The following is a 57671-nucleotide window of genomic DNA, read 5'->3' as shown; positions in this document are numbered from 1 at the left end:
ATGCTCCATTTTCATGGCTTCGAGCACCAACAACAGTTGGCCTTTGCTCACGTGTTCACCGGCGCTGACGCGTACGTCGACGATGGCACCGTCCATCGGTGCCTTGACCGTGCCGCTGCCGGCGTCGGCCGGGGGGGCGACAACTTGCTGAGTGCGGTTGGTCACGGTCAGGCCGGGTAGCCACAACCGGGGGCCCTCAAGGTGATAGGCGATGCGGCGGCGAATGCCGTTGAGCACCAGAGTGGCATGACGCCCATCGGCACTGAGTGGCAGAGGGGGAGCGGTGAGGGTGTGGATTTCGCCGTCGACCTCCAGGCGAAAGGTACAGGGCACACTGGCGTTGTTGCGCCATCCCGCCAGGCCGTGGGGATGCTGGTCAGCGCTGTGTTGGTAAAACAGCGCGGCGGCCAGGGCGAGCTGATCGCTCGTGGCGGCCTGGCGCGGTATTTCGCTGAAGTGTTCGGCGATAAACCCGGTACTGAAATCGCCGCCGATAAAGTCTGGATGCTTGAGCAAATCAGCCAGCAACCGTTGATTGGTCGCCACCCCCAGCAGCAAGGTGTCTTCCACCGCCCGCAGTAGTTTGCGCCGGGCCTCTTCGCGGGTGGCGCCATGGGCGATGAGCTTGCCGAGCATCGGGTCGTAGAACGGGCCGATTTTTTCACCTTCGCACAGCCCATGGTCAACCCGTATGCCCACGGCCGGCTCCCAGCGCAGCACCTCACCGGTTTGCGGCAGAAAGCCCAAGGCCGGGTCTTCGGCGTAGAGGCGCACTTCCATGGCGTGGCCGTTCAGGCTCACCTGCGCTTGCGTGAGCGGCAGCGGCTGGCCGGCGGCGATCTGCAGTTGCCAGGCCACCAGGTCGAGGCCGGTGATCAGCTCGGTCACCGGGTGCTCCACCTGCAGGCGGGTGTTCATTTCCAGGAAGTAGAACCGGCCGTTGCGGTCGAGCAGGAACTCCCCGGTGCCGGCGCCGACGTAATTCACCGCGCGTGCGGCCTTGAGCGCGGCTTCGCCCATGGCCTGACGCAGTTCGGGCGTCATCACCGGGCAGGGCGCTTCCTCGATGACTTTTTGATGGCGGCGCTGGATCGAACAGTCGCGTTCGCCGAGGTAAATCAGGTTGCCGTGGCTGTCGCCGAACAGCTGAATCTCGACGTGGCGCGGCTCGATCAGTGCCTGTTCGAGGATCAGTTCGTCGCTGCCAAATGCGTTCTTCGCTTCCGAGCGCGCGCTGTGCAGGTTGTCCAGCAGCGCCTCTGGCCGGTGGACCAGGCGCATGCCACGGCCACCGCCGCCGGCGCTGGCCTTGATCATCAACGGGTAGCCGATGCGCTCGGCTTCGCGCTGCAGGCAGGTATCGTCCTGGGCGCTGCCCTGGTAGCCGGTGATGCAAGGCACGCCGGCCTCCAGCATGGCGAGTTTGGACAGGCGCTTGCTGCCCATCAGTTCGATGGCCTCGGCGCTGGGGCCGATGAAGGTCAGGCCGGCGTGTTGGCAGGCGCGGGCGAAACCGGGGTTTTCCGAGAGGAAGCCGTAGCCGGGGTGGATGGCGTCGGCGCCGGTTTTTTCCGCGGCCTCGAGGATGGCCGGGATGTTGAGGTAGGACTGTTGTACCGGCGCAGGGCCGATGCGCACGGCTTCGTCGGCCATCTGTACGTGCAGGGCCTGGGCGTCGGCATCGCTGTAGACGGCGACGGTGCGGTAGCCCAATGCCTGGGCCGTGCGTTGGATGCGGCAGGCGATTTCGCCGCGGTTGGCGATCAGGATTTTTGTGAACTGCGGCATTTTTTGCTCCGTGTGTATATCCGTTATTTAGGTAACGGCCACTTAGGGTTCCGCTCTTACAGCGGGTCACTTTCGGAAGGACCCAAAAGTAACCAAAAGGTCCTCGCCCCAACACTCGGCACCTCGCCTAGGCTCGGTGTGCCCTCACTCCGGCTTTGGAGCGTGGGCCGCCGCAATGGGCCATCCCTGGCCCAGCGCGGCTAACCCGGCGTCCTGCCGGGTTACCCACGCTCCAAAGCCTTCGTTCGGGCATACCGAGCCTAGGCGAGGTGCCGAGTGGTGGGGCAAGAGCCCTTTGGTTACTTTGGGGCTTTTCCAAAGTGACCCGCCGTAAGGGCGGAACCAATAGCCGCCGTTACCGCAGCAACGGATATGCACTCACCCAAACCCCAAAAAGCGGTCGGCCCGAAGGCCGCCACGGAAACAAGCCCCCTCGCCACAGACCACTGAAAATTGTGTAGATACCCATGCTCAGCGGGCGTCACCTGCACCACCCAGGCTTTCTCTTCTGCACAAACGCCTGCGTCCCCTCAATTCCCTCTGCACTGGTCACCGACTCGGCAAACCACTGCGCCGCTTGATCCAGCAGTGGCCCTAACGGTTGCTCCACACTCGCCAGCAGCAGCGCCTTGGTACGCGCGTTGGCACCTGGCGCGCAGCGCAGCACCTGCCCCAGCACCTCATCCAGACGCTCCGCCAACGCCTGCGGGTCGGTCTCGGTAAAGTGCACCAGCCCCAGCCGTTCAGCTTCCCGTCCATCGAACCGCGCCGCCGTCAGCGCCAGCCGCCGTGCCTGGGCCAGGCCGATACGCTTGACCACAAACGGCGCAATCTGCGCCGGCAGTAACCCCAGGCTGGTCTCCGGTAACCCGAACTGCGCCTGGTGATCGGCAATCGCGATGTCGCTCACGCAGGCCAGGCCGAACCCACCGCCCAGTACCGCACCTTGCAGCACCACGATGACCACTTGCGACACGGCTTCCACTTCTTGCAGCAACGTGCCAAAAGCCCGGTTCAGCGCCTGCAATTGATTGCCTGCGCTGACCAGATCCCTCACATCGGCACCGGCACAAAAGTGCCCGCCTGCGCCGCTGATCACCACGGCGCGCACATGGCTGTCCAACCCAGCCAGCACCGCGCGCAGTTCGTTGACCATTTCCAGGCTCATGGCATTACGGCATTCGGGTCGGTTGAGGGTGATGTGCAACACGCCGTTATGGGGTTCGAGCAGCAGGGTATTCATGGCTTTTTCCCAGGCAAAGTGCCCATCAGTTTGCAGATGATGCCCAGCATGATTTCATCGGCGCCGCCGCCAATCGACACCAGGCGCACGTCGCGATAAGCGCGGGCCACCGGGTTGTCCCACATGAAGCCCATGCCGCCCCAGTATTGCAGGCAACTGTCGCTGACTTCACGGCCGAGGCGCCCGGCCTTGAGCTTGGCCATGGAGGCCAGGCGGGTTACGTCCTGGCCCTTGATGTACTGCTCGGTGGCCTGGTAGACCAGCGCCCGCAGGCATTCGATTTCGGTGGCCAGTTCGGCCAGGCGAAAGTGAATCACCTGGTTGTCGATCAGCGCCTTGCCGAAGGTCTGGCGCTCCTTGCAGTAGTCGATAGTGCTGTCGATGCAGTACTCCAGGCCCTTGATCATATTGGCCGCGCCAAACAGGCGTTCCTCCTGGAACTGCAGCATTTGCATCATGAAGCCCGCGCCTTCGTGGCCGATGCGATTGCGCTGCGGCACGCGCACGTCGTCGAAGAACACCTGGGCGGTCTCGGAGCTGTGCATGCCGAGCTTTTCCAGGGGCGGGCTGACGCTGATACCGCGGGTGTTCATCGGCACCATGATCAGCGACTTGTTGATATGCGGCTTATCGTCGGAGGTGTTGGCCAACAGGCAGATAAAGTCGGCGCTGGGCGAGTTGGTGATCCACATTTTGCTGCCGTTGATCACATAGTCGTCGCCGTCCTTGCGCGCATAGGTTTTCAACCCGGCCACGTCGGAACCGGCGCCGGTTTCCGAGACGCCGATGCAACCGACCTGCTCGCCGCTGATGGCCGGGCGCAGGAATTCGTCGCGCAATTCATCGGAACCGAAGCGGGCGAGGGCGGGGGTGCACATGTCGGTCTGCACGCCGATGGACATGGGGATGCCACCGCAGCGGATGGTGCCGAACTCTTCGGCAGCGACGATCGAGTAGCTGTAGTCGAGGCCCATGCCGCCGAATTGTTCCGGTTTGGAAATGCCCAGCAAGCCGAGGTCACCGGCCTTGCGGAAGATTTCGTGGATGGGGAAGCGCCCGGCCTTTTCCCATTCGTCCACATGGGGGTTGATCTCGCGGTCGACGAAGGCGCGGACGGTGCGGCGCAGTTCCTGGTGTTCCTGGGTGAAGATCATTGTTCTTGTTCTCCTGTTAGAAACGCGCGACACCGAAGCTGTTGGACTGCAACTCGCGGACTTCGGCCTCGTGACAGATATCCAGCAGAAAGCCGAGCAAGGTACGGGTATCCCGTGGATCTATCAGCCCGTCATCCCACAGATTCGCGCTGCCATAGAGTGCAGTGGACTGGCTGTCGAGTTTCTGCGCGGTGACCTGCTCAAGCATGTCCAGCACCTTGGGATCGGGCACCAAACCGTCCTTCAGCTGTTTGGCCTCGGTGACGATCCGCAGCACCTTGCCCGCCTGCGCACCGCCCATCACCGCTGTGCGGCTGTTGGGCCAAGCGAAGATAAAGCGCGGGTCCAGGCCGCGACCGCACATCGCATAGTTGCCGGCGCCGTAGGAGCCACCGACCACCACGGTGAGTTTAGGTACCCGTGCGTTGGCCACGGCCTGGATCATCTTCGCGCCGTGCTTGATCACCCCTTGCTGCTCCGCTTCGGTACCCACCATGAAGCCGGTGGTGTTGTGCAGGAACAACAGCGGCGTGCGGCTCTGGTCGCACAGCTGGATAAACTGCGCCGCCTTGCTCGCGCCTTTGGGCGTGATCGGGCCGTTGTTGCCGATCACGCCGACCGCACGGCCTTGAATGTGCAGATGGCCGCAGACGGTATGGGCGTCGAACTCTCCCTTGAATTCGAGGAACTGCGAACCGTCGGCCAGGCGCGCGAGGATCTCGCGCACGTCGTAGGGTTTTTTGGCGTCATCGGGGATCAGCCCCAGCAGGTCGTCGATCGGGTACAGGGGCTCGGCGTAAGTGCGTTTTGGCGCCTGTGGCAGGCGATCGTTCCAGAGCAACAGGCTGACAATCTCGCGCACGATGCGCACGCCATCGGCATCGTTTTCCGCCAGGTATTCAGCGGTGCCGGCGATTTGCGCATGCATCTCGGCGCCGCCCAGTTCCTCATCGGTGGCGACTTCACCGGTCGCCGCCTTGAGCAGCGGCGGGCCGGCGAGGAACAGCTTGGCCTTGCCGCGCACCACCACCACGTAATCCGACAGCCCTGGCTGGTACGCGCCCCCCGCCGTGGCCGAGCCGTGCACCACGGTGATCTGCGGCAAGCCCATGGCCGACATGCGCGCCTGGTTGGCAAAGCTGCGCGCGCCTTCGACGAAAATCTCCGCGGCGTAGTTGAGGTTGGCGCCGCCGCTTTCGGCGAGGGTCACCACCGGCAGTTTGTTTTCCATGGCGATCTGTTGCAGGCGCAGGGATTTTTTCAGGCCGGAGGGCGAAAGGGTGCCGCCTTTGATCGCGCTATTATTGGCCACCACCAGCATGCGCACGCCGCTGACGTAGCCGATGCCGGCGATCAACCCACCACCGGCGGCGCTGCCGTCCTTGTCGTCGTGCAGCTTGTAGCCCGCCAGGCTCGCCAGTTCCAGGAACGGCGCGCCAGGGTCCAGCAGCAGGTTGAGGCGCTCGCGCGGCAGCAGTTGGCTGCGCTTGTCGAACTTGGGCCTGGCTTCCTCGGCCTTGGCGAGCAGGGTGTGTTCCAGTTGGCGCAGGTGCTGGATACCTTCGAGCATGGCCTGGCGGTTCTGCGCGAACTGCGGGCTGTGGGCATCGATCAGGCTGTCAATCAGCGGCATGGTTTATTGCTCCGCCTTGTGCAGCGGTGACGATCACGGTGTGGCCCTGGAACAGGCCGGCTTTGAAGATCGAGTCGAAGGCCACGGCAACGCTCCTTTACGTGAGTTGATCGGCGATGTGTTGCGGCACGGCGATGGGGATTTCCAACAGCTGCTGGGCGAAGCCCTTGCCCTGGGGGTCGATGCGCAGGCTGGCGATGCCGCCGCCGCCCAAGGCGTTTTCCAGCAGGAAATTGAGGCTGTGGCTGCCGGGCAAATACCAGCGTTCGACGCGGCCGTGCACGGGGTCGAGCACGTGGCCCATCCAGTCGACGAGCACCTCCGGCGTCAGCGCTTCGGCAATCCACGGCAGGTACTCGGGGGCTCGGGCAATGACCCCGATATTGCTGTGGTTGCCCTTGTCGCCGGAGCGCGCCACGGCGAGTTTCACCAGCGCCACGCTGGCGTCGGCGCGGCCCAGGGGGTTGGGCGGATCCATCGCGGCGGCAGGCATGAGGGGGGCGTCGGCGACGGGCAGCGTGCAGACGTGGCGTTGGCCCTGGAAGTCGACTACCACCTCGCAGGCGGCCTTATCGATCAGGAACGAGAACAAGCGGATCAGCGGGTAGACCGTCGGCCGCCCACCGACAATCCCGGTCAGCCCCGGCGCCATTCCGGTGGCGGCCTGGGCGATCTCGCGTGCGAACAGCACCAGCGCTTGCTTGCTCGGGTGTCGCACCGCCAGCTTGACCACCACCTCGCGGCAGTCGTGGCGCTGGGCGTGAGCGCCATACGTCGCTTCGCTGCCGAGCAGTTCGATATTCACTTCGGTGTAGGGCGCCCAGCCGCGCTGGCTGAACAGCTCCGAGGTCTTGTTGATGATCGCCTGGCTGACGCGCTCGGCCTTGGCCACCGCATCGATCCCGGCGATCAGGCAACTGGCGGTGCAGCGAAAGCCCTCCGGGTAGGTGGCGCTGACCTTGTATTGCGCGGTCGGCGGCAGGCCCTTGGCGCCGTGGAGGCGTACGCAATGTTTGCCTTGTTGCTGCAACTTCACCTGGCTGAAATCGCAAATCACATCGGGCAGTAAATAAACGCGTGGGTCGCCGATTTCATACAGCAGCTGTTCGGCCACGCTCAGTTCGCTGATCAGTCCGCCGCTGCCCTCGACCTTGTTGACGGTGAATTGACCGTCGGCGCTGACTTCGACGATGGGAAAGCCGATGTGCTCGTAGTCCGGCACGTCGCGCCAATCGGTGAAGTTGCCACCGGTGCATTGGGCGCCGCATTCGATGATATGCCCGGCCAAGGCTGCCTGGGCGAGGCGGTCGTAGTCCTGCCACGACCATCCGAATTCATGCACCAGTGCCGCGCTGACCACTGCGCTGTCGACCACGCGGCCGGTGATGACGATGTCCGCGCCCAATTGCAGCGCCTGGGCGATGCCCGGTGCACCGAGGTAGGCATTGGCGGAGACGCACAGGGGCGGCAGCGGCGCGCCGTTGAACATGTCGGTGATGCCGTGCAGGTGCTTGAGCTGGGGTTGCAGGTCGTCGCCCAGCAGCACGGCGATTTTCAGCGGGATCTGGGCTTTATCGCAGGCGGTTTGCAGGGCGGCGGCGCAGGCCTGGGGGTGGATGCCGCCGGCATTGCTGATCACGCGGATGCCCTGGCGCTGGATCTCGGCCAGCAGCGGCGTGAGCACCTCGACGAAATCCGTGGCGTATCCGGCTTGAGGATCTTTCATTCGCGCACCGGCGAGAATCGACATCGTGACTTCCGCCAGGTAGTCGAACACCAGGTAATCCAGCTTGCCGCCGTGCACCAACTGCGCGGCAGCGGTGCAGGTGTCACCCCAGAACGCGCTGGCGCAGCCGATACGAACCGTCTTGCTCATGAGAAATCCTTCCTCGAATGGCTGGCAACGAGACTACCAAGCAAGCGCTTGGTTTGTAAACTCTGGTCACAAGTTTTAGCCAAGCGCTTGCTTGGGTGACTGGCACGGCCTAAATTGCCGGCCAAGACGTCAGTAGAAGTAGAGGAGAGCAGCATGGATGAGCACAAAGCCCTGCGGGTGATGCGCACCATGGTCGACGGCGGCCAATTGACCGACCCCGACAGTGCCCGTGGCAAGTTGCTGCAAACCGCGGCTCACCTGTTTCGCAACAAGGGCTTTGAGCGCACCACCGTGCGCGACCTGGCCGGCGCCGTGGGCATCCAGTCCGGCAGCATCTTTCATCACTTCAAGAGCAAGGACGAGATCCTGCGTGCGGTGATGGAGGAAACCATCCACTACAACACGGCCTTGATGCGCGCCTCGCTCGAGGAGGCGACCAACGTGCGCGAACGCGTGCTGGCGCTGATTCGCTGCGAGTTGCAATCGATCATGGGCGGCAGCGGCGAGGCTATGGCGGTGCTGGTGTATGAGTGGCGCTCGTTGTCGGCCGACGCCCAGGCCCAGGTACTGGCGCTGCGCGATGTGTACGAAGACATTTGGCTGCAGGTGTTGGGCGAAGCCAAGGCGGCGGGCTACATCAAGGGTGATGTGTTTATTGCGCGACGCTTCCTCACCGGGGCCTTGTCCTGGACCACTACCTGGTTTCGTGCCGAGGGCAACCTGACCCTGGAGCAATTGGCCGAAGAAGCCTTGTTGATGGTTTTGAAGGCCGATTGAGGCGCAAGCTCTTAATTTGTCGATGGAAAGTTGTCTAGCCGAACAAAAACGCCTAGCTTATCGACATCGATGTATTGAACGGTGTGTGCCTTGATGTTTTCGCCATGGCGGTTGGCTGCAGGACTTACTTTATGGGCTCTCGGCACCGCAGCGTGGTTGCCGGCTTCGGCTGCGCAACTGGTGCGCATCGGCGCGGCGCATTTTCCACCCTACACCGTGCGTCCGGAGCAGGGCGCCGATACCGGTTTGTTGCCGCAACTGGTGGAGGTCCTGAACGCCTCGCAGACCGACTACCAGTTTGTGCTGGTGCCCACCTCCATCCCCAGGCGCTTCCGCGATTTCGAGCAGGGCCGGATTGACATGGCTATTTTCGAAAATCCCGACTGGGGCTGGCAGAAGATTCCCCACACCAGCGTCGATATGGGCCTTGAAGATGCGGAAATCTTCGTTGCCCAGCATGATCCAGGCCGTGACCAAAGCTATTTCGCCGACCTGACCGGCAAGCGCCTGGCGGTATTCAGCGGTTATCACTACGCCTTTGCCAACTTTAACCCCGACCCCAAGTACTTGGCTGAGCACTTCAACGCCACGTTGACCTACTCCCATGACAGCAACCTGCTGATGGTTGCGCGCGGGCGTGCGGACATCGCCTTGGTAACCCGTTCGTACTTGAGTGACTTCATGGTGCGCAATGCGGATATGGCCGGGCAGTTCCTGGTCTCGGAGCGCATCGACCAGGTCTATCACCACTACGCGTTGCTGCGGCCCAAGGCGCCGATCACGGGCGAGGCGTTTTCGGCGTTGCTCAAGCGACTGCGCGACAAGGGCGAGATGCTGAAGATTTTCGAGCCGTATCGCATCGATGTGATGGCGGTGCCCTGAGGTCAAACCCGCCGCGCAAATGTATCGCTGTGGTTGCCCGACACCTTGCGGCAGTGCACCAGCGCATCGCGAATCATGAAGTTCACCAACGTCGGTGAAACCCCCAGTTCTTTGGCAATGTCCTTTTGCGGCACACCGTGCAGGCGGTACATCTCGAACGCGTAGCGGGTGCGCTGGGGCAACTCCGTCAGGGCGTCGGCGATGTTTTCCAGGGTGTTGAAATTGATGTGGGAGGTTTCCGGTGAAGCGCCGTGAATGACCACATTCAAGCCTTCCTCTTCCGTCCCGGAATATTTGAGTTCCAGGGCCTGCTTGCGATAGTGATCGATCGCCAGGTTGCGCACGATCTGGAACAGATAACTCAGTTGGGCCTTGAACGATGACGTGATCGTCGGCGCCGATTGCAGGCGGAAGTAGGCGTCCTGCACTACATCTTCAGCACGGGAGCGGCACCCGGTAATACGTGCCGCAATCTTCACCAGAATCAGTCGATTGTCGACAAATGCCTGGAGAAGCGGTGAGTCGCACCTGCCTGTGGATACTTGTTCCGTCATGGAAATCACCTTGTCGCAAAAGAGGTTAGGGGAGGGCGTCCTTGCTGAGGCCTCCTACACATCGGGCAACAAATTATGCTTAATGATAATGATTGTCAAATGAGAAGACGAACTAATCTTATGCTTTCTTGTTTGGTGTGAACCACGTCTCGCACGTACCCGGCGACTAATTATTTGCCGGTGCCGTCCGTTCTTCTGGGTGACAGGTCCGTTAGCCAAGCGGCCAGGGATCAGCACCCGCAGGAGGACGAAATGGGTTTTTATCGTGCACACAGCGTGTTTCAGTTTGGAGTCGTCGCGGGATGACTACACCGACTCGACTGCGCCTGTTCTGCCTGCCCTATTCGGGCGCCAGCGCCATGGTTTACGCACGTTGGCGCCGCACGTTGCCGGAGTGGTTGCAGGTGTGCCCGCTGGAATTGCCCGGCCGTGGCATGCGCATGGACGAGCCCCTGCAGCGCGATATCAAGGCCTTGGCGGCGCAGCTCGCGGAGGAAATCAGCGGCGACTTGAGCGGCCCTTATGCGTTGTTCGGCCATAGTCTCGGCGGCCTGCTGGCCTTTGAATTGGCCCACGCGTTAAACGCACGAAATGTCCCTGCGCCGCTGGCGCTGTTCGCCTCCGGCACGGCCGGTCCGGCTCGGCGTGATGTCAGCGAATACGCCATCGAGAAGACCGACGCGCAACTGATCGTCCGCCTGCGCGAACTGCAAGGCACCGCCGAAGAAGCCCTGGCCAACCCCGAGTTGATGCAGTTGATGCTGCCGATCCTGCGCGCCGACTTCCTGCTGTGCGGCAGCTTCACCTACGGCGAGCGCGAGCCGCTGGGCATGCCGATCCATGTGTTTGGCGGCACGCAGGACAGCGTGCGCGCCGACCAGTTGCTCGACTGGCAACTCGATGCCGCCAGTGGCTTTTCCCTGGACATGTTCGACGGCCACCACTTCTTCCTTATCCAACACGAAAGCGCCGTACTGCGCTGCGTGCGGCGCTACGCCGACGAACACCTGGCCCGCTGGCGCAATGGCGCGGCGCGGCAACTGGCCGCCGGCTGATCGCTCTCCCATTCCCGAATTTCCCGTAAGCCGATTTCAGGCAGGAACCCCATGATGGACGCCTTCGAACTTCCCCGCACCCTGGTCGAGTCCCTTCAACGTCGCGCCGCGCAGACCCCGGACCAGGTCGCCTTGCGCTTCCTCGCCGAGTCGGCCGAGCACAACGTGGTGCTCAGTTACCGTGACCTGGACCAACGCGCCCGCACCATCGCCGCCGCCTTGCAGGCCAACGCCGAGTTGGGCGACCGCGCGGTGCTGTTGTTCCCCAGTGGCCCGGACTACGTCGCGGCGTTCTTTGGCTGCCTGTACGCCGGGGTGATCGCGGTGCCGGCCTACCCGCCGGAGTCCACCCGCCGTCATCACCAGGAGCGCTTGCTGTCGATTATCGGTGACGCCGAACCACGCCTGCTGCTGACCATTGCCAGCCTGGCCGATGGCCTCGCGCAGGTCGAGAACGCGCCGCCGGTGCTGAGTGTCGACACCCTCGAAGCACAGATCGCCGGCGCCTGGAGCGCCCCCGACCTGCACCCCGATGACATCGCCTTCCTGCAATACACCTCTGGCTCCACCGCTTTGCCCAAGGGCGTGCAAGTCAGCCACGGCAACCTGGTGGCCAACGAAGTGCTGATACGGCGCGGCTTTGGCATCGACCTGAACCCTGACGATGTGATCGTCAGCTGGTTGCCGCTGTACCACGACATGGGCCTGATCGGCGGCCTGCTGCAACCGATCTTCAGCGGCGTGCCGTGTGTGTTGATGTCGCCGGCCTACTTCCTCGGCCGGCCGTTGCGCTGGCTCGAAGCGATCAGCGAATACCGTGGCACCATCAGCGGCGGGCCGGATTTCGCCTACCGCCTGTGCAGCGAGCGGGTCAGCGAGACGGCCCTGGAACGCCTGGACTTGAGCCGCTGGCGCGTGGCCTATTCCGGCTCCGAACCGATCCGCCTCGACACCCTGGAGCGCTTCGCCGACAAGTTCGCCGCCTGCGGGTTTACCCCGAATAATTTCTTCGCCTCCTACGGCCTGGCCGAAGCCACTCTGTTTGTCGCCGGCGGCCGGCGTGGCCATGGCATCCCCGCGCTACGTGTCGACGAGCAGGCCCTGGCCGCCAACCGCGCCGAGCCGGGGCAGGGCAGTGCGATCATGAGTTGCGGCACCCGCCAGCCGGAACACGCGGTACTGATCGCCGACCCGCACACACTGGCCGAGCTGGCCGACAACCATGTTGGCGAACTCTGGGCCAGCGGCCCGAGCATCGCCCACGGCTACTGGCGCAACCCGGAGGCCAGCGCCAAGACCTTCGTGCAGCATGCCGGCCGCACCTGGCTGCGCACCGGTGACCTGGGCTTTATCCGCGAGGGCGAGGTGTACATCACCGGCCGCCTGAAAGACCTGCTGATCGTGCGCGGGCACAACCTGTACCCCCAGGACATCGAACAGACCATCGAGCGCGAAGTGGAAGTGGTGCGCAAGGGCCGGGTCGCCGCGTTTGCGGTGAATGACCAGGGCCTGGAAGGCATCGGCATCGCCGCGGAAATCAGCCGCAGCGTGCAGAAAATCCTGCCGCCTGAAGCGCTGATCAAAGCTATCCGCCAAGCCGTGGCCGAGGCCTATCAAGAGGCGCCGTGCGTGGTGGTGTTGCTCAACCCCGGCGGCTTGCCCAAGACCTCCAGCGGCAAGGTGCAGCGTGCGGCGTGCGCGCTTCGGCAGGCCGACGGCAGCCTCGACTGCTACGCGCAGTTCCCCGATCTGCACGCGCAGGCAAGCGCTGTTGCGCTGGAATCCGAACTGCAAAGCCAGATCGGGGCGATCTGGTGCGAGCAGTTGCAGGTCGCCACGGTGGCGGCCGACGATCACTTCTTCCTGCTCGGCGGCAACTCCATCACCGCCACCCAAGTGGTCGCGCGCCTGCGCGAAACCCTCGGCCTGGAGCTGAACCTGCGCCTGCTGTTCGAGGCGCCGACGCTGTCTGCATTTGCTGCCAACGTGGCGCAACTGCAACAGGACGGCGGCATCGCCCAAGGTGCTATTCATGCCTTGTCACGCCAGGAAGAGCTGCCGCAATCCCTGGCCCAGAACCGCCTTTGGATCACCTGGCAACTGGACCCACAAAGCAGCGCCTACAACATCCCCGGCGCCCTGCGTCTGCGTGGCGAGCTGGATGAAGACGCGTTGCGCTCAAGCTTCCAGTACCTGATCCAGCGCCACGAAGCCCTGCGCACGCGCTTCTATGAACGTGATGGCCAGGCCTTCCAGCGTGTGTATGCCCACAGCGATTTCGACCTGCAAATCATCGACCTCAGTGATTTGCCCGCCGCCGAGCGTGAAGCCCGCGCGCAACAGATCCGCGAGGACGAAGCCCGCACCCAGTTCGACCTGGAAAAAGGCCCGCTGCTGTGGGTGACCCTGGTGCGCCTGGACGATGAGGATCACCAGTTGCTGGTGACCCTGCACCACATCATCGCGGACGGCTGGTCGTTGAATATCCTCATCGACGAGTTCTCGCGTCTGTACGCCGCCGCACGCCAGGGCCAGGCCCTGACGTTGCCGTCACTGGCCTTGCAGTACGCCGACTACGGCAGCTGGCAGCGCCAATGGCTGGCCGACGGTGAAGGCCAGCGCCAACTGGCGTACTGGAAAGCCCAACTGGGGGACGAGCACCCGACCCTGAGCCTGGCCACCGACCACCCGCGTGCGGCCCAGCAACGCCACAGTGCGTCGCGCCATAGTGCGCGCCTGAGTGTCAGCCTCAGCGAAGCGATTCGCCAGACCGCCCAGGCCAACCAGTCCACGCCGTTCATGCTGTTGCTGGCGGCGTTCCAGACCTTGCTCTACCGCTACAGCGGCCAGCGCGATATCCGCATCGGCGTGCCCAATGCCAACCGCCCGCGCCAGGAAACCCAGGGCCTGATCGGCTTCTTTATCAACACCCTGGTGCTGCGTGCCGAGCTGGACGGACGCTTGCCTTTCACTGAGCTGCTGGCCGCCACCCGCGAGACTGCACTGGGCGCACAGGCCCATCAGGACCTGCCGTTCGAGCAACTGCTGGAAGCCTTCCCGCAAGCCCGCGAACAGGGCCTGTTCCAGGTCATGTTCAACCACCAGCAACGTGACCTCAGCGCCTTGCGCCGCCTGCCGGGCATGCTCGCCGATGAGCTGCCATGGCACAGCCGCGAAGCCAAGTTCGACCTGCAACTGCACAGCGAAGAAGACCGCAACGGGCGCCTGAGCCTGTCTTTCGACTACGCCGATGAACTGTTCGACAGCGCGACCATCCAGCGCCTGGCCGAGCATTTCATTCACCTGCTGCAGGCCGTGTGCGAACAACCGCAACAGGCCATCGGCGACCTCCAGCTGATGCAGCAGGACGAACAGCCAGCGTGGAGCCAGGCGCCGTGCGCACCGGCTCAACACTGGCTGCCCGAACTGCTCAACCAACACACCTCGGACGCCACCGCGCTGGTCTGGCAGGACGGCAGCCTGACCTTCGCCCAACTGCACACCCAGGCCAACCGCCTGGCCCATTACCTGCGTGACAAAGGTGTCGGCCCGGACGTGTGCGTGGCCATCGCCGCCGAGCGTTCGCCGCAGTTGCTGGTCGGCCTGCTGGCGATCATCAAGGCCGGTGGAGCCTATGTGCCGCTGGACCCGGATTACCCTGCCGAGCGCCTGGCCTACATGCTCAAGGACAGCGGCGTGCACCTGCTGCTGACCCAGACCGCGTTGCTGGACCGCGTGCCGAGTGCCGAAGGCGTGTGCGTGATTGCCATGGACACCCTGCACCTCGACGGTTGGCCGACCCAGCCACCGGGCCTGCACCTGCACGGCGACAACCTCGCCTATGTGATCTACACCTCCGGCTCCACCGGCCAGCCCAAGGGCGTGGGCAATACCCACGCGGCGCTGGCCGAGCGCTTGCAGTGGATGCAGGCTACCTATCAACTGAATGACAGCGACGTGCTGATGCAAAAGGCGCCGATCAGTTTCGACGTGTCGGTGTGGGAGTGCTTCTGGCCGCTGATCACCGGCTGCCGCCTGGTGCTGGCCGGCCCTGGCGAACATCGCGATCCGCACCGCATCGCGCAGTTGGTGCAGGCGTACGGCGTGACCACGCTGCACTTTGTGCCGCCGCTGTTGCAGCTGTTTATCGACGAACCGCTGGTGGCCGAGTGCACCAGCCTGCGTCGCCTGTTCTCCGGTGGCGAAGCCTTGCCCGCCGAGTTGCGCAATCGCGTATTGGCGCAGTTGCCGGCGGTGCAATTGCACAACCGCTATGGCCCGACCGAGACCGCGATCAACGTCACCCACTGGCAGTGCCGCGCCGAGGATGGCGAGCGCTCGCCGATTGGCCGGCCGCTGGGCAATGTGATCTGCCGCGTGCTGGACGAGCAGCTCAACCCGTTGCCGGCCGGTGTGCCGGGTGAACTGTGCATTGGTGGCATCGGCCTGGCGCGCGGTTACCTTGGGCGTGCCGGCTTGACCGCCGAGCGCTTTGTTGCCGACCCGCTGGGCGAGGCCGGCGCGCGCCTGTATCGCACCGGTGACCGCGCACGCTGGAGCGCGGGTGGCGTGCTTGAATACCTCGGCCGTCTCGACCAGCAGGTCAAGCTGCGTGGCTTCCGGGTGGAACCGGAAGAAATCGAAGCGCGCCTGCTGGCCCTGAACGGCATCGCCCAGGCCGTGGTGCTGGTGCGTGACGCGCAGTTGATCGGTTACTACACCGCCCATACCGCGCTGGACGAACAGGACGTAAAAGCCGCCCTGGCCGCCGAGTTGCCGGAGTACATGGTGCCCGCGCAACTGATGCGCCTGGACGCGATGCCGCTGAGCCCCAGCGGCAAGCTCGACCGTCGCGCGTTGCCGGCGCCGGTGTGGCAAACCCGCGAACACGTCGAGCCCGAAACACCCTTGCAGCAGCAGGTTGCAGCGATCTGGCGTGAAGTGCTGGGCGTGCCCCGTATCGGCCTGCGCGATGACTTTTTCGCCCTCGGCGGCCACTCGTTGCTGGCCACGCAAATCATCTCCCGCACCCGCCAGGCCTGCGACGTCGAACTGCCGTTGCGCACCTTGTTCGAAGCCAGCGAGCTGGGCGCTTTTGCCGAGCAAGTCGGCCTGATCCAGGCCAGCGGCCAACGCAACCAGCAAACCGCAATCGCCACCGTCGACCGCAGCGTGCCGGTGCCGTTGTCGTATTCCCAGCAGCGCATGTGGTTCCTGTGGCAGATGGAACCGGACAGTCCGGCCTACAACGTCGGCGGCATGGCGCGCCTGCGCGGTGTGCTGGATGTGGCGCGTTTCGAAGCGGCGTTGCAGGCATTGATCCTGCGCCACGAAACCCTGCGCACTACATTCCCGAGTGTCGACGGCGTGGCCTATCAAAAGGTTTCGGCGCAGACCGGCCTGCGCATGGATTGGCAGGATATTTCTGCACTGGACGAAAGCGCACGTGAGCAGCGTCTGCAGCAACTGGCCGATGTTGAAGCCCACACGCCGTTCAACCTGGAAACCGGGCCGCTGCTGCGCGCCTGCCTGGTCAAGGCCGGCGAGCAGGAGCACTACCTGGTGCTGACCCTGCACCATATCGTCACCGAAGGCTGGGCCATGGACATCTTTGCCCGTGAACTCAGCGCGCTGTACGAAGCGTTTATCGATGAGCGCCTGTCACCGCTGGCGCCGTTGCCGGTGCAGTACCTGGACTACAGCGTGTGGCAACGCCAATGGTTGGAGTCTGGCGAGCGCCAACGCCAGCTGGATTACTGGACCGCGCAACTGGGCAACGAACACCCGTTGCTCGAATTGCCCGGCGACCGTCCGCGGCCACCGGTGCAAAGTCACCGGGGCGAGCTGTACCGCTTCGACCTCAGCGCCGATCTCGCCGCTCGTGTGCGTGCCTTCAACGCCGAACGTGGCCTGACCCTGTTCATGACCATGACGGCCACCCTGGCGGTGTTGCTCTACCGCTACAGCGGCCAGACCGACCTGCGCATCGGCGCGCCGGTGGCCAACCGCATTCGCCCGGAAAGCGAAGGGCTGATCGGGGCGTTCCTCAACACCCAGGTACTGCGTTGCCAGCTCACTGGGCAGATGAATGTTGCCGAGCTGTTCGAGCAGGTCCGCCACACCGTGATCGAAGGCCAGTCCCATCAGGACCTGCCGTTCGACCATCTGGTGGAAGCCCTGCAACCGCCACGCAGCGCGGCGTACAACCCGCTGTTCCAGGTGATGTGCAACGTGCAGCGCTGGGAATTCCAGCAGAGCCGCCAACTGGCCGGCATGACCGTCGACTACCTGGCCAACGATGCCCGCGCGACCAAGTTCGACCTCAACCTGGAAGTCACCGACCTCGATCATCGCCTGGGTTGCTGCCTGACCTACAGCACCGATTTGTTCGATGAGCCACGCATTGCGCGCATGGCCGAGCATTGGCGCAACTTGCTCGAAGCGTTGATCGCCAATCCGCAACAACGCCTCAGCGAACTGCCATTGCTGAGCGCCACCGAGCAACGTGCGTTGCAGGACAGTCTGGGCGTGGAAGCCGGCGAGCATCGCCTCGACCAGTGCATCCATCAACTGTTCAGCCAGCAGGCGCTCAAGCGTGCGCAGGCCCCGGCGCTGACCTTTGCCGGTGTCACCCTCACTTATGCCGAACTGGACGCCCGCGCCAATCGCCTGGCGTGGATGCTGCGCGAGCGCGGCGTCGGCCCGCAGGTGCGTGTCGGCCTGGCGCTGCCGCGCTCGCTGGAAATGGTCATCGGCCTGCTGGCGATCCTCAAGGCCGGTGGCGCCTATGTGCCGCTGGACCCGGAATACCCGCTGGACCGTCTGCACTACATGATCGAAGACAGTGGCATCGGCCTGTTGCTCAGCGATGCGGCGATGTTCGAAGCCCTCGGCGAATTGCCGGCGACCGTGGCCTGCTGGTGCCTGGAAGATGACTTGCCGGTGCTGGCGAATTACCCGGCCGGCGAGCTGCCGTTTATCAGCGTGCCGCAGCATCAGGCCTACCTGATCTACACCTCCGGCTCCACCGGTAAACCCAAGGGCGTGGTGGTGTCCCACGGTGAAATCGCCATGCATTGCCAGGCCGTGATCGAGCGCTTCGGCATGCGCCCGGACGATTGCGAGCTGCACTTTTATTCGATCAACTTCGACGCCGCCACCGAGCGTTTGCTGGTGCCGCTGCTCAGCGGTGCGCAGGTGGTCCTGCGCGCCCAGGGCCAGTGGGATGCCGAGGAAATCTGCGGGCTGATTCGTACCCATCGCATCAACATCCTCGGTTTTACTCCGAGCTACGGCAGCCAGTTGGCGCAGTGGCTCGCGACCCAGCAGCAGACCTTGCCGGTGCGCATGTGCATCACCGGCGGCGAAGCGCTGACCGGCGAACACGTGCAGCGTATCCGTGCGGCGTTCCAGCCCGAGGTGTTTTTCAACGCCTACGGCCCGACCGAAACCGTGGTCATGCCCCTGGCCAGCCTCGCGCCGCAGCAACTGGAGGAGGGGGCCGCCAGTGTGCCGATCGGCAGCATCATCGGCGACCGCGTGGCCTACATTCTCGACGCCGACCTGGCACTGGTGCCTCAAGGCGCGACCGGCGAGTTGTATGTCGGCGGCGCCGGTCTGGCCCAGGGTTACCACGAACGTCCGGGGATGACGGCCGAGCGGTTTGTCGCCGACCCGTTTGCCGCCGCTGGCGGTCGCCTGTATCGCACCGGCGACCTGGTGCGCCAACGCGCCGATGGCCTGGTGGAGTACCTGGGGCGCATCGACCATCAGGTGAAGATTCGCGGTTTCCGGATCGAGCTGGGCGAGATCGAAACCCGCCTGCTGGAGCACGCCGCCGTACGTGAAGCGGTGGTGCTGGCGCTGGATTCGCCGAGTGGCAAGCAGCTGGTGGCGTACCTGGTCAGCGACGCCGACCACGCCACCTTGCGTGACGCGCTCAAGGCCCATCTCAAGGCACAACTGCCGGACTACATGGTGCCCGCGCACCTGATCGTGCTCGACAGCATGCCGCTCACCGCCAACGGCAAGCTCGACCGCCGCGCCTTGCCGCAACCCGACCCCGAGGCCAATCGCCAACACTACGTGGCGCCGCGCAACGAGCTGGAAAGCACCTTGGCGTCGATCTGGTGCGCGGTGTTGAACGTGCAGCAAGTCGGCCTCGACGATAACTTCTTTGAACTGGGCGGCGATTCGATCCTGTCGATCCAGGTGGTCAGCCGCGCACGGCAGGCGGGGATTCATTTCAGCCCTCGTGACCTGTTCCAGCACCAGACCGTGCAAACCCTGGCCGCGGTCGCCACGCGCGCCGAGCAGATCATCGCCGAGCAAGGCGTGCTCACCGGCCGCTCGGGCCTCACGCCGATCCAGCACTGGTTCTTCGACACCGATATTCCTGCGCGTCAGCACTGGAACCAGGCGCTGGTGCTCAAACCGCTGCAACTGCTCGACCCTCATCGCCTGGAGCAAGCGCTGCTGGCGGTACTCGAACACCACGACGCCTTGCGCCTGAGCTTCACCCGGCGCGATGCGCAATGGCATGCCGAACACTTGGCCGTGCCCCAGGGCGGCGTGCTGATGCAGGCGCAAGTGCGCGATATGGCGCAGTGCACCGCGCTGTTCACCGACACCCAGCGCAGCCTCGACCTGGAACACGGCCCGCTGTTGCGCGCCTTGCTGGTGGATGGGCCGCAAGGCCAGCAACGCTTGCTGATCGCGATCCATCACTTGGTGGTGGACGGTGTGTCGTGGCGCGTGTTGCTCGAAGACCTGCAAAACGTTTATCGCCAGCTCAGCGACGGCCAGTCCGTCAGCCTGCCGGCCAAGACCAGCGCCCTGCGTGACTGGGCCGCACGCTTGCAGGCGTATGCCGGCAGCGAATCCCTGCGTGAAGAGTTGAGCGTGTGGCAGGACCGGTTAGCCGGCCCTGACGCGGTATTACCCGTGGCCCGCCCGCACGGTTCGCTGCGCAATCGCGATGCCGATACGGTCAGCGTGCGCCTGGATGCCGAACACACCCGCCAGTTGCTGCAACAGGCGCCAAGCGCCTACCGCACCCAGGTCAACGACCTGCTGCTGACTGCCCTGGCACGTGTGCTGTGCCGCTGGAGCGGGCATGATTCGGCGTTGATCCAACTGGAAGGCCATGGCCGCGAAAGTCTGTTCGATGAAGTCGACCTGACCCGCAGCGTCGGCTGGTTTACCAGCGCTTACCCGCTACGCTTGACCCCGCACGTGAGGCAGGGCGACTCGATCAAGGCGATCAAGGAACAGTTGCGTGCTGTGCCCCATAAAGGCTTGGGTTATGGCGTGCTGCGCTACCTGGCAGAAGACGCGTGCAAACAAAGCATGGCCACGCTGCCAAGCGCGCAGATCACCTTCAACTACCTCGGCCAGTTCGACCAGAGCTTCGGCGCCGATGCACTGTTCCATCCGCTGGACGAGTCGGCGGGCCTGGCCCATGACCCGGACGCGCCGCTGCCCAACGAGCTGAGCGTCGACAGCCAGGTGTACGGCGGCGAATTGGTGCTGCGCTGGACCTTCAGCCGCGAACGCCACGACCAGCAGACCATCCAGGATCTGGCGCAGGCCTACCTGGCCGAACTGCAAGCGTTGGTCGCCCATTGCCTGGAGGACAACGCCGGCGGCCTCACGCCGTCCGACTTCCCCCTGGCCCGCCTGACCCAGCCGCAACTGGATGCCTTGCCGGTACCGGCCAGCGCCATCGAAGACGTGTACCCGCTGACCCCGATGCAAGAGGGGCTGCTGCTGCACACCCTGCTGGAGCCGGGCACCGGCCTCTACTACATGCAGGACCGCTACCGCATCAACAGCTCCCTCGACCCCGAGCGTTTCGCCCAGGCCTGGCAAGCGGTGATCGCCCGCCACGAAGCCTTGCGCGCCTCGTTCTGCTGGAACGTCGGCGAAGACATGCTGCAAGTGATTCACAAGCCGGGCAGCACGCCGATCGAGTACCTGGACTGGAGTGCCAATCCGGAAAGCGAACAGGAACCGCGCCTGCAAGCGCTGCTCAAGGCCGAGCGCGAAGCCGGTTTCGATCTGCTCAACCAGGCGCCGTTCCACCTGCGCCTGATCCGCGTCGGCGAAGCGCGCTACTGGTTCATGATGAGCAACCACCACATCCTGATCGATGCCTGGTGCCGTTCGCTGCTGATGAATGACTTCTTCGATATTTACATGGCCCTCGGCGAAGGCCGCGAGGCACAACTGGCTACGCCGCCGCGCTACCGCGACTACATCGCCTGGCTGCAACGCCAGAACCTCGCCGAAGCACGCCAGTGGTGGCAGCAGAATCTGCAAGGGTTCGAGCGCACGACGCCGATCCCGAGCGACCGGCCGTTCCTGCGCGAACATGCCGGCCACAGCGGCGGCATGGTGGTGGGCGACTGCTACACCCGGCTCGACGCCCGTGACGGTGCGCAACTGCGCGAACTGGCCCAGGCCCATCAACTCACCGTCAACACCTTTGCCCAGGCGGCCTGGGCCTTGGTGCTGCGGCGCTTGAGCGGCGACCGTGACGTGCTGTTCGGCGTCACCGTGGCCGGGCGCCCGGTAGAAATGCCCGAGATGCAACGTACCGTCGGCCTGTTTATCAACAGCATCGCGCTGCGGGTGAAGCTGCCCGAGGACGACCAGCGCTGCAGCGTACGCCAGTGGTTGAGTGCGTTGCTCGACAGCAATATGCAACTGCGAGAGTACGAATACCTGCCGCTGGTGACGATCCAGGAACACAGCGAACTGCCCAAGGGCCAGCCGCTGTTCGACAGCCTGTTCGTGTTCGAAAATGCCCCGGTGGAAGTCTCGGTGCTGGACCGCGCCCACAGCCTGAATGCCACCTCGGACTCCGGCCGCACCCACACCAACTTCCCGCTGACTGCCGTGTGCTATCCGGGCGATGACCTCGGCCTGCACCTGTCCTACGACCAGCGTTACTTCGACGAAACCACCGTGCAAGGCATGCTTGGCGAATTCAAGCGCCTGCTGCTGGCGCTGGTGCAGGGCTTCCACGGTGATATGGCCGACCTGCCGCTGATGGGCGAGCAGGAGCGCGCGTTCCTGTTGGACGGCTGCAACCAGAGCGAACACGCCTACCCGCTGGAGCGCAGCTATGTCGAGTTGTTCGAAGCCCAGGTGAGCGCTGATCCGCAGCGTATCGCCGCCAGCTGCCTGGACCAGCAATGGACCTATGACGAGTTGAACCGCCGCAGTAACGGCCTGGGTCATGCGCTGATTGCGGTAGGCGTCGGCCTGGACCAACCGGTGGCGTTGCTGGCCGAGCGTAACCTGGACCTGCTGGGCATGATCATCGGCAGCTTCAAGGCCGGTGCCGGTTACCTGCCGTTGGACCCGGGCCTGCCGAGCCAGCGTCTGAGCCGCATCATCGATATGAGCCGCACGCCGCTGCTGGTATGCACCGAGGCGTGCCGTGAGCAGGCCATCGAGCTGCTGGACGGCGTCGACTGCCAGTTGCTGGTGTGGGACGAAGTGCCTGCCCGTGGGGAAAATCCGGGCATCTACAGCGGCCCGGATAACCTCGCCTACGTGATCTACACCTCGGGCTCCACCGGCCTGCCCAAAGGCGTGATGGTCGAACAGCGCGGCATGCTCAACAACCAATTGAGCAAGGTGCCGTACCTGCAACTGAGCGCGACGGATGTGATCGCCCAGACGGCCTCGCAAAGCTTCGATATTTCCGTGTGGCAATTCCTCGCCGCGCCGCTGTTCGGTGCGCGGGTGGATATTGTGCCGAACAGCATCGCCCACGATCCGCAGGGCTTGCTGGCGCACGTCCAAGCACACGGCATCACTGTGCTGGAAAGCGTGCCGTCGCTGATCCAGGGCATGCTCGCCCAGGATCGCATCAGTCTGGACGGTTTGCGCTGGATGCTGCCGACCGGTGAAGCGATGCCGCCGGAGCTGGCGCACCAGTGGTTGTTGCGTTACCCGGATATCGGCCTGGTCAACGCCTACGGCCCGGCGGAATGTTCGGACGATGTGGCGTTCTTCCGCGTCGATCCGGCGTCCACCCGTGGCACTTACCTGCCGATTGGTACGCCGACGGACAATAACCGTTTGTACGTAGTGGATGGCGCGCTGGAATTGGTGCCCCAAGGGGCGGTCGGTGAGCTGTGCGTGGCCGGCACCGGGGTGGGCCGCGGGTATGTCAGCGATCCGCTGCGCACCGCCCAGGTGTTTGTGCCGAACCCGTTCGGCGCACCGGGTGAGCGCCTGTACCGCACCGGCGACCTGGCACGGCGGCGCAGCGATGGCGTGCTGGAGTACGTCGGACGTATCGACCATCAGGTGAAGATTCGCGGCTACCGCATCGAACTGGGTGAAATCGAAGCGCGCCTGCACGAACAACCGGAGCTTCGCGATGCGGCAGTGGGCGTGCACGAAGGCGCCAACGGCAAGCATCTGGTGGGCTACCTGGTGGCCGCCGACGAAGCCCTGAATACAAGCGAACGCCTGGACCGCATCAAGCAACGCCTGCGCGCCGAACTGCCGGAATACATGGTGCCCCTGCACTGGCTATGGTTCGAGCGCCTGCCGCTCAACGCCAACGGCAAACTCGACCGCAAGGCCCTGCCGGAACTGGAGATTGGTCAGTTGCACGGCCAGGACTACCTGGCGCCGCGCAACGAACTGGAAAGCACCCTGGCCGCGATCTGGGCCGAGGTGCTGAAAGTCGAAAGGGTCGGCGTGCAGGACAACTTCTTCGAACTGGGCGGCCACTCGTTGCTGGCCACGCAGATTGCCTCGCGCGTGCAGAAGACCTTGCAACGGGACGTGCCGCTGCGGGCGATGTTCGAGTGCAGCACGGTGGCGGAATTGGCCGAGTACATCGAGGGGCTGGCGGCTAATGAGATCAGTGCGGAGAAGGTGGATCGGTTGAGTGATTTGATGGCGGAGTTGGAAGGGCTTTAATCTCCGCTGGGTTTGGGTGAGTACATATCCGTTGCTGCGGTCACGGCTACCTATGGTTCCGCCCTTACGGCGGGTCACTTTTGGAAGAGCGCCAAAAGTAACCAAAAACGCTTCGCCCCAACACTCGGCACCTCGCCTAGGCTCGGTGTGCCCTCACTCCGGCTTTGGAGCGTGGGCCGCCGCGATGGGCCATCCTTGGCCCAGCGCGGCTAACCCGGCGTCCTGCCGGGTTACCCACGCTCCAAAGCCTGCGTTCGGCCAGCGTGTTTGACGGGGCGATTTGAGATCAAAAGCCAAAGCGCGGCGGCCTTAGAGCCGTCCGGTTTTTTGTCTGATGTACTGGGTTAAAAATGTGGGAGGGGGCTTGCCCCCGATGAGGGTGGGTCAGTGATACTTGGGTTGACTGACTCACCGCTATCGGGGGCAAGCCCCCTCCCACATTTGGATCTCCATCCAGCAGGTAGACCTCAGCCTGCTTTTGCTCTGCTTTTGCTCTGCTTTTGCTCTGCTTTTGCTCTGCTTTTGTTCTGCTTTTGTTCTGGCTTTTGATCTTGATCCTAGGCGCCCCGTTAACCACGCTGGCCGAGCGCAGGCTTGAATCCGTGGGTAACCCGGCAGGACGGCGGCCCACGGATTCAAGCCTTCGTTCGGGCATACCGAGCCTAGGCGAGGTACCGAGTGGTGGGGCAAGAGCCCTTTGGTTACTTTGGGGCTTTTCCAAAGTGACCCGCCGTAAGGGCGTAACCCATAGCCGCCGTGACCGCAGTAACGGATATGTACTCACCCAAACCCCAAAAAGCGGTCGGCCCGAAGGCCGCCACGGAAACAAGCTCCCTCACCACAAAGAGATTTTTCAGCCTGAAAGTTGTGTAGATACCCATGCCCCGATGGCGTCAGACCAGGCGCCGCTTACTTCGGCCCCATAATCTTCACCAACTTATCCGGCGACGGCGCCCCTTGCTGTTGCTGCAACCCGCCCTTGTCATCCAGATAGAAAATCGCCGGCGTCGCCGACAGTTCCAGCTCATCCATCAACTTCATATTGGCATCGAGCTTGGCTTCGATATCCGCCGGGATCTTGGCCAGCGCCTGCAATTTGCTGCTCTTGCCGGCAGCTTCGTGTTCTTCCAGGGCTTTTTGCGGGTCTTGGGCGGCGAACAGGGCGGCCGACTTGGCGGCGCTGTCTTCGCGGATGATGCCGACCATGATGTGGCGCAGTTGGACCTTGCCGGCTTTTACCCATGGCCGCGCCTGTTCCCAGAACATGTTGCAGTACGGGCAGTTGGGGTCGCTGAACAGGTAGACGATGCGCGGCGCGTTTTTGTCGCCGTCTTGGATCCAGCTGCTTTTTTCCATCTTGGCCCAGACTTCCTTGGCCATCGGCGCGTACACCAGTTTTTCCAGGGGCGCGCTGCTCAGGTCATTGCCTTGGGCGTCGTACAGGTTGCCGGCGATTACGCTCTTGCCGTCGGCGGTCAGGTACAGGGCCATGCCGCGGTTCTGGTATTGCGCGGCGTAGCCGGTGAGGCCGCTGGGGGCGTCGAACTTGCCGAGGATTTTGGCGCCTTTGGCTTCGATCTGTTTGATCGGTGCCGGCCAGTCTTCGGCCTGGGCCAGGGTGGCCGCCAGTGTCAGCGGCAGCAGGGTCAGCAGGTGGCGGAGGCGAGGCATGTCGGTTTCCTTGTGGCGGCAGGGGCGGTGTCGAAGGGTTCCATGGCGCGGGCCAGGCTGGCCTGGGACAACTCGCCCAGATGGCTGTTGATCAGGCGTCCGTCGGCTTGGTAGAACAGCGTGGTGGGCAGGGCCATGGAGCCCACTGCCTGGCCGAGGCGGCCGCTGGCGTCGAACAATACGTTGTCCAGGTTCAGGCCCTGGGTGGCCAGGTAGGTGCTGACGCTTTGCATGCTCTCGGCCTGGTTGACGAACAGGAAGGTCACATCCGGGCGCATGCGCTGGGCACTTTCCAGCACCGGCATTTCACGGCGGCACGGCGGGCACCAGGTGGCCCACAGGTTGATCACCAGCGGACCGCCCTGGTAATCCGCCAGTTGCACGACCTCGCCATTGGCGTTGCGCAAGGTGATGTCCGGCAGGCGTGTGCCTTTTTCATACACGCTCAAGGACAGGCTGGTCATGCCCCAGAACACCAGCCCGGTGATGACCCCGGCGCTCAGCGGCTTGCGCAGCGCCGGGCGACGCCAGCCATAGAGCAGTGCACCGAGGATCAGCGCGACGATACCGGGCCAGGCGAGAAAACCGCCGTCGCGCAGGTCGACCATCTGCAGCCAGTCGTTGCTGTAGTAGCTCCAGTACATCAGTACAAAGCTGACGCGCGCCGCCAGCATGCCCAGCAGGAACAGGCTGAACAGCACCGATTCCGGATTCTCACCGCCACGCTTGGCCACGCGCCAACCCACCAGGGTGGCGAGAATCAACGCGCTGATCAGCAGGATGTGATTCAGGGCGATGGCGAAGGTGCCGATGGTCAGGGTCAGCATCAGAGGGCGTCCCGGGCTTGAGTCCAGCGTTGCAGGAAGGCGGCGGCATCCACTTCGCCGGTGATTCGCTGGGCGCGGCGTTCCTCACCGTCTGGGCCGATCCACACGAAGCTGGGCGGCCCCGGCACTTGGTAGCGGCCCAGCAGTGCGCGGCTGGCGGCATTGTCGGCGGTGACGTCGAGGCGCAGCAGGCGTACATCCTTCAGCGCGTCGAGCACTTCGGGCTTGCCGAACACCTGTTTCTCCATGATCTTGCACGACACGCACCAGTCGGCGTAGTAATCCACCAGCACCCATTGGCCCTGGGCCTTGGCGCTGTCGAGCTGGCTTTGCAGCACGGCGGGGTCATTGAGGGTCATGAAGGCTTCGTGGGCGGTGGGGGCGGCAGTGGTCCGCGAGCCGCTGTAGACCTTCAACGGTTGCCACAGGTCATCGCTGCCACCCGCGGCACCCACCAGCAGCAGGCCGCCCCACAACCCCACGACCACGGAACCGGCGCCGAACAGCATGGCAACCCGCCCGAAATCCTGGGCCAGGCGCCAGCCGCAATAGGCCACGGAGATGGCCAGCGCGCCCCACAAGCCGAGCCACAGGCTTTCGTCGATCACCGGGCGAATCATCAGCACGGCGGTGGCCAGGAACAGGAAGCCGAAGATGCCCTTGAGCACATTCATCCAGGTGCCCGGCTTGGGCAGGAAACGGTTGCCCACGGTGACCAGCAACAGCAGCGGCACGCCAATGCCGATGCCCATGGCGAACAGGATCAGGCCGCCATGCAGGGCATTGCCGCTCTGGGCGATATAGAGCAGTGCACCGGCCAGGGGGGCCGTCATGCAAGGCCCCACCAGCAGGCCGGAGAGGGCGCCGAGCACCCCGGCGCCGACCAGGCTGCCGCCGCTTTGGTTGCGGCTGACGTTATCCAGGCGGTCACGCAAGGCCACGGGCAGTTGCAGTTCAAAAAAGCCGAACATCGGCAGGGCGAGGATCACAAACAACGCGGCGAAACTGCCGAGGATCCATGGGGTTTGCAGCAGCGCGGCGAGGTTGCTGCCAAGCAACGCGGCCAATACGCCCAGTGCGGCATACACCAGCGCCATGCACACCACATAGCTGCTGGCCAGGGCAAAGCCGCGACGTGGGCTGGCGCCACTGCCCACCACCAGGCCGGCGAGAATCGGCAGCATCGGCAACGAACACGGTGCAAATGCCAACAGCAGGCCCAGGCCAAAGAACACCAGCAGGCTCCAGCCCAGGCTGCGCTGCTGCAAGCCGCTGGCCAGGCTCTGGTCCTGGGCTTGGGCGGTCGCGGCGACGGCCGGGTTGCCGCCCAGGTCCACGGTGATCGACTGCGGCGGATAGCACAGGCCCGCATCGGCGCAGCCCTGCCAGCCCAGCTTGACCTGGCCGGTGGTACCGGCGGGAATCTTCACTTCCAGGCCCTGGCGATACACTTCCTGCTCGCCAAAGAACTCATCGCTATGGGCTTCGCCCTGGGGCAGCGCGGGTTTTTCGGCCAGGCCATCGAACTTCATGCGCTGCTTGTACAGGTAATAACCGTCGGCAATCTGCCAATACAGCTGGGTCTCGCCACTTTCAAGACGTTCGGAGGTAAAGGTGAAAGCCTTGCCCACCGGGAGGAAATCGGGTTTGGTCTCAAACGGATTGCCCGGCGCGGCCTGGGCGAACCCTGCGAATAACACCAGCAGAAAGGTAAACAGATGCCGCATGGTCAAGCCTTAGTTCGATGCAAGTGAGGCACACAATGTGTGGCGTTGATTAACCGATGATTAACCGGGCGCTATTCTAAAGTGTAGGGAATATCTGAGCTTGCATCTTTTCACGGCATAATCTGCGCTTAATCCGCTGCACTTTTAATCACCCCATCTTTCATGAAGGGTTCACCATGCACGTACTGGTCTGTGAAGACGACGAACTGATCGCCAGCGGCATCGTGGCCGGCCTCGGTGCCCAGGGCTTTACAGTCGAGCGCGTGGCCACGGCGGCGGCTGCACGGGCGATGCTCAAGGCGGCGACCTTCGACATTATGGTGCTCGACCTCGGCCTGCCCGACGAAGACGGCCTCAAGCTGCTGCAGCAACTGCGCAGCCAGGGCCTGGAGATTCCGGTGCTGATCCTCACCGCGCGGGATTCGGTGACCAACCGCGTCGACGGCCTGCAAGCCGGTGCCGATGACTACCTGCTCAAACCCTTCGACCTGCGCGAATTGGCCGCACGCCTGCAAACCCTGTTGCGCCGGATGGCGGGGCGCAGTGTCAACCTGATCGAGCACGGCCGGTTGACCTACGACCCGAGCAGCCGCGAAACCCTGCTGGGGGGCCAGCCGGTGGACCTGTCCCGGCGTGAACAGGCGCTGTTGCAGGCCTTGCTGCATAACAAAGGTCGGGTGCTGTCCAGCGAACAACTCAAGGACAGCGTCTACGGCTTCAACGATGAATTGGAAAGCAACGCCCTCAACGTGCATATCCATCACCTGCGGCGCAAATTGGGCAACGGCATCGTCGAGACCGTGCGCGGCCTGGGTTATCGCCTCGGCCCGGCAGATGATGGAGAGAATGCTTCGTGAAAAGCCTGCGCCTGCGCCTGACGTTCAAGCTCGGCGCCGCGTTTGTGCTGATCTGGGCCCTGGCGGCGGCCTGGATGCTCAACGACCTGCGCAACCAGATGATGTTCTCCCTCGACCAGCGTTTGGTGGCATCGGCGCGCATGGTGGCGGGCCTGACCGAGCAGATGCCGGGCCTGGCCAGTGTGAGCGGCGGCGCGCATTTCAGTGCCGAGCAACTCAATGTACCGGGGGGTATGGCGTGCCAGGTCAGCTCCTTGCGCGGGGAAATCCTCGCCCGCAGCCATACCACGCCGGATGAGGGCCTGGAGTCGCGCAAGAGCGGCTTTCGTGACCAGGTCATCGACGGTGTGGGCTGGCGCAGTTTTACCCTGTCCCGTGGCGACCTGTTGATCACCACCGCCGACCGTCAGGTGGAGCGCGAGGCCCTGAACCTGTCGATCCTGCTCGCCGCCTCGGTGCCGGTGGGCGTGGCAATGCTTGGTTGCCTGTGCCTGTTGTGGCTGGGCATCGGCCAGAGCCTGCTGCCGCTCAACCGCATGCGTGACGCGCTGATGCGCCGCAGTGCCGACTCCCTCGAACCGTTGCAGATCCACCCGCTGCCCAGTGAACTCAAGCCGCTGCTCGACACCCAGAACCAACTGTTGCAACGCATCGCCAAGACCATCGAACGCGAACGCCGCCTCACCGGTGACGCTGCCCACGAGTTGCGCAGCCCGTTGACGGCGATCAAGACCCACCTGCAAGTGGCGCGTATGACCGAAGGCGCGGCCCGCGACCAGTCCCTGGCCCATGCCGAGGAGGGCGCCGACCGCTTGCATCGCACCCTGGAGCAATTGCTGCTGTTGGCGCGAGTGGAAGGCAGCCTGTCGTTCGACGATGGCTTGCAGTCCAGCGCCGAGGAAGTGGCGCGGCTGGCGATCCAGGACGCGAATGCCGGCGACAATGCGCGTATCGACCTGAACCTGGCGGACAACCTCAGCGAAACCCCGGTGGACATGCCGGTGGGCCTGGCGGTCGCGGCCCTGCGCAACCTGCTGGACAACGCCCTGCGCCACACGCCCGCAGACACACGAGTGGAACTCAGTGTGTTCACCGCCACCGATCAAGTGATCTTCCGCGTGCGCGACCACGGCAAGCAGATTTCCCCCGAAGACCTGCAATACCTCACCCAACGTTTCTGGCGCAATGGCAACAGCGAGGGCTGTGGCCTGGGCCTGGCGATCGTGCAGGCGATCGTGCAGCGCTGTTCCTGCTCGTTGACGTTCGACAGCCAGGTGGATGGCCTGCGCGTCGAGCTGGGTATGCCGTTGCGACGCTGACCGCATTTTCTCATGTGCCAAATAGTTACCGCCCGCTTGAAGTTCAACCCTTCAGGATGGCGGTAATTTTTTTGCGCTTGAACGGGCCGAAAGACTCGGCCTGTATTGAAAAGGACGGTTCTTATGTTGGTCATCGATACCAGTTTCCCAGCCAGGGATTTCAACGAACGTCACGGTGAACCCGTGCGGCAGGTGATCCTGCATTACACCGCGGCGCCTTTCGCCTCCTCCTTGCGCACCCTGACCCGGAACGGGGTCAGCGCTCATTACCTGCTGCCTGATCCCGATGAGCCCGGCTACCGTGCCGCCGGGTATGACGAGTTGCGCGTGTTTCGCCTGGTGCACGAAAACCAGCGCGCCTGGCATGCCGGAGCGAGTTATTGGGCCGGGCGCGATAACCTCAACAGTCGGGCGATCGGCATCGAAATCGTCAACCTGGCCCGGGATGACGGGGGCGTATTCACCTTTCCAGCGTACTGCCAGGAGCAGGTGGCGGTGTTGATTGCGTTGCTTCGCGACATCCTTGGGCGTTATCCGCAGATCGGCCCGGCCGATATTCTCGGGCATTCCGACGTGGCGTACTGGCGCAAGAGCGATCCGGGGCCGCGCCTGCCGTGGCGCGGTTTGTTCGAGGCGGGAGTGGGAGCGTGGTTCGATGAGTCGACGCGGGCCATGTACCAGCGCCGGTTCTGTGTCGGGTTGCCGCCTGAAGTGGAGGTGGAACGGGCATTTCAGCGCTATGGCTATAAGCCGGCGCAGAATCGCCAGGCGTTCGAGCAGCGTACCCGGGCGTTTCAGATGCACTTTCGGGCGCGGGATTATTCTGGCGTGCTGGATGCAGAGACCTGCGCGATCCTGTATGCCTTGAATGAAAAATACCGCGGACTTTGATCTCATCCATCAGTCAACAATCACTGCCCCCTAAATCCTCTTATCGCTGGTGCGTTTCCAGAACAGGAAATCCGTGCGCATGCCCTTGGGCCAGACGCCAACGGATCGGCAGTTTGGTCACCATTATCCGCGTATTGAGGGATCGAGAGATGTCAGTCGCTACCAGCCGTATCGAAGATACCCAGGTGCATGAAACGCTTTATCAGTTCGACGAAAGCCCGCTGCTGGCCCGCCAGCGCCAGCAGGAATCCAACGCCCGCAGTTACCCACGGCGCATCCCCCTGGCGCTCAAGCGCGCCAAGGGGATCTACGTGGAAGATGTGGAAGGCCGCAGCTTCATCGACTGCCTGGCCGGCGCCGGCACCCTGGCGTTGGGGCACAACCACCCGGTCGTGATCCAAGCCATCCAGCAAGTGCTGAGCGACGAATTGCCGTTGCACACCCTGGACCTGACCACGCCGGTCAAGGACCAGTTCGTGCAGGACCTGTTCGGCCTGCTGCCGGCGGAGTTGGCGCGGGAAGCCAGGATCCAGTTCTGCGGCCCCACCGGTACCGACGCGGTGGAAGCGGCATTGAAACTGGTGCGCACTGCCACGGGCCGCAGCACGGTGCTGTCGTTCCAGGGCGGTTATCACGGCATGAGCCAGGGCGCGTTGAGCCTGATGGGCAGCCTGGGGCCGAAAAAACCCTTGGGCGCCTTGCTCGGCAATGGCGTGCAGTTTTTGCCATTTCCTTACGACTACCGGTGCCCGTTCGGTCTGGGCGGTGCAGAAGGCGTGCGGGTCAACCTGCATTACCTGGAAAACCTGCTCAACGATCCGGAAGCCGGGGTACTGCTGCCGGCGGCGGTGATTGTCGAAGTGGTGCAGGGCGAGGGCGGGGTGATCCCGGCCGATCTCGACTGGCTGCGCGGCCTGCGGCGCATCACCGAGCAGGCGGGTGTGGCCTTGATCGTCGATGAGATCCAGAGCGGTTTCGGCCGTACCGGCAAGATGTTTGCCTTCGAACACGCCGGCATCATTCCGGATGTGGTGGTGATGTCCAAGGCCATCGGCGGCAGCCTGCCGTTGGCGGTGGTGGTGTATCGCGACTGGCTCGACACCTGGCTGCCGGGCGCGCATGCCGGGACGTTCCGTGGCAATCAGATGGCGATGGCGGCCGGTTCGGCGGTGATGCGCTACCTCAAGGAGCACGACCTGGCCGGCCATGCGACAGCCATGGGCGAGCGCCTGGGCGAACACCTGCGCATCCTGCAGCGTGACTACCCGCACCTGGGGGATATTCGCGGGCGCGGGCTGATGCTCGGCGTGGAACTGGTGGACCCGGACGGCGCCCTGGATATTCAGGGCCACCCGCCGGTGCATCGCCAGCTGGCGCCGCTGGTACAGCGCGAATGCCTCAAGCGCGGCTTGATCCTCGAGCTGGGAGGGCGGCATGGCAGCGTGGTGCGCTTCCTGCCGCCACTGGTGATCACCGCCGCAGAAATCGACCGCGTGGCCGAGATCTTCGGGCGCGCGCTGGCGGCAGCCGTCGCCAGCCTCTAATTTTTTCGCGTGTTGGTACGTTTCTACAGATATCAGCGCTGCGCGTGGTGCGCAGCCCGCCTTTGAACGATGGAGAACAGCAATGACCTCAGTATTCGACCGCGACGACGTCCTGTTTCAGGTAGTGGTCAACCATGAAGAACAGTATTCCATTTGGCCCGACTACAAGGCCGTGCCGGAAGGCTGGCGCACCGTGGGCAAGAGCGGCTTGAAGAAAGAGTGCCTGGCCTACATCGAAGAAACCTGGACCGATATGCGCCCGTTGAGCCTGCGCCAGAAGATGGACGGCGCTGCACTGGCCTGACGCAAAACCTGCAGTAGGCCGGCCTGTTGTGGTGGGCGGGCCTGTTGTGGCAAGCCCGCTCGCCACAACAAGCTCATCACATTCGTCATGACCTTACGCGTTCTTGCCCTTCTCCAATCCCCCCGCAGCCCCCGTCACCACCTGCACACTCAAGCGCGGCGTGGCCAGGTCCAGCCCGGCTTCATCCAGATGCCGTTTCAGTGACAAGTTGAACGCCCGCGACACTTCCCACTGCTTGATCGGCGCCGTTTTGAACCGCGCGCGCAGGATCGCGCTGCCGGATTCGAAGCTTTCCACGCCCTGGATCTCCAGCGGCGACCAGATATTGCGGCGTTGCAGCGGGTCGTTGCGCATCTTCTGACCGACATCGCGCATCAGCTTGATCGCGTCGTCGATTTCCATGTTGTAGGGGATTGCCACCCGGAAGATCGCGTAGCCGAACTCCCGCGAGTAGTTCTTGATGCTCTTGATCTCGCTGAACGGGATGGTGTGCACGATGCCGTCAATGTCGCGCAGGCGCACGGTGCGGATGGTCAGGCCTTCGACGGTGCCGAGGTGGCCGCCGACGTCCACGTAGTCATCAATCGCCAGGGAGTCTTCGATGATGATGAACAGGCCGGTGATCAAGTCGGCCACCAGCGACTGTGCGCCAAAACCGATAGCCAGGCCGATCACACCGGCACCGGCCAGCAGTGGCGTGACGTTCATGCCCATGTTCGCCAGGGCGACGATGGCGGCGATGATAAAGATGGTGACGAACAGCACGTTGCGGATCAACGGCATCATCGTCTGCGCACGTGCATTGGCCAGGCCTTTGCGCGAGCGGGTCAGGGCGTGATGGATCGCGGTGTCGCTGAGGATCCAGATCAGCCAGGCAAATAGCAGCGTGCCGCCCAGGCCAAACAGCTTGACGCTGATTTCATGGCCATCGCCTTCGGTAAAGCGAATCAGCGACAGGCCCCACACCCGCAGCCCCAGTTCGATAAACACCAGCCACACCACCAGGTGGGCGAGGGTGTAGACGAAGCTTTTCAGGCGCTCGGAGTACAGCGCATGGCGCTTGTGCCCACGTTGCGGCTTGAGCGCATGGCGACGCACCAGGCCGTTGATCACCATGCACAACACCAGCAACACGGTGCACAACAGCGACTGGCGCAGGGCGGTGCTGGTGTCGCCGGCGGAGACGAAGGTGGCGAACAGCGAGATACCCACCAACAGCAGGGCCGGGATGTACCAGAAGGTGCCGATGATCTCGATCGTGTCGCTGAGGGCGCGGCGGGTCAGGCGGCGCGACAGTGGCTGGTTGCGGATCAGGTGGGCGATCGGCCGCCGGAAACGCAGGATAAACACGCCGGTGGACAGTGCGGCCATCACATTGGCGACCGTGGCCGCCGTGTGGGCCAGGTGCTGGCCGAGCGCGGTTACCAAGCGTGGATCACTCAAGGCTTCACCAAAGGCGGCAAAGCTGCCGATCCACCACAGCGGGCGGAACGCCTGACGGCGCAGGATATATAGGGCGCGATGGCGGTGCGGGCCGTCAAGCACGGAGAAGGCAATCACACAGATTGCCGAGAAACAGGTACCGACCACCAAGGCGTAAGCCAGCACCATTGCCAGGGATTTGCCCAGGGACGAGGGCAGCGCGTAGCTCAGGTACACCGTGATCACCAGCGCGATCAGCCAGGGCCCCAGCTTACGCAGGGCGAAGCGCAGCATGTCCCAGGTACGCGGGTGTTGCGGCAACTCCTCGGGCAGGCCGAAGCGCTCGCGTACCCGGTGGCTCAGCCAGATCAACATGGCGGCAAGCAGGCTCCACACGGCGAGGATCATGGCAAAGCCGAAAATGATCGGCAGCCATTCGCTGGCCGGCAGCATCAACGCGCTGAGTTCATCCTTGGCCAGGTCGATTTCATTCGACCAGCGCCCCAGCGGGCTGTCGGCGCCGGAGAACTGCTGCTCCAGGCCCGACAGCGTGCTGCCGATCAGCCCGAGAACGCCTTGTTCGGCGGCGGGCTGGGCTTTCTGGGTGGCGGCCCGCAGCTTCTTCAAGTCGCTCAGCAACTGGGTGCGCTGCTGGTCGTTTTCCAGGGTCTTGATCACCTCGTCCAGCGACTGCCCCAGCGGCACTTCGGCGTGGGGTTGGGTCTTGTTGGTGCTGAGCAGCCCGGGCAAGCCCACCGCTTGGGCGGGCGAGAGCGGCAGCAGCGTGAGCAGGGCGATCAGGAAACAGCAGGGCAGGGCAAACAGACGGGAAAGCACGAGGCGGTCAACCTTGAAAACGACGGGTTGAGCGAGTGTACGAGTGCAATCGTCATTCGGCCAGTTTGGCGAGGATCTTGTACACCACGGTGCCCAGGATCAGCAGCATACCGATCCACATGCCGAATACGCCCAGGGGCTTGTCGCGGAAGTTGAAGCCGACGGCGAGCATGATCATGCCGATCAGAATAGGGATAAGCATGGCGTGGAAAGAGGACATGGAGATCATGGGACGACGGCCTTGTCGGATTGGGAATACTGACAAGTCTAGGTCGGATTGCAGAAGGTGGCGTTGATATGTGTCAGGTTGGATTTCCTGTAGGCGCTGGCAAGCCAGCGCCTACAGGAGGTTTGATCAGGGCAGGTCGTGGCTGGCGTAGAACGCGCCCAACACCCTCACCAAATGCGCCAGGTCATGGCTGCCGCACAGTTCACGAATGGAGTGCATGGCAAACGTCGGCAAACCGATGTCCACCGTACGCACACCCAGGTGGCTGGCAGTGATCGGGCCGATGGTTGAGCCGCAGCCCATGTCGCTGCGCACCACAAAGCTCTGCACCGGCACTTCTTCGGCCATGCACAGGTGGCGGAAGAACCCGGCGGTTTCGCTGTTGGTGGCGTAGCGCTGGTTGCTGTTGACCTTGATCACCGGGCCGGCATTGAGCTTGGGGCCGTGGTTGGCGTCGTGCTTGTCGGCATAATTCGGGTGTACGCCGTGGGCATTGTCCGCCGACACCAGCAAGGATTTCTGGATGGTGCGTACGAATTCATCACCTTCGGGCAGCAGGCGACGCAGGGTCTGTTCCAGCATCGGGCCATCGGCACCGCAGGCCGAGCAGGAACCGACTTCCTCGTGGTCGTTGCACACCAGCACGCAGGTTTCGTCGCTCTCGCTGGTGAGCAGGGCTTGCAGACCGGCGTAGCACGACAGCAGGTTGTCGAGGCGTGCGCCGGCGATGAAGTCGCCATTGAGGCCGATCACGGCGGCGCCCTGGGTGTCGTAGAAGCTCAACTCGTAGTCGAGTACCACATCGGCGTTGAGCCCATGCTCCCGTGCAAGCTGCTCGGTGAGCACGGCACGGAAGTCCACGCGCTCATCACCGGCAAATTGCGCGAGGATCGGCGGCAACTCGGTCTGGGCATTGATCGCCCAGCCCTGGTTGGCTTCACGGTTCAGGTGAATGGCCAGGTTGGGGATGATGGCGATGGGCAGCTTGAAGTCGATCAGCTGGCTTTCGACCTTGCCGTCACGGCGGAAGGTGACGCGGCCGGCCAAGGACAGGTCGCGGTCGAACCACGGCGCCAGCAGCGCGCCGCCGTAGACTTCCACGCCCAGTTGCCAGAAACCCTGGCGCTGCAGCTCAGGCTGGGGCTTGACCCGCAGGCACGGGCTGTCGGTATGGGCGCCGACCAGGCGAATCCCGCCTTGCAGCGGCGAGTGGCGGCCGAGCTTGAAGGCGATGATCGAGGAGTCGTTGCGGGTCACGTAGTAGCGACCGTTGGCTTCGGTGGCCCAGGTCTCGCGCTCGTCGAGGCGCTGGAAACCGGCCGCTTCCAGGCGCTGGGCCAGGGCGGCTGTGGCATGAAAAGGAGTAGGGGAGGCCTTGAGGAAATCGATCAGGCCTTGATTCAACGCTTCGCGCATAAATAGCTCCAGACAGCAATGCGCGGAGTTTACCGTTCGAGGGCGAGAAGTGCACCGCCCCTCCCACATTTACTGTATTTACAGCTTTAGAACGGTGCAGGGCACTCAAAGCGCAAGCGCTCGCCGCTTTGCGGGTGAGTGAAGCTCAGCATGCTCGCATGCAGGCACAGGCGCGGCCACGCAGCCAGGGCCTGTTCGTGGGCATACAAACCATCACCCAGCAACGGATGGCCGATGGATAGCATGTGCACACGCAACTGGTGCGAGCGCCCGGTGATCGGCGTCAGCTCGACGCGGCACCAGTCGCCACAGCGTTCCAGCACTTTCCAGAAGGTCAGCGCGTGCTTGCCGAACTCGTGGTCCACCACATGACGCGGCTTGGTCGGCGGGTCATAGCGCAAGGGTAGGTCGATGCTGCCGCTGTCCAGTTCCGGCTGGCCCCAGGCCAAAGCGGTGTAGGCCTTTTCGGTTTCGCGGTCGTGAAACTGGCGGGACAGTTCGCGATGGGTATCGGCGTCCCGGGCCAGCAGGATGATCCCCGAGGTTTCCCAGTCCAGGCGATGGACGATGCGGGCTTCGGGGTAGCCGTTTTCCTGCAGGCGGGTGATCAGGCAGTCCTTGTTGTCATCGGCGCGGCCAGGCACCGAGAGCAGCAGGGTCGGTTTGTTCACCACCAGGACAGCGTCGTCCTGATGCAGGATATGAATAGTGGACAGCGGCATTAAACAGCCTCGTAACAAACGCCAACGGCGGCTCGACCACCCGGTTCCCGCAAAGGGATCAAGGTGACCGAGCCGCCGTGGCGGCCGCCTGTTCGATCAACGATCAGGCAGGGTGATATTGAGTTCCAGAATCGAGCAGCTGCCGTCGTTTTCAAGGGCGACATGCACGTCATCGTTGCCGATATTGACGTACTTGCGGATCACCTCGACCAGTTCCTTCTGCAAGGCTGGCAGGTAATCCGGGGTGCTGCGTTGGCCGCGTTCGTGCGCCACGATGATCTGTAGACGCTCTTTCGCGACCGACGCGGTGCTTGGCTTTTTGTTGGCGCGAAAGAAGTCGAGAAATTTCATTGTTTAGTTGCCTCCAAAGATACGCTCGAAGAATCCCTTCTTCTTTACATCGAGGAAGCGATGTTCCACGGACTTGCCCAGCAAACGATCGACAGCATCGCTGTACGCCTGGCCGGCGTCGCTCTGGTCGTCGAGAATCACCGGCACGCCCTGGTTGGAAGCCTTCAAGACTGCCTGGGATTCCGGGATCACACCCAGCAGGGTCACGGCGAGGATGTCCTTGACGTCTTCAACACCGAGCATTTCGCCATTGCTAACGCGCTCAGGGTTGTAGCGGGTGAGCAGCAGGTGCTCCTTGATCGGGTCTTCACCTTTCTCGGCGCGCTGGGACTTGCTGGCCAACAGGCCGAGCATGCGGTCCGAGTCACGTACCGAAGACACTTCCGGGTTGGTCACGACGATGGCTTCATCGGCGAAGTACATCGCCAGGTGAGCACCGGTTTCGATACCTGCCGGCGAGTCGCACACTACGTACTCGAAGGTTTCCTTCAGTTCAGCGAGAACCTTGCCTACGCCTTCTTTAGTCAGCGCATCTTTGTCGCGGGTCTGGCTGGCGGCCAGTACATACAGGTTTTCAAGACGCTTGTCCTTGATCAGGGCCTGTTGCAGGTTGGCTTCACCGTTCACCACGTTGACGAAGTCGTACACCACGCGGCGTTCGCAGCCCATGATCAGGTCGAGGTTACGCAAACCGACGTCGAAGTCGACGATGACTGTTTTGTGGCCGCGCAGTGCGAGGCCGGTACCGATAGCGGCGCTGGTGGTGGTCTTACCCACACCACCCTTGCCGGATGTAACCACGAGAATCTTGGCCAAGGTGTTTCACCCCTAAGGAAAAAGGACCTTTCAGTCCCTGAAAAACATCTCTTGGAACTCGCTGCAGGCGGACAGCCCTTGTAGGAAAAAGATGTGGTTTCCGTAGGGGAAACGCCAGCTTTCAATCATTCCTACACAAGTATTGCCGGTTTCGCTGTGCTATCAGAGTCTAGAGATGCTTGGAAAATGCGGCAGTATCCGTTAAAGACGGATGATGTTCAACACATCGCCCGACAGGCTGACTTGCACTGCGGCGCCCCACAGCGGATCACGGCGCAAATCTTCTGAAACCTTGTACTGGCCCGCGATGGACACCAGCTCGGCGGTCAATTGCTGGCAAAAAATGCGGGCCTTGGTATCACCCTTTATGCCGGCGAGGGCTCGGCCGCGCATCGGGCCGTATACATGGATGTTGCCATCGGCGAGAAGTTCCGCGCCGGGACTGACCGAGGCGATCACCACCAGGTCGCCGCCCTGGGCGTAAATCTGCTGCCCACCGCGTACGGGCGCAGTGATTATCTTTGTAGGCTTGATCGTCGGTTCCGGTGGTTTTTCCGGTTTTTTCGTCACCTCTCCGACCAAAGGTTCAAGCGGACGCTCACGGGCGCCGGAGGGCGGCAGTACTGGCAGTTCAATTGCGATGGCTGCGGCAATGTCTTCGATACGGCTGGCGCGAATCGCCAGGGTCCGCAGGCCATGGGAGCGGCACACGCGCATCAGGCCGGGCAGATCGATAGCGCCTTGGCCGGCCGGCAGTTTGTCCAGGGCCAGTACCAGCGGGGCGTTGTTGAAGAAATTCGGCGCCAGGGCAACCTTGGCGGCGAGTTGGCGGTCCAGGGCGTCAAGGTCGTTGCGGGCCAGTTCCAGCACGGTGATGGCGAGCATGCTGCCTTTCAGCTGGAACACGGGATCTTGGTCTAGCGGTTCGGTTTGGCTCATGGTCGGCAAAAAGCGGCTTGTCACGAAAAGTGTCGAGACTTATAACGAGAACACTCACTGGCCGCAAGCCGAGTCGAACCGTTGTAGAATGCGCGGCCCTGTCTTTCCCGGAATCTGTAATGGATCGCCCGCGTTTTCGAGCTGCATTTTTTCACCCGCGTTTTTGGCTGTTATGGCTGGGACTCGGCCTGCTGTGGCTGGTTACCCAACTGCCGTACCGCGTGCTGCTGACCATTGGTCGCCTGCTGGGTGCGGGCATGTACCGTGTGGCCGGCGAACGCCGCCGCATCGCCGCGCGAAACCTGGAACTGTGTTTCCCGGAAAAATCCGCCAAAGAGCGCAAGCGCCTGCTCAAGGAGAACTTTGCCTCCACCGGCATCGCCTTCTTTGAAATGGCCATGAGCTGGTGGTGGTCGCGCCAGCGCCTGGCGCGCCTGGCCCACGTCGAAGGCCTCGAACACCTCAAGCAGGCCCAACTGGACGGCAAGGGCGTGATCCTCATGGCCCTGCACTTCACCACCCTGGAAATCGGCGCTGCCTTGCTGGGGCAGAAGCACACCATCGATGGCATGTACCGCGAGCACGGTAACCCGCTGTTCGACTATATCCAGCGCCGTGGCCGTGAGCGGCATAACTTCGATTCCCTGGCGGTCGAGCGCGAAGACGTGCGTGGCATGCTCAAGCTGCTGCGCGCCGGCCGCGCCATCTGGTATGCACCGGACCAGGACTACGGCGCCAAGCAAAGTATCTTTGTGCCGCTGTTCGGCATCCAGGCCGCTACCGTGCCTGCTACCAGCAAGTTCGCCAAACTGGGCAAGGCGCTGGTGGTGCCGTTCACCCAGGAGCGCCTGGCGGACGGCAGCGGTTACCGCCTGGTGATCCACCCACCGTTGACCGACTTCCCGGGGGAAAGTGATGAGGTGGACTGCCTGCGCATCAACCAATGGGTCGAAGCCTCGGTGCGCGAGTGCCCCGAGCAATACCTGTGGACCCACCGCCGCTTCAAGAGCCGTCCACCGGGCGAGCCCAAGCTGTACGAAAAACGCCGTCGCTGATAGCGACTTTTTCCCATACGGAGTGACGCAATGCGCCCAGCTGAACCGGTTACAGGCTTGATTCTCTCCGGCGGCGGGGCGCGAGCGGCGTATCAGGTGGGGGTGTTGGCGGCGATTGCCGAGCTGTTGCCGCCGGGAGCAGCCAATCCCTTTCCGGTGATCGTCGGCACCTCGGCCGGCGCGATCAATGCGGTGACCCTGGCCAGCGGCGCCATGGACTTCACCGCCGCTATCGGGCGCCTTACGGCCTTCTGGCAGGGCTTTCGCAGCCACCTGGTGCTGCGCAGTGACTGGCCTGGGGTGATCCGCCAGGCGAGTCGCTTCCTCATCCACAGCCTGCTGGGCATCGGCGCCCAGGTACCGGTGGCGTTGCTCAACAGCTCACCGTTGCGCGACCTGCTGCACGAGCGGTTGAACCTGGATGGCATCGACGAGGCTATCCGCCACAAGCATTTGCACGCCGTGGCGGTGACGGCCTTCGGCTATGAGTCCGGGCAGGCGGTTACCTTCTATCAGGGTGGCGGCACCATCGATGCCTGGCTGCGCCATCGACGTATCGGCGTGCCGACGCAACTGACGGTTGATCACCTGCTGGCCAGTTCGGCGATCCCCTTGCTGTTTGCCCCGGTGAAACTCGACCAGGAATATTTCGGCGACGGCGCGGTGCGCCAATCCGCCCCCATCAGTCCGGCGCTGCACCTGGGGGCGACCCGTGTGCTGGTGGTGGGCGTCAGCGGCAACCCACGGGGCAATGAGCCGGCGGTGCAACGTACCTACACCGGCCAGGAGCCGACCCTGGCACAAATCGGTGGGCATATGCTCAACAGCACGTTCATCGACAGCCTGGAAAGCGATATCGAACTGCTGGAGCGTCTGAACCAGTTCAGTCATCACCAGCCCGCCGACAGCGCGGCCCGTGGCCTGGCACCGGTGGAAGTGCTGGTGATTGCGCCAAGCCAGCCGATCGATGAAATCGCGGCAAGACATCGGCAGGAATTGCCGGCGGCGTTGCGGTTGTTCTTGCGTGGGCCGGGGGCGACCAAGACGAGCGGGGCGGGGGTGCTGAGTTACTTGCTGTTCGAGGCGGGGTATTGCAGCGAGTTGATTGAGTTGGGCAGGAAAGATGCGCTGGCCAAGCGCGAAGAGATCATGCGGTTTCTGCGCCTGCCGCCTATCTGAATGTGGGAGGGGCTTGCTCCCGATAGCAGTGTGTCAGTCAACAAATATAGTGACTGACACTTCGCTATCGGGAGCAAGCCCCCTCCCACGTTTGTCTTGCATTGGCTTTTAGAAGTGGTACTTGACCAGGAAGCTCGCCGTGTCCTGGTTCGTCTTGAACGCGCCCGAATCCTCGATCCCGTACTTGTTCTTCCAGTAGTCGTATTCAAAACCTACATACAACTGCTTGTCGCCCCAATGCAGCGCCTTGCCCAAGTCGTATTTGACCTGTGGGTTGAAGTGCAGGTTGGCGTGGTAAGTGCCACGGGCGTTCTTGTCGTTGTCCACCACCCAATCCATAAAGCCGTCGATCAGGATGTCGGAGTTGCCCACGGGGAGGGTGTACGCCCATACCGGGGTGATCTGCCACACACCGTCACCCGGGCGATTGCCTTCGGTCTGGCGCTGGTAGAAGTTCAACTGGAAGTAGTCGAAGCCAGGGACGTTCAGGTCAAAGCCAGGGCCGAGCAGGTACGACTCGTTGTCGCCTTCGCCGAACTCATACGTGAAGGCCAGCAACACATCCTTGATCGGGCCGAAGGACAGGTCCTGGTCGAAAATCTTACCGAACGACAGTCGCGGGCTGATCTCACCGTAATATGTGCTTGGGCCGACGTTGCCGTCTTCCTTGCCGTTGTAAAAGATGCGGTCGACGAAGACGAAGTTGTCGCCGTACTTCCAGGCATCGGCATGTTCGAACGTGACGGTTTGCTGGATCTGTGGGTTGACGGTAAAGCTCTTGCCCCACAGATACGTCAGGCTGTTGTTCTGCCACTGCAACAAGTCACCGGCCACGGCCTGGCCGCCGGCCAGCAGGGATCCCGCCAGCATCAGGCCTTTGAACATAGGTTTCATTCGGTTGCTCCCGAGTTAAAGTTTTATGGTTTTTCTTCTGCACAGGCGCTCTGGTGTGGCGCCTTTGGGTGGTTATAAAAGTGGTCTGAATGGTCAGCTTTATTGCTACAGCAAGACCCGCGCCAAGGCGGCAAACAACCGTCAATTCAAGCGGGCGCGGAGAATACTGGCTCCCACGTCAGGGCTCAAGTGCGCCGTTACAGCGCGCACAGGGCGACAATGGGGCATGCCTCAGGTGTGGGCGGGGTCGACTACGGGGCGCTCAGCGCCGCCGAGAATATTGAACAGGATATTCAGCGATAGCGCGCTGAGGGTGGCCATGGCAATCCCGCTGTGGGTAATCGGGCTCATCCACAGTGGCAACTGTGCGAAGAACTCCGGGCGCACCACCGGGATCAGGCCCATGCCGATGCTCACCGCCACCAGCAACTGGTTGCGACGGTCGGCGATGTCTGCCTCCTGGAGAATCTTGATACCGGTGGCCGCCACCATGCCGAACATGGCAATCGCCGCACCGCCGAGCACCGCAGGTGGAATCGACGCCACCAGGTACGCGGCCTTGGGCAGCAGGCTGAGCACGATCAGGAAGGCACCGGCCATGATCGTCACCGAGCGGCAGCGCACGCCGGTCATTTGCACCAGGCCGATGTTCTGCGCGAAGGAGGAGTGAGTGAAGGTGTTGAAGAACCCGGCGAAGAACGACGCACCGGCATCACACAGCAAGCCACGGCGCAGCATTTTCGGCGTGACGTCCTGGCCGGTGATCTTGCCCAGCGCCAGGAACATCCCGGTGGATTCGACAAAGATGATCACCACCACCAGGCACATCGACAGGATCGGCGCCAACTCGAACTTCGGCATGCCGAAGTGCAGCGGCGTCACCACTTGCACCCACGGCGCGTGGGCCAGGCCGCTGAGGTCGACCATGCCGATGGCCCCGCACAAGGCGTAACCCAGGCCCATGCCGATCAGCACCGAGATATTCACCCAGAAGCCGCGCATGAAGCGGTTGATCAGCAGAATGGTGGCCAGTACCAGGGCGGCAATCGCCAGGTAAATCGGTGAGCCGAAGGTGGCGGCTGCGCTGCCGCCACCGGCCCAGTTCACGGCCACAGGGAACAGCGACAGGCCGATGGCGGTGATCACGGTGCCGGTCACCAGCGGCGGAAAAAAGCGCACGATCCTGGACATGAACGGCGCGATCAGCATGCCGAAGAACCCGGCGGCGATGGTGGCGCCGAAGATGCCCTGCAAGCCGATACCGGGCATACCGGCCATGGCGACCATGCTGCCGACGGCGGCGAAACTGGCGCCCATCATCACCGGCATGCGGATGCCCACCGGGCCGATGCCGAACGACTGCGCCAGGGTGGCGATGCCGGCTACCAGCAGGTCGGCGTTGATCAGAAAGGCGATTTCTTCACGGCTCAGACCGGCGGCCTGGCCAATGATCAGGGGGACGGCGACGGCGCCGCCGTACATCAGCAAGACGTGTTGCAGGCCTACCAGAATCAGTTGCAAGAGGGGCAGCCGCACCATGGCGGGCGCGGCAGGAATCTGCGGGTCGACTAACTCGGTCATGCAACACCTCGGATCTTTTTATTGTTGTGTTGTGTGGAACGCAATCTCTAAATCACTGCAGTCCCCTGTGGGAGGGGGCTTGCTCCCGATTGCGGTGGTTCAGTCACTGATGTTTTAAATGACACACCGCTATCGGGGGCAAGCCCCCTCCCACATTGGAACTATGTGAATCTGTTAGTTGGTACGCGCCCCCTGGTTGATCCAGGTGCCAATCAAATCCCGCTCCTGCTGGGTCATCTGGGTGATGTTGCCCAACGGCATGATCTGGCTGGCCACCGCCTGCGCCTGGATACGCGCCGCCTGTTGCTGGATCTGCGCCGGAGTGTCGAACATCACCCCGGCCGGCGCGGTGCTGAACAGCGGGCTGGTGGGCTTGGCCGAATGGCACACGGCGCAGCGTTCCTGGATCACCCCGTGGACCTTGTCGAAATCAATCGTCGCCTGGGCGGGCGCAGGTGCGGCAGCAGGTTCGGTCGCCGCAGGCGCGGCAGGTTTCAAGCCGCCGCCCAATGCGGTTTCCGGCAACGGTTGGTACTCGATGGCCGCAGGTGCCTTGGCAATCGGTTCGGCCGGCTTGGGCCCGGTCACATACGCCAGGCAAATCATGGCCAACGCACCCACCGGCAAGGTCCACGCATACTTCTGGCTGTTATGCCGAGTGTTGAAGTAGTGCCGCACCAACACCGCCGCCACCGCGATACCCGCCAGGATCAGCCAGTTGTATTGGCTGCCGTAGGTGCTCGGGAAGTGGTTGCTGATCATGATGAACAGCACCGGCAGGGTGAAGTAATTGTTGTGCCGTGAACGCAGCAGACCCTTGGCCGGCAGGGCCGGATCGGGTGTGCGGTTCTCGGCGATCGCCGCCACCAATGCGCGCTGCGCCGGCATGATGATGCGGAACACGTTACCGACCATGATGGTGCCGATCACCGCACCCACGTGCAGGTACGCACCACGACCGCTGAACACTTTGCTGAAACCGTACGCGGCGGCAATCAACAGCACGAACAGGATCAAGCCGAGCAGGGCAGGGCGTTTGCCCAGGGCCGAGTCGCAGAGGAAGGAGTAGATGAACCAGCCGGCGAACAGTGAGCCGATGCCCAGCAATACGCCTTCGCTGCCACTGAGGCTGCTGCCGGGGGCGAGCAGGTACAGCGTCGGGTTGAGGTAGAACACCACGCACAGCAGCGCGACGCCCGACATCCAGGTGAAATAGGCCTCCCATTTGAACCAGTGCAGGTTGTCCGGCATGGTCGGCGGGGCCAGTTTGTATTTTTCCAGGTGGTAGATACCGCCACCGTGGATCGCCCACAAGTCACCGGACAGGCCGTCCTTGGGGTTGACACGGTTGAGGTTGTTTTCCAGCCAGACGAAGTAGAACGAAGCGCCGATCCAGGCGACGCCAGTGATCATGTGAACCCAGCGCACGCTGAGGTTCAGCCATTCCAACAGATGTGCTTCCACAGTCTTTACCTCTCGCCTGTCACCCTTGTTGTCGGGTGATCCGGCCTTCTCTTATTGGTGGGGGGCGAGGATCAACCGCTCATCCTCTTTGAAAAAATGCTCATCGCAGTTATTGCCTGTGCCACTGCGATCAACCACCAGGAAGTCATCCCGCTTTTCGATCGTCAGCACCGGGTGGTGCCAGACGCCGCGATGGTAATTAATGCCCTGCCTGCCGTTGGTGACGAAGGCGCGGACCAAGCCTGATACAGGTGCATCGCCAAGTGGCGCGACCACGATCAGAAAGGGGTTGCCGAGCAGCGGAATGAAGGCCTGGCTGCCCAGCGGGTGTCTCTCCAGCATGCACACGGTCAGCGGCATATCCAGCGCGTCGGCGCGGAAGATGCTGATGATCGCGTTGTCTTCAGGCTGTGCGGTTTCTACCGTTGCCAGCTTGTGAAAGCGCATGGTCGACCCGTTGTTGATCATGAAGTGATCGCTGCCGTCGGTTTCGATAACGTCTCCGAAAGGGGCGAAGGCTTCTTTGGTCAAGGGTTCGATCATCAGTGTGCGCATGGCTGTCTCTTATCCGAATTCTGTGTTGTGTCATTCAGTTCCTGTGGCGAGCGGGGCAAGCCCGCTCGCCACAGGGATTCACTGCTTACTTCGAAACTTTACCCAGTACACGCAGGCGGCTCACACCGCCATCCGGGAACACGTTCAAGCGGATGTGGGTAATCGGGCCCAGTGCCTTGATCTGCTCGGCGAAGGTGTGTTCGGCGTGCATCTCGAGTTTCTGTGCCGGCAGCAGTTCGCGCCAGAACAGCGATTGGGTTTCGATCTGGCTGTCGGTGCCGCCCTTCACGAAGGCGCCCTGGATCGAGCAGGTGTCCGGGTAGTTGCCCTTGAAGTGCAGGGTGTCGACGATGATTTTCTCGATTTCGCCGGGGTGGCCCAGGGCGACGATCACCCAGTCATTGCCTGGCGTGCGACGACGGGCGGTTTCCCAGCCATCACCCATGTTGACGCCACGGCCGGGGTTGAGAATGTTGCTCATGCGCCCGAAGTGCTCGTCGGAACACGCCAGTGCGCGGCCACCGTTCAGTGCTGCCGCCAGGTCGATCTGTTCGTTGTCGCCCACTGCCGACCAGTCGCGGAACGGCACGCCGTACACACGCAGACGGGCCACGCCGCCATCCGGGTAGATGTTGAAACGCAGGTGGCTGAACGCCTGGTCGTTGCTGATCTCGTGGTAGTGGTGGCTGTTGCCTTGCAACTCGACGGCCGACAGGACTTCTACCCACTGGGTATTGTCGTCAGGCTCGCCCGAGGCCAGGAAGCAGGCTTCCAGGGAGGCCGACGGCGGGTAGTTGCCGGTGAAGAATGAAGTGTCGATGTCCACGCCCTTGATCGAGCCCGGTACGCCCAGTCGGATCACTGCGCTGTCGTAGCCTTCGAAGCGCTTGCGGCGTGACTCCCAGCCGTCCATCCACTTGCCGTTGTCATCGAAAACGCCCTCCTTCCACACGGCCGGGGTCGGCTGGAACAGGCGGTTGGCGTCGGCGAACCAGTCATCCGTCACGGAGATGATCTTGGTGCCCAGGCGGGCGTCGGCCAGGTTGACGAACTTCTCGAAGGGTACGGCGTAAGCTTTCATTCTTCTTGTCTGCCTTAAATAGAGTGGCTGGGGATGGTCGTTTAGAGGGTCAGTAAACGGAACAACGCGATCTTGTTGATCTCGGCCAGTGCGCAGTTGAACTCAGCGTCTACCGAGTTGTGAATGCGCGTTTCGAATGCGGCCAGGATCTGATGCCGGTTGCTGCCTTTTACCGCCATGATGAAGGGAAACTTGAACTTGGCCTTGTAGGCATCGTTCAGCTCGGTGAAGCGTGAGAACTCTTCGGCCGTGCAGTGGTGAATCCCCGCGCCAGCTTGCTCATCGGTGCTGGCTTGGGTGAGTTGGCCCTGGACGGCAGCTTTGCCGGCCAGGTCCGGGTGAGCGTTGATCAACGCCAACTGACTGGTGTGATCCGCGCTCAACAAGATGTCGCTCATGCGCTGGTGCAGGGTTTCGATCTGGTCGATCGAGGCGTCCTGGCCCAGGTCATAAGCCTTTTCGGCCACCCACGGCGAATGTTCGTAGATGTCGGCGAAGGCGTTGACGAAGGCGTCGCGGCTCAAGGTCGAGGGTTTCAGGGTCTGGAAGGTGCTCATTTGGCCGCTCCCTGAAAAGGGTGTACGTCATGCCAGTGGCGGGCGATGTCGACGCGGCGGGTGAACCACACCTGTTCGTGGCCTTTGGCGTATTCGATAAAGCGCTTCAACGCGGCCAGGCGCGCCGGGCGGCCGATCAGGCGGCAGTGCAGGCCGATGGACAACATTTTCGGTGCCTCGCTGCCTTCGGCATACAGCACGTCGAAAGCGTCCTTGAGGTACTCGAAAAAGTCATCGCCCTTGTTGAAGCCCTGCACCTGGGTGAAGCGCATATCGTTGGTGTCCAGGGTGTAGGGGATCACCAGGTGCGGCTTGCCGTTGGGCGTGTTGGGTTCCCAGTAGGGCAGGTCGTCGTCGTAGGTATCGCAGTCGTAGAGGAAGCCGCCTTCCTCCATTACCAGCCGCCGCGTGTTGGGGCCGGTGCGCCCGGTGTACCAGCCCAACGGGCGTTCGCCGGTCAGTTCGGTGAGGATGCGGATGGCTTCGAGCATATGCTCGCGCTCCTGGGCCTCGTCCATGTATTGGTAGTCGATCCAACGGTAGCCGTGGCTGCAGATCTCGTGGCCGGCTTCAACCATGGCGCGGATCACATCCGGATGGCGCTGGGCCGCCATGGCCACGGCGAAGATGGTCAGCGGAATGTCGAATTCCTTGAACAACTTGAGGATGCGCCACACGCCGGCACGGCTGCCGTATTCGTACAGCGACTCCATGCTCATGTTGCGCTCGCCTTGCAGCGGCTGGGCCGAGACCATTTCCGAGAGGAAGGCTTCGGACTCTTTGTCGCCATGCAAAATGTTGCGTTCGCCGCCTTCTTCGTAGTTGAGTACGAAAGACAGCGCAATGCGTGCGTTGCCCGGCCAGTGGGGGTGAGGAGGGTTACTGCCGTAACCGATCAGGTCGCGTGGGTAGTCAGCGCTCACTGCAGTCTTCCTTCTTGTTCGTGGTAGCAAGTGTGTGGCGGCCAGCGGAAAGACTGGGTGGCGTCACAGCGATGGGCTGATTGTATACAACTTAATGCTCACTTTGTAAGTCTGCATTTCCGCATTTTTTCCAGGTGCTTGGCTCAATTTAGTACTGCAAGAAACTTGCCCAGTTGGTCAGCAAACGGACAAAAGGTCTTTAAAAAGCAAGGCTTGCTGGGAAATCGCGTAGAGGATCGAGCCGCCGCAGGGTGTGCAAAACTTTGTGATTTTTATTGTGTACAATTTTTGTTAAAAGTGTCTTAATCGATGCGTCAACGGCTTTTTCATGCCCCGTATAGGTGCAGCCTATTTCACTTCATGCAAGGGAGCCCCGCCCCATGGGACGACTGACCACACACGTGCTGGACGCCGCCCACGGCTGCCCCGGCAGCGCCATCCAGGTTGAGCTGTACCGCGTCGAAGGCGCGCAGTTGGAGCTTGTGAGTACCGCCGTGACCAACAGCGACGGGCGCTGTGACGCGCCGCTGTTGCAAGGCGAAGCGTACCGCAGTGGCGTGTACCAATTGCAATTCAGCGCCGGTGACTACTATCGCGCCCGTGGCGTGCAATTGCCGGAGCCGGCCTTCCTCGACGTCGTGGTGCTGCGCTTTGGCATCAGCGCCGAGCAGGATCACTACCACGTGCCCCTGCTGATTTCGCCTTACAGCTACTCCACCTATCGCGGTAGCTGAGTCGTCACCTCGCTTCACACCCCCAAAGCTCTTCGTTGGTTTTTCGCCCGCCCACACTGCGGGCTTTTTTTTGCATGTCAGAGCGTTCAATTATCTAGCGCCTCCTGAGGGAATGGGCTGCATAGGCTAGGTGTTTTCCACGATGAAGATACCGCCGTGACCTCACCTGACGATTCCGATGTACCTGACAACGATGCGTTGCAGGCCATGCGTACCGAACTGACACGGCGGATCAACGCCAGTCCTCATCCCAGCCTCTTGATCAATCGGCTCGTCGGCGTCGACCTGCGTTGTGCCGAATCGGCGAAATGCCAGGCGCGACTGATCCTTAGAGCCCCCAGGGTGCTGCGAGTAATCCGCGCCGAGTTGCGCCAGGCCTTTGATCTGGACCCCGATACCCTGCTGTTTACCGAACCCAAGCCGCCGGCCGCGGCACAAAAGATCGACAGTTTGACCGACCGGGCGTTACGGCTGCTGGTCTTGCCGTCGGTGCCGATCAACCTCAATCAGTTTACGGTCGTCAGCCTCAAGGCCGACCCGTCCCGCCGTTTGCCGTTTTCCCCCCTGGAGGCGTTGCGGCGTGTCATTGGGCTGAATCTGCTGGCTCGGCTTACCCACGTGCAGGGCGCGTATTGGCAGGCATTGGAGCCGGGTTCCTGGCTGACCCGCAAAGAGCGCTGGGTTGAACTGCACAAGCAGCTGTTCGCCGACCAGGCCTTTGTGGCGCGGCACTTGAACGAGCTGTCGAACGCCGGGGCGCTAATGGTCCAGGCGGTGGTGGACGCGCCGACGGTCGAGGCCCGCCAGCGCGCGGGCGGGCCGTTGGCCAGCGTCCAGGCGTGTGAGCTGATGTGGCCCGGCATGGGGCCACGGCTGATGCCGATTCCCGGAGCGCTGCATATTTATCGTGAGGGCGACCCGACGGAGGCGCCCCATGTGATGTATCTCCCGGGCGCAAATCGCACGTTCTACGAGTACCCATCCTTTGCTCGCATGCAGTGTGGCCTGTTGGCGCTGATCAATGGCGCGCTGTTCGACGATCTCTGGCAGTGCCTGCCACTGCGGCGTCGGCACGAGGTGTGCGGGCCCGCCGCTGTCCTCGCGGCTGCTCGCGGCTTGGCGTTGCGCGGCGATGCGTTGACGTTCAGCGCGCAGGCAGTGCTGGAGGGGCAATGGGAAAATGAGTTGGCCTGTGCGGTGTCTGTTAACCTCGCGCAGGTGTTTTCCAGCGGGCACCTGCCACCGACGATCAGCGCAGCCCCTTTCCTCACCTACATAGAACGCGGCAGGCAACACTGGGTGGGCAAGGCTCGCCTGGGAAATATTCGCCGTGAGTTGCAGGGCTGGGATGTGCATCGGCGGCGTGAGGAAATCACTTTCGCCAGTACCGCACCCACGTTGGCGGTGAACACCGTACTGCAACAGCTCAAGCGTTATGAACAAGGCCTGATGTCGCTGCTCGACCCGCAGGATCCTTTGGACGACCCGCAGGCCTTTCGAGACTTCGTGGCGCTTGAGGCGCAGTGCAAGGGGCCGGCGGACTCACTGCGCGCGCTGTTGAAGAATGCGCAGTTGCAACTGTTCCAGGCGGCCTTCTGGAAAGCGCGTCCCGACGGAAAACAGAGACGCCTGGGCACGGTTATCCGCGCGTGGACTGACACGCTGCGTTGCGCGATCCAGTTACAGCACCGACTCGGGTTGATTGGCATCGACGCTCTGAATCTGCTCGTCGAGGTGCTGGACAAGCCGCTGGCCAGCAGGCGCCAGGGCAGTGACTGCCGCGTGCTTGGCGTGCGGTTGGGCAATGGGACTGACGCCACGTACCCGCTGCACAGCGTGTTTGCGGTCACCCGGGCAGCGGCGGTCCGTGATCACGGGCAGCGGGCTCCTGTGGTGCTCTGCGCTTTCGGACGGGAGGGCGGCGTGGCCACCTTTAGCCGCTTGGGGGCGTTATCCCGCAGCATCAAGGCCAGTCTCGGCAGTCGGGATGGGTCGATGTTATGGCGCTATGTCGATCGGCCGGATCGCAACGCGGTGCGTGAGCATGTCGGCCGTCAAACCTTGGTGGTGGGGTACGACCCCATCGAGGGCAACCCCGTACTGCTTGCGCTCAAAAGGCTGGTCAAGGGGTATGTCAGCCTGCAACGCGGTATCAATGACCTCGCGAGTATTTTCAGTGAAACCCAGGATGCCCAACTGAGCCGCCTGTTGTTGGCGGTCGAGTTGGAGGAGGGCCTCAGCGCACCCGTCAACGCTGCGCTGATTCAAGCACGGGCGCATTTCGACCTGGTACGTAAAGCCGCAGGTGCGAGAAAAAAGTTGCCGCTGTGGCTGGCCAAGGCGGCAGTGGCCCAACGTAACCGCTTCAAACATTTGCAGAGCCGCTACCTGGGCAATACGTGGGCTTTTGAAGAGGGCCTTAGGCGGCGTTTGCCTGATCTGCAAACCTTTGCCCGCAGTGCCTTGGTCGCCCGCCTGCGCGAGGATGGCCTGTATCCGAAACTGGACATCGACACCCCCTTTATCGAGCTGCCGGACCAGGTCGATGGACGGTTCTGCGGATGGGATAGCGCCTGTCCGGTGGGGGACCGCAACGAGATCCTGACCCCCAGCACGCAGCGCAGATCCTTCAGCCTGCTGCAATTGGTGCTGCATAACCTGGACCCACAAATGATGCCCACCTGGTGGCGTTTCCGCTACGGGCGCTATCTGCAGGCGGCCTGGAAACAGCTGCTGGGCACACATTATCTGGTCAACATGGTGTCGTCGCTGGATGTAGGAGGCCGCTACGAGGCGCTGATCAACAAGGTGTTTTATCCGCCGCCTGCTGGTGAGTCCAGTGACGGTGACGCGCGTGTCCCGCAATTGCTCCAGCGCGCTTTGCTGACCGGCACCGATGTTCATCTGTATTCGGCGATTCAACAGGGGCTGACAGCGAATGCGCAGAGCCTTTTCAATACCGCGATGGCAGCGGAAACTCCCGAACACCTGCGTAAAAACGGCCATCAATTGCAACTCTACGTGGTTCATCTGGTGGGCCACACCCTGCAGCACGATCGCTACATCGGCGGAATCCTGGTGATCCACGACCTGTCTTCCCTGCTCTGCGTGGTCTACTGGCCGACTGCGCCGGATACCGTCAACCTCACGGAGCATGTCAGCCTGCAGCACGCCAGGGAGTACCTGAACAGCATGGGCGCGCGGCCTGATAATGTCGCGGCACTGGCCCGTCATGTCGCGCCCGGCTGGGCGTTTGAAGCCATTACTCATCATCCCGGCCCACTGGGCGGGGCGCCGGTATCGTTCGGCCTGGCCTTTCTAAACCCTGAATATGCGATGTCGCACGGGGTCTGGCGCGGCGCCGAGTTCGTGCGCTCATTCACCATTAAACACCGGTTGCCCACTGCGCTTGTCGAGGAGATCGAAAAACAGATCCATGAGCAGATTGCCAGCGATTCCCTGAACTGGCTGGCCCTGGTGCCTACCTCACACTGCGATGCCAGGGCCTTGTTGTATCACGCACGGGTACTGGACCTGCACCATCAGGCCCAGGCCAACAGCAATTCCGGCAAGACCCTGGAAAAGTACCGAGAGCTGCGGCTGGAAGAGGAAAAGGATACCCGCCGGCGCGCATTGGTATCTGTTTTTTCCCCCCTGTTCGGGTTGGTTAACCAGTTGTATGAGTTGCTACTGACCTCGCGGCGTTATCACCACAGTGGTGAGGGGCGCGACGCGGTAGATGTGGTTTTCGGCACGCTGTTCTTGAGCATAGAGCTTTTGCTGACCTTCGTTCCCGGCCCCAAACCGAAGCCGGGCGCTGTGGTTCGTCCATGGCGGCGTTCGCTCGATGTCGGCTTGAATCGTATCCACCGCTCGGCGGCCATCCAGCCCGGCCGGGTTTCCCGCCTGCCCAAGTCGCCATCGATGGTCACCCGGCTCAAGCCCGTGGAGGGCTTCAGGGGCCAGGGTGTGCCAGCGGACGCCGTCGCGTTGAGCGGGCTGGGCGAGCAGGGCATTTACGTTGCGCGCGGCGAGCATTTCATTGTCGAAGGTACGCATCACTTCCCGGTATACCGCCGTGGCGATGAGGGGTTCTTTCGCCTGAAGAACAAGACGACACCGGGGGCGGATGAGCTGATTCTGACGATTTATTCCCCCGGTGAATGGCTGCTTGGGGCAGATGCACCCGTGGCTGGACCGAGTTCGGGGGTACTGAGCCCGTTGCGAGCGCTCGCCCAGCCGGCGGACTGGCACCCCCCCATTGCGCGCAATGCGACGGAAAATCGCATTCGCCAGTCATCCGCGCCCGCCAATTATTGGTCCGACTGGCGAATCCAGGTGCCCGAGAATCAATCGTTGGGTAGCTCGGCTTACGGTGTGTTTCATCTTCATCAGGAAGCTCCAGGGTTTCCCTACGATGCCATCTACGTGGGGCCGAGGTATGACACGCCAACGCACTCGGGGATCGGCTATTACCGGTTGCTGCACCAAGGCGAGCATGCGCCGTTGGACAACATCGCGTTTATCGCCAGGAACGAACCGCTGGTTTCAAAGGCTCACGTAGACATCGAGCGTTGGACAGGTACAGCGCTTGGAGAGCAGCCGATTCCGGTCTCGCGCACTTCATCGGGTCAATGGCAGTTGCATGCGCCGCTCTTCGATGGGCCGCTCGAGCCATTGATCGGCAGGGCTTTTCCGACCATGACCAGCAAGAGCCGGGAGTTTGCGCTCGCAAGGGTCATTGAGTTGGCAGACGCTTCTCGCTCGGTAACGGCCAGTCATTTGCTTAACCTGCGTGCAACGCTGGACGACTGGTTGACCCCAAACCCCGTGAGGCTTGGTCAGACGGATGATTTACTGAAGTTGTTGCGGCCCACTGAAAGGAGGGGCGCCAATTTACTTATCGGTTACGAAGGCAAGGCGCCCGGCTTTACCCGTGTCGATTTCAGGCCGGATGTAACGTTGGAGCCGAGGCTCAGAACCGAGAGCAAGCAACTCGCGCCGCAGCGCAGTACCGCGCAGCAGGCGGCAGTCAAGGCCGTGCTGGAAGGGCAGGGCTTCAGTCTTCACGAATGGCAGGTGCGGCGCGGAACGATACGCCCTAATGAATTGATAGCGACTCATCCCCGTTCGAACCATCTGTACTACATGACGTACCAATGGCTTGAGCGAGGGGCCATTCAGTTGAAAACGAAACTCTCGGATAAGTGGCTCAACACGGCAATCCAATCCCATAAGGATTCCGTGCTGGCCGCGACGGTCCAGGGGGCTCTGGATGAACAACGCCTGGTCCGGATCGTCACCGGCGTTCAATGGCCCAGCCTGGGAAACGTGCCGCCCACGGTTTACTTTGTCAAAGTGAACCCGCTCTGACTTTGATCAGCGAGACGACGCCGGCACAGCCGAACAGGGCGGCACTGACACGGTTGAACCAGCTCTGGCCCGAACCGCTGCGCAGGTACCGCGCAGCCCCATGGGCGCCCAGGCCATAGGCCAGCTTGCACAGCAGGTCGAGCAGGGTCCAGGTGGCGATCATGATCAGCAATTGCGGCAGGAAGGGTTGCTGGCTACTGAGGAATTGCGGCAGGAAGGCGGCGAAAAACAGGATGTCCTTGGGATTGCTGGCCCCCAGTACAAAGGCGCGACCGAACAGCGCGCGAAAACGCGGCACCGGGGCCGCTTCCGGAACCTTCGCGCCCTGGGACGGCAGGCGCGATTGCTGCCAGCTCTGCCAGGCGAGGTAGAACAGGTACAGCGCACCGACAATCTTCAACGCGCTGAAGAGTTGTTCCGAAGCGAGCAGCAATGCGCCCAGGCCCAGGGCCGACGCGCTCAGCAGGCAGATCGAGGCGATCACTCCGCCGAGAAACGCCGGGTAGGAGCGGCGCAGGCCGTAGTTCAGGCTGTTGCTGATCATCAGCAACGACAGCGGCCCCGGGATCAGGATCACCACCAGCGCAGCGCCGCTGAACAGCAGCCAGGTTTCCAGACTCATTGCATGCTCCTTTTCTATAGAAAGACGAACTTGGCGATAAAGATCGCGCACAACACCCACAGGCTTACGGAAATCTCGCGGTACTTGCCGGTACCGGCCTTGAGCGCCACATAGGTGATAAAGCCCAGGGCGATACCGTCGGCGACCGAGAAGGTCAGGGGCATCATGATCGCGGTCACGATGGCCGGGATGCTGTCGGTGGCCTCATCCCAATTGATGTGGGCCATGCTCGCCATCATCAGCATCGCCACGTAGATCAGCGCGCCTGCGGTGGCATAGGCCGGAATCATCCCCGCCAGCGGCGCGAAAAACATCGCCGCTACAAACAACACGCCGACCGTTACCGCCGTCAACCCGGTACGGCCCCCGGCGGCAACTCCGGCAGCGCTTTCCACGTAGCTGGTCACCGGCGGCACACCCACCATGGCGCCGAACACACTCGAAGCGCTGTCGGCCTTCAGGGCGCGGGACAGGTTATCGATCTTGCCGTCGGCGTTGACCAACCCGGCGCGTTGCGCAACGCCCATCAGTGTACCCGCAGTATCAAACATGTGCACAAACAGGAAGGCAAATACAACGCTGATCATGCTGACATTGAATACACCTTTTATGTCCATGGCCATCCAGGTCGGCGCCAGGCTCGGTGGCGTGGAGAGAATGCCGTTGTAGTGCACCAGGTCGAGACCCCAGCCGGCCAGGGTCACGGCGATGATGCTGATGAGGATCGCGCCGAACACCCGGTGGTAGCTGAGGATCGCGATCAGCAGGAAACACACCGCCGCCAGCAGCGGCGCCGGCTCGTGCAGCGAACCGAGCTTGATCAGCGTGGCCGGGCTGTCGACGATAATGCCAGCGGTTTTCAGGCCGATCACCCCGAGGAACAACCCGACGCCGGCGCCCATGGCGTGGCGCAGGCTCACCGGAATGCTGTTGAGCAGCCATTCGCGCACCCGGGAGAGCGTCAGGCCCATGAACAGCACCCCGGAAATAAACACCGCACCCAGCGCGGTTTCCCAGTGGTAGCCCATGGTGCCGACCACGGTGTAGGTGAAAAACGCATTCAGCCCCATGCCCGGCGCCAGGCCCACCGGCCAGTTGGCGTACAGGCCCATCAAAAGGCACCCCAGCGCGGCGGCGATGCAGGTGGCGACGAACGCAGCGCCGTGATCGATGCCGGCGTCGGCCATGATATTGGGGTTGACGAAGATGATGTAGGCCATGGTGATGAAGGTGGTGAGGCCGGCGATCAGCTCGGTCTTCACTGTGGTGCCATGCAAGCGCAGTTTGAACAGGCGTTCCAGCAAGCCGTTCTGTGAGGGGGCAAGGTCCAGCGTCGGGGCTTCGGATTTGCGGCTATCCACAGCGAGTACTCCTCAAGCATTTTATTGTTATGTCCAGCGCGGTGCGCTGTGAGGTACCGGCGGGTTTTGTTGACTGATAGGTCAGGAACTCGCACGAAGCGAATTATGCTTTTGTATACAAAGAAAGCAAATAATGTTTTCTATTTTCTGTGTGAAAAGGATGAAAGGCAACGCTCACTCGCCACCGGGATCAAGGCTGGCCTGCAAGTGCCTGATTCACCGCCAGCCAGCCCGTCACCGCTTCTTCCCCAGCTTCGGCGAAGGCGCGCCGCAACAACTTCACCTGTTCACGGCGCAGCGACTGCTCGAAACGCAGGCCTTCCTCGGTCAATTCCAGCAGGCGTTTGCGCTTGTCGGTCTCCGACGCAACGCTGTCCACCAGGTGCATTTCCTGCAATTGGCGTAGCGGCATGTTCAGCGCCTGCTTGCTCACACCGAGCAATTCCAGCAGTTCCTTGACGCTCAACGCCGGGTAGCGCGCGATAAAAAACACGATGCGCTGGTGCACCC

At 62.7% G+C, this 57671-nt stretch carries 39 protein-coding genes (2 of these 39 running past the window's edge); 13 read left to right on the top strand and 26 right to left on the bottom strand.

The window, feature by feature from the left end; translation table 11 throughout:
• The 5 genes from HDC32_RS08440 to HDC32_RS08420 all read right to left on the bottom strand — a co-directional run.
• On the bottom strand, positions 1 to 1788 hold the 5' portion of the coding sequence (locus HDC32_RS08440; protein ID WP_184743533.1) for an acetyl/propionyl/methylcrotonyl-CoA carboxylase subunit alpha. The gene continues 96 nt to the left of window position 1, outside the view; 1788 of the gene's 1884 nt are visible here — the first part of the coding sequence; its start codon is at positions 1786 to 1788; the stop codon falls past the left edge of the window.
• 481 nt (positions 1789 to 2269) lie between these two features.
• Positions 2270 to 3031, bottom strand: coding sequence for an enoyl-CoA hydratase/isomerase family protein (locus tag HDC32_RS08435; protein ID WP_184743531.1), 762 nt, complete (start codon positions 3029 to 3031; stop codon positions 2270 to 2272).
• Complete coding sequence (atuD, locus tag HDC32_RS08430) at positions 3028 to 4185, bottom strand: citronellyl-CoA dehydrogenase (RefSeq protein ID WP_184743528.1); 1158 nt, start codon at positions 4183 to 4185, stop codon at positions 3028 to 3030. Before atuD ends, HDC32_RS08435 begins: the two co-directional genes overlap by 4 nt.
• Before the next feature lie 16 nt (positions 4186 to 4201).
• Positions 4202 to 5818 (bottom strand): acyl-CoA carboxylase subunit beta, encoded by a 1617-nt coding sequence (locus HDC32_RS08425; protein ID WP_184743525.1) that lies wholly within the window; start codon positions 5816 to 5818, stop codon positions 4202 to 4204.
• A gap of 97 nt (positions 5819 to 5915) precedes the next feature.
• The gene (locus tag HDC32_RS08420) at positions 5916 to 7694 is read right to left on the bottom strand and encodes an acyclic terpene utilization AtuA family protein (RefSeq protein ID WP_184743522.1); all 1779 of its coding nucleotides are present in this window, start codon (positions 7692 to 7694) and stop codon (positions 5916 to 5918) included.
• 153 nt (positions 7695 to 7847) lie between these two features.
• On the opposite strand from HDC32_RS08420, the gene HDC32_RS08415 reads away from it, so the two are divergent.
• Both HDC32_RS08415 and HDC32_RS08410 read left to right on the top strand, forming a co-directional pair.
• Positions 7848 to 8471 (top strand): TetR/AcrR family transcriptional regulator, encoded by a 624-nt coding sequence (locus tag HDC32_RS08415; protein ID WP_184743519.1) that lies wholly within the window; start codon positions 7848 to 7850, stop codon positions 8469 to 8471.
• A gap of 93 nt (positions 8472 to 8564) precedes the next feature.
• On the top strand, positions 8565 to 9353 hold the full coding sequence (locus HDC32_RS08410) for an ABC transporter substrate-binding protein (protein WP_131698542.1): 789 nt from the start codon (positions 8565 to 8567) through the stop codon (positions 9351 to 9353).
• A gap of 2 nt (positions 9354 to 9355) precedes the next feature.
• Here HDC32_RS08410 and HDC32_RS08405 read toward each other — a convergent pair whose 3' ends face one another.
• Positions 9356 to 9907: an RNA polymerase factor sigma-70 gene (locus tag HDC32_RS08405; protein WP_027603895.1), complete on the bottom strand. Its 552-nt coding sequence runs from the start codon at positions 9905 to 9907 to the stop codon at positions 9356 to 9358.
• Between the two features lie 302 nt (positions 9908 to 10209).
• Between HDC32_RS08405 and HDC32_RS08400 the strand changes: the two genes are divergently transcribed.
• Complete coding sequence (locus HDC32_RS08400) at positions 10210 to 10962, top strand: thioesterase II family protein (protein ID WP_131698541.1); 753 nt, start codon at positions 10210 to 10212, stop codon at positions 10960 to 10962.
• 51 nt (positions 10963 to 11013) lie between these two features.
• Entirely contained in the window at positions 11014 to 23910 is a 12897-nt protein-coding gene (locus HDC32_RS08395) for a non-ribosomal peptide synthetase (RefSeq protein ID WP_184743516.1), read from the top strand.
• 909 nt (positions 23911 to 24819) lie between these two features.
• Here HDC32_RS08395 and dsbG read toward each other — a convergent pair.
• Genes dsbG through dsbD form a run of 3 tightly spaced genes read right to left on the bottom strand, consistent with a single transcriptional unit; the run spans position 24820 to position 28135 of the window.
• Positions 24820 to 25581, bottom strand: coding sequence for a thiol:disulfide interchange protein DsbG (gene dsbG, locus HDC32_RS08390; RefSeq protein WP_184743513.1), 762 nt, complete (start codon positions 25579 to 25581; stop codon positions 24820 to 24822).
• Positions 25557 to 26408: a TlpA disulfide reductase family protein gene (locus tag HDC32_RS08385; protein WP_131700349.1), complete on the bottom strand. Its 852-nt coding sequence runs from the start codon at positions 26406 to 26408 to the stop codon at positions 25557 to 25559. Before HDC32_RS08385 ends, dsbG begins: the two co-directional genes overlap by 25 nt.
• Positions 26408 to 28135: a protein-disulfide reductase DsbD gene (dsbD, locus tag HDC32_RS08380; RefSeq protein WP_131700350.1), complete on the bottom strand. Its 1728-nt coding sequence runs from the start codon at positions 28133 to 28135 to the stop codon at positions 26408 to 26410. The genes HDC32_RS08385 and dsbD overlap by 1 nt, the downstream gene beginning before the upstream one ends.
• A gap of 176 nt (positions 28136 to 28311) precedes the next feature.
• On the opposite strand from dsbD, the gene HDC32_RS08375 reads away from it, so the two are divergent.
• From HDC32_RS08375 to HDC32_RS08355, 5 genes are all read left to right on the top strand, one after another.
• Positions 28312 to 28992, top strand: coding sequence for a response regulator (locus HDC32_RS08375; RefSeq protein ID WP_065927228.1), 681 nt, complete (start codon positions 28312 to 28314; stop codon positions 28990 to 28992).
• Complete coding sequence (locus HDC32_RS08370) at positions 28989 to 30311, top strand: ATP-binding protein (RefSeq protein ID WP_184743510.1); 1323 nt, start codon at positions 28989 to 28991, stop codon at positions 30309 to 30311. Before HDC32_RS08375 ends, HDC32_RS08370 begins: the two co-directional genes overlap by 4 nt.
• 123 nt (positions 30312 to 30434) lie before the next feature.
• Complete coding sequence (locus tag HDC32_RS08365) at positions 30435 to 31202, top strand: N-acetylmuramoyl-L-alanine amidase (protein WP_184743507.1); 768 nt, start codon at positions 30435 to 30437, stop codon at positions 31200 to 31202.
• 149 nt (positions 31203 to 31351) lie between these two features.
• Positions 31352 to 32746 (top strand): aspartate aminotransferase family protein, encoded by a 1395-nt coding sequence (locus HDC32_RS08360; RefSeq protein WP_184743504.1) that lies wholly within the window; start codon positions 31352 to 31354, stop codon positions 32744 to 32746.
• Between the two features lie 82 nt (positions 32747 to 32828).
• The gene (locus tag HDC32_RS08355) at positions 32829 to 33050 is read left to right on the top strand and encodes an MbtH family protein (RefSeq protein WP_184743501.1); all 222 of its coding nucleotides are present in this window, start codon (positions 32829 to 32831) and stop codon (positions 33048 to 33050) included.
• Between the two features lie 93 nt (positions 33051 to 33143).
• Here HDC32_RS08355 and HDC32_RS08350 read toward each other — a convergent pair whose 3' ends face one another.
• From HDC32_RS08350 to minC, 7 genes are all read right to left on the bottom strand, one after another.
• Positions 33144 to 35309 carry a mechanosensitive ion channel family protein gene (locus tag HDC32_RS08350; protein WP_145336509.1) on the bottom strand — a complete coding sequence of 722 codons (2166 nt, stop codon included), beginning with the start codon at positions 35307 to 35309 and terminating at the stop codon, positions 33144 to 33146.
• 52 nt (positions 35310 to 35361) lie between these two features.
• Positions 35362 to 35538 carry a hypothetical protein gene (locus tag HDC32_RS08345; protein ID WP_010208820.1) on the bottom strand — a complete coding sequence of 59 codons (177 nt, stop codon included), beginning with the start codon at positions 35536 to 35538 and terminating at the stop codon, positions 35362 to 35364.
• Positions 35539 to 35664: 126 nt separating this feature from the next.
• On the bottom strand, positions 35665 to 36954 hold the full coding sequence (locus HDC32_RS08340; RefSeq protein ID WP_184743498.1) for a M18 family aminopeptidase: 1290 nt from the start codon (positions 36952 to 36954) through the stop codon (positions 35665 to 35667).
• 86 nt (positions 36955 to 37040) lie between these two features.
• Complete coding sequence (locus HDC32_RS08335; RefSeq protein WP_027603908.1) at positions 37041 to 37676, bottom strand: RluA family pseudouridine synthase; 636 nt, start codon at positions 37674 to 37676, stop codon at positions 37041 to 37043.
• 96 nt (positions 37677 to 37772) lie between these two features.
• On the bottom strand, positions 37773 to 38027 hold the full coding sequence (gene minE / locus HDC32_RS08330; protein ID WP_003175252.1) for a cell division topological specificity factor MinE: 255 nt from the start codon (positions 38025 to 38027) through the stop codon (positions 37773 to 37775).
• 3 nt (positions 38028 to 38030) lie between these two features.
• On the bottom strand, positions 38031 to 38843 hold the full coding sequence (minD, locus tag HDC32_RS08325) for a septum site-determining protein MinD (protein WP_092486440.1): 813 nt from the start codon (positions 38841 to 38843) through the stop codon (positions 38031 to 38033).
• 201 nt (positions 38844 to 39044) lie between these two features.
• Positions 39045 to 39782 (bottom strand): septum site-determining protein MinC, encoded by a 738-nt coding sequence (minC, locus tag HDC32_RS08320; RefSeq protein WP_131700405.1) that lies wholly within the window; start codon positions 39780 to 39782, stop codon positions 39045 to 39047.
• Between the two features lie 119 nt (positions 39783 to 39901).
• On the opposite strand from minC, the gene HDC32_RS08315 reads away from it, so the two are divergent.
• Positions 39902 to 40837, top strand: a complete 936-nt coding sequence (locus HDC32_RS08315; protein ID WP_131700356.1) for a lipid A biosynthesis lauroyl acyltransferase — start codon at positions 39902 to 39904, stop codon at positions 40835 to 40837.
• A gap of 30 nt (positions 40838 to 40867) precedes the next feature.
• Entirely contained in the window at positions 40868 to 42016 is a 1149-nt protein-coding gene (locus tag HDC32_RS08310) for a patatin-like phospholipase family protein (RefSeq protein WP_184743495.1), read from the top strand.
• A gap of 108 nt (positions 42017 to 42124) precedes the next feature.
• Here the strand turns inward: HDC32_RS08310 and HDC32_RS08305 are convergent, their stop codons facing one another.
• From HDC32_RS08305 to puuE, 7 genes are all read right to left on the bottom strand, one after another.
• Positions 42125 to 42910 carry an outer membrane protein OmpK gene (locus HDC32_RS08305; protein WP_090407057.1) on the bottom strand — a complete coding sequence of 262 codons (786 nt, stop codon included), beginning with the start codon at positions 42908 to 42910 and terminating at the stop codon, positions 42125 to 42127.
• A 231-nt stretch (positions 42911 to 43141) separates the two neighbouring features.
• On the bottom strand, positions 43142 to 44491 hold the full coding sequence (locus HDC32_RS08300) for a nucleobase:cation symporter-2 family protein (protein ID WP_131700358.1): 1350 nt from the start codon (positions 44489 to 44491) through the stop codon (positions 43142 to 43144).
• Between the two features lie 174 nt (positions 44492 to 44665).
• Positions 44666 to 45955 (bottom strand): urate hydroxylase PuuD, encoded by a 1290-nt coding sequence (locus HDC32_RS08295; RefSeq protein ID WP_053129242.1) that lies wholly within the window; start codon positions 45953 to 45955, stop codon positions 44666 to 44668.
• Positions 45956 to 46006: 51 nt separating this feature from the next.
• Positions 46007 to 46510 (bottom strand): ureidoglycolate lyase, encoded by a 504-nt coding sequence (locus tag HDC32_RS08290; protein WP_027603915.1) that lies wholly within the window; start codon positions 46508 to 46510, stop codon positions 46007 to 46009.
• A gap of 85 nt (positions 46511 to 46595) precedes the next feature.
• Positions 46596 to 47591 (bottom strand): allantoicase, encoded by a 996-nt coding sequence (gene alc / locus HDC32_RS08285; RefSeq protein ID WP_092486418.1) that lies wholly within the window; start codon positions 47589 to 47591, stop codon positions 46596 to 46598.
• 41 nt (positions 47592 to 47632) lie between these two features.
• Complete coding sequence (uraD, locus tag HDC32_RS08280) at positions 47633 to 48148, bottom strand: 2-oxo-4-hydroxy-4-carboxy-5-ureidoimidazoline decarboxylase (protein ID WP_131700360.1); 516 nt, start codon at positions 48146 to 48148, stop codon at positions 47633 to 47635.
• Complete coding sequence (gene puuE / locus HDC32_RS08275; protein WP_131700361.1) at positions 48145 to 49071, bottom strand: allantoinase PuuE; 927 nt, start codon at positions 49069 to 49071, stop codon at positions 48145 to 48147. The genes uraD and puuE overlap by 4 nt, the downstream gene beginning before the upstream one ends.
• A 380-nt stretch (positions 49072 to 49451) precedes the next feature.
• On the opposite strand from puuE, the gene uraH reads away from it, so the two are divergent.
• Both uraH and HDC32_RS08265 read left to right on the top strand, forming a co-directional pair.
• The gene (uraH, locus tag HDC32_RS08270) at positions 49452 to 49805 is read left to right on the top strand and encodes a hydroxyisourate hydrolase (RefSeq protein ID WP_131700362.1); all 354 of its coding nucleotides are present in this window, start codon (positions 49452 to 49454) and stop codon (positions 49803 to 49805) included.
• A gap of 156 nt (positions 49806 to 49961) precedes the next feature.
• Positions 49962 to 55178: a dermonecrotic toxin domain-containing protein gene (locus tag HDC32_RS08265; RefSeq protein ID WP_184743492.1), complete on the top strand. Its 5217-nt coding sequence runs from the start codon at positions 49962 to 49964 to the stop codon at positions 55176 to 55178.
• Here HDC32_RS08265 and HDC32_RS08260 read toward each other — a convergent pair.
• The 3 genes from HDC32_RS08260 to HDC32_RS08250 all read right to left on the bottom strand — a co-directional run.
• On the bottom strand, positions 55159 to 55800 hold the full coding sequence (locus HDC32_RS08260) for a LysE family translocator (protein WP_131700364.1): 642 nt from the start codon (positions 55798 to 55800) through the stop codon (positions 55159 to 55161). The two genes, HDC32_RS08265 and HDC32_RS08260, sit on opposite strands and share 20 nt — an antisense overlap.
• A gap of 14 nt (positions 55801 to 55814) precedes the next feature.
• Positions 55815 to 57161 (bottom strand): NCS2 family permease, encoded by a 1347-nt coding sequence (locus HDC32_RS08255; RefSeq protein ID WP_184743489.1) that lies wholly within the window; start codon positions 57159 to 57161, stop codon positions 55815 to 55817.
• Between the two features lie 190 nt (positions 57162 to 57351).
• Positions 57352 to 57671: the 3' portion of a MarR family winged helix-turn-helix transcriptional regulator gene (locus HDC32_RS08250; protein WP_145336495.1), read on the bottom strand. The gene runs 115 nt beyond the window's last position; only the last 320 of its 435 coding nucleotides appear in the window; its start codon lies beyond the right edge, outside the window; it ends in the stop codon at positions 57352 to 57354.

The sequence above is a fragment of the Pseudomonas sp. JAI120 genome (assembly GCF_014207255.1).
GTDB lineage: Bacteria > Pseudomonadota > Gammaproteobacteria > Pseudomonadales > Pseudomonadaceae > Aquipseudomonas.
The sequence above is the reverse complement of the archived record's forward strand: the minus strand, read 5'-3'. Positions and strand labels throughout refer to the sequence as shown.

Coding starts and splice junctions, on each gene's coding strand:
- HDC32_RS08435 (WP_184743531.1), bottom strand. CDS start 3,031: ATGAATACCCTGCTGCTCGAACCCCATAACGGCGTGTTGCACATCACC.
- atuD (WP_184743528.1), bottom strand. CDS start 4,185: ATGATCTTCACCCAGGAACACCAGGAACTGCGCCGCACCGTCCGCGCC.
- HDC32_RS08425 (WP_184743525.1), bottom strand. CDS start 5,818: ATGCCGCTGATTGACAGCCTGATCGATGCCCACAGCCCGCAGTTCGCG.
- HDC32_RS08420 (WP_184743522.1), bottom strand. CDS start 7,694: ATGAGCAAGACGGTTCGTATCGGCTGCGCCAGCGCGTTCTGGGGTGAC.
- HDC32_RS08415 (WP_184743519.1), top strand. CDS start 7,848: ATGGATGAGCACAAAGCCCTGCGGGTGATGCGCACCATGGTCGACGGC.
- HDC32_RS08410 (WP_131698542.1), top strand. CDS start 8,565: ATGTTTTCGCCATGGCGGTTGGCTGCAGGACTTACTTTATGGGCTCTC.
- HDC32_RS08405 (WP_027603895.1), bottom strand. CDS start 9,907: ATGACGGAACAAGTATCCACAGGCAGGTGCGACTCACCGCTTCTCCAG.
- HDC32_RS08400 (WP_131698541.1), top strand. CDS start 10,210: ATGACTACACCGACTCGACTGCGCCTGTTCTGCCTGCCCTATTCGGGC.
- HDC32_RS08395 (WP_184743516.1), top strand. CDS start 11,014: ATGATGGACGCCTTCGAACTTCCCCGCACCCTGGTCGAGTCCCTTCAA.
- dsbG (WP_184743513.1), bottom strand. CDS start 25,581: ATGCCTCGCCTCCGCCACCTGCTGACCCTGCTGCCGCTGACACTGGCG.
- HDC32_RS08385 (WP_131700349.1), bottom strand. CDS start 26,408: ATGCTGACCCTGACCATCGGCACCTTCGCCATCGCCCTGAATCACATC.
- dsbD (WP_131700350.1), bottom strand. CDS start 28,135: ATGCGGCATCTGTTTACCTTTCTGCTGGTGTTATTCGCAGGGTTCGCC.
- HDC32_RS08375 (WP_065927228.1), top strand. CDS start 28,312: ATGCACGTACTGGTCTGTGAAGACGACGAACTGATCGCCAGCGGCATC.
- HDC32_RS08365 (WP_184743507.1), top strand. CDS start 30,435: ATGTTGGTCATCGATACCAGTTTCCCAGCCAGGGATTTCAACGAACGT.
- HDC32_RS08360 (WP_184743504.1), top strand. CDS start 31,352: ATGTCAGTCGCTACCAGCCGTATCGAAGATACCCAGGTGCATGAAACG.
- HDC32_RS08355 (WP_184743501.1), top strand. CDS start 32,829: ATGACCTCAGTATTCGACCGCGACGACGTCCTGTTTCAGGTAGTGGTC.
- HDC32_RS08345 (WP_010208820.1), bottom strand. CDS start 35,538: ATGATCTCCATGTCCTCTTTCCACGCCATGCTTATCCCTATTCTGATC.
- HDC32_RS08340 (WP_184743498.1), bottom strand. CDS start 36,954: ATGCGCGAAGCGTTGAATCAAGGCCTGATCGATTTCCTCAAGGCCTCC.
- HDC32_RS08335 (WP_027603908.1), bottom strand. CDS start 37,676: ATGCCGCTGTCCACTATTCATATCCTGCATCAGGACGACGCTGTCCTG.
- minE (WP_003175252.1), bottom strand. CDS start 38,027: ATGAAATTTCTCGACTTCTTTCGCGCCAACAAAAAGCCAAGCACCGCG.
- minC (WP_131700405.1), bottom strand. CDS start 39,782: ATGAGCCAAACCGAACCGCTAGACCAAGATCCCGTGTTCCAGCTGAAA.
- HDC32_RS08315 (WP_131700356.1), top strand. CDS start 39,902: ATGGATCGCCCGCGTTTTCGAGCTGCATTTTTTCACCCGCGTTTTTGG.
- HDC32_RS08310 (WP_184743495.1), top strand. CDS start 40,868: ATGCGCCCAGCTGAACCGGTTACAGGCTTGATTCTCTCCGGCGGCGGG.
- HDC32_RS08305 (WP_090407057.1), bottom strand. CDS start 42,910: ATGAAACCTATGTTCAAAGGCCTGATGCTGGCGGGATCCCTGCTGGCC.
- HDC32_RS08300 (WP_131700358.1), bottom strand. CDS start 44,491: ATGACCGAGTTAGTCGACCCGCAGATTCCTGCCGCGCCCGCCATGGTG.
- HDC32_RS08290 (WP_027603915.1), bottom strand. CDS start 46,510: ATGCGCACACTGATGATCGAACCCTTGACCAAAGAAGCCTTCGCCCCT.
- alc (WP_092486418.1), bottom strand. CDS start 47,591: ATGAAAGCTTACGCCGTACCCTTCGAGAAGTTCGTCAACCTGGCCGAC.
- uraD (WP_131700360.1), bottom strand. CDS start 48,148: ATGAGCACCTTCCAGACCCTGAAACCCTCGACCTTGAGCCGCGACGCC.
- uraH (WP_131700362.1), top strand. CDS start 49,452: ATGGGACGACTGACCACACACGTGCTGGACGCCGCCCACGGCTGCCCC.
- HDC32_RS08260 (WP_131700364.1), bottom strand. CDS start 55,800: ATGAGTCTGGAAACCTGGCTGCTGTTCAGCGGCGCTGCGCTGGTGGTG.